Genomic DNA, 57,671 nt, shown 5'->3' with positions numbered 1-57,671 from the left:
AGCCTTAGGCTTAGACACGAGTAATGTCACCGTAGAGCGAGTGCCATTTGTCATCAACAATAAATACAAGCAACGCATCACACGATGTGAATAAACACAGGGTGTGAGCGTCATCATGCCAGACCATCGGCCTTACGCATTTCAATGATTCTCTCTTATTTTAGAGGCTATCAATCAGCAAGCTGAATATCGCGATTTCAAAGCGTTATTTTCACCAAACAAAATCAATCATTTTGCAGCATAATATGAATGAAAACATCGCGCAAAATGATTGATATTAAAGTGCAATTCAATAGGAACGAGAAGATTTACAAATCTTTATCTCAAAAGCGTAGTGCCCAAAAGACAGAAGAAAAAGATTGATAGTCGCACAAAGTTCACATGATAAGCCAACAATAATTCTATCATTTTTTAGTGTACAAGCACTTGATTTTATTCCTCATATTTCGTAACTTTGCTACCCAGAACCATACTATTATAAAGAAAAATTGAAAACAAAATCATCTCAAACACCAACATTCATGAAACAACAACCAACAAACCACGACCTCACACGCTGCGCTTGGGCCAACAGTCACCCCCTCTTACAACACTATCATGACGAAGAATGGGGCGTACCTGTACACGATGATTGCCTTCTTTTCATGTATTTGCTAATGGAATCCATGTCGTGTGGTTTGTCATGGTTACTGATGTTGAAGAAAAAAGAGATTTTCCGCACCTGTTTTGCAAACTTCGATTACAAGATTGTTGCCACGTTTTCGACCGATGATATTAATCAGATTTTGTCAACAGAGGGTATGATTCACAGCGAACGAAAGGTGAAAGCTATGATTGAAAACGCTCGTGCATTCTGCCAAGTACGCAAAGAATACGGCACATTTGATGCCTATATATGGAGCTTTACGAAAGGAAAATCAAAACAATATGCTTCACATCAGCAACATCCCTGCGTGAGAAACACACTCAGTGACCATGTTGCGAAAGACTTAAAAAAGCGTGGTTTCAAATATGTTGGAACGATAATCATTTATAGTTTCCTACAAGCCATTGGCATAATCAACGACCATGAGCACACATGTTTCCGCTATTCTAAGGATTAAAAGTTAGCTTTGAGCCAAGAAATTCATTGAAAAGATTTGCACATTTCGATATTTTTCACGAATATTGCAAAAGAAATTAACTTAAACTGTGAGGCGCTTTTACACCTAACAGCACACCTATTATTAAACACCTAACTATGAAAAAGAAACTGTTTACGCTTTTGTTGCTTGCCATTTCACTATCCGTGCATGCACAACACTTCATTAAAGATGCCGCTTTCAGACAAAAAGTAGAGGCCGCATGGAAACAAAAGATGGACCTCATTGGCTGGAAATATTGGGAAGATAAAGGTCAGAAAGCCACTCCAGAAGAGGAAGAAGCGTTGAAGTTCCTATATGCTTACATGCCCATTGCAGACGCAACAGACTATCCCAAGGCTTATCATCTCAAGAATGTACAGGCTGCTTTCCGCACACAAAAAGAGACTGCATGGGGTAAACAGATTCCAGAGTTGTTGTTCAGGCACTTTGTTTTGCCGATGCGTGTAAACAATGAACCCTTAGATAGCTCACGCGCTATCTTCTATAATGAATTAAAAGAGCGCGTGAAAGGAAAGTCGATGAAAGACGCAATCTTGGAAGTTAACCACTGGTGTCACGAGAAAGTAACCTATGAACCCTCTGATGCACGAACCTCTTCTCCGCTCCAATCTATCCTGACTGGACGCGGACGATGTGGTGAAGAGAGTACATTCACCGTGAGTGCACTACGTGCTATTGGTATACCTGCACGCCAAGTGTACACTCCCCGCTGGGCACACACCGACGATAATCATGCTTGGGTCGAGGCGTGGGCTGACGGAAAGTGGTATTTTCTCGGTGCATGTGAGCCCGAACCTGTGTTAAATTTAGCTTGGTTTAATGCTCCTGCATCACGTGCAATGCTGATGCACACACGTGCATTTGGTGATTATAGAGGTCCGGAAGAAGTGATGTTGCGCACTAACAACTTTACAGAAATCAATCTCATTGATAATTATGGCTGTACAGGAAGAATTGATTTTAAGGTTGTTGACAAACAAGGCAAGCCCGTTTCTGATGCAAGAGTAGACTTCAAAATCTACAATTATGCAGAGTTTTACACTGCCGCTTCTAAATATACGAATAAGAATGGACAGACGTTTCTTTCTGCCGGAAAAGGCGATATGTTTGTATGGGCATCTAAAAATGGGCAGTATGGCTATGCGAAAGCCTCTTTTGGAAAAGATAAAAACATCACTATCAAGCTTTCTTATGACGAGAAACATCCAGGAAAAGATAGCAATTTAGACATTGTTCCCCCCAAAGAAAATGTGCAAATACCTGAAGTTTCAGAAGCAGAACGGGCACAAAACAATAAGCGTTTGACTGAAGAAGACGCCATTCGCAATAATTATATCGCCACCTTTCCTACGCAGGAGAGCATGAAAGACTATGCTATTCCAGAGGCAACACCCTATATTATCAAGGCACGTGGCAACTGGAGAACAATTAAAGCGTTTGTGGAGAAACACACTATTGACCGCAAACGTGCCATAGAACTATTGAGTACACTCAGTGACAAGGATCTCCGCGACATGCCAATGTACATATTAGACGATAACATGAGTGCTCCAAGTGACCAACTTTCGCCTCGCGTTGAAAGCGAGTTAATATTGAAACCTTTCAAGAACTACTTTGCAAAAGTGTTTGATAAAGAGGCAGAAGCATTCCGGAAAAATCCTTCTTTGCTCGTGACTTGGATTAAAGAGAATATAAAAATGAATCCAGACATTCATGCAATGAGGATTCCTCAAACCCCGATCAGTGTGTGGGAAAGCCGCGTTACAGATGCTCGTAGCCGTGATATCTTCTTTGTTGACGTAGCAAGAAGCCTTGGAATTGAAGCAAGAATAGACCCTGTTACCTGGAAACTACAATATAAAAAAGGTGGCAATTGGGTAGATGTTGACTTCGATTCGGCTACAGAACAAGTGGCAAAGACAGGCACACTTGTCTTAAAATATAAGCCAACAGAATATTTAGATGACCCAAAATACTACACCCATTTCACGATAAGCAAGATTGTAAATGGGCGTACTTGGCTCATGAACTTTGACGAAGGACAGGTTGATATGGGTGGAGGCACCACATGGGCAAACATCTTTAAGAAAGGCGCTACATTGGATGAAGGAACCTATATGTTGGTTTCGGGACAGAGAATGGCTGATGGTAGTGTGATGGCACATAAATGTTTCTTCACCATCAATCCTGGAAAGACAACTGTTTTAGACCTTATTATTCGCCAAGAAACCGAGGGTGTGAAGGTGATTGGTAACTTCAACAGTGAAGATTTGTTTGAAAAAGATGGAAAAGAGGTTTCAATTCTCAGCCAAACCGGACGAGGATATTATGTTTTAGGCATTCTTGGCGTAGGACAAGAACCTACCAACCACGCACTACATGACATCGTAAAGATGAAAGAAAAAATAGAAAAATGGGGACGACCAATGGTATTGTTATTCACAAATGAAGCCGAAAAAGAAAAATTTGAAACGCAAAAGGCTGAATTTGGAAGCCTACCTCAGAAAACAATCTTCGGCATTGATAAAGATGGAGCCATTCAAAAGGAGATTGTAAGAGAAATGAAACTGCAGAATAAAAACCAATTACCATTATTCATTATCGCTGATACCTTCAATCGAGTGGTATTCATTTCGCAAGGATATACCATCGGATTAGGCGAACAATTGGTGAAAACAAGCAGTAAATTGTAAGCATTAAACATGACTGAAACAAACAAATTTGAATTTGAGATCTGTGCCAACAGCGTTGAAAGCTGTATTGCTGCTCAACAAGCTGCCGCAGATCGCGTTGAACTTTGCATGGGAATCCCTGAAGGAGGAACCACTCCTTCGTGTGGAGAGATTCAAATGGCGAGGGATTTACTTAGAGAAACGAAGTTACATGTCATTATTCGTAATCGTGGAGGGGACTTTCTTTATACCCAAAGAGAGTTGGAACGCATGGCCATGGATATTGATTTATGTCGTAAAATAGGTGTAGATGGAGTTGTATTTGGCTGTTTAACAGCAGAAGGTGATGTAGATAACGGCGCCAATAGGTTCTTATTAGAACATGCAACAGGTATGAGCACAACATTTCATCGGGCATTTGATCGCTGTAAAGAGCCACTTAAAAACATAGAATCAGTGATTTCATTAGGTTTTAACAGGGTGTTAACCTCGGGACAACAGGCTACTGCAGAGATGGGTATTCCCCTACTCCATCAATTAAACAATGTTGTGGGAGACCGAATCATCATTATGGCTGGCTGTGGTGTAAATGAAAACAATATTAAAAAGATTCAGACGGAGACTGGTGTCCATGCTTTTCACTTTTCAGCTCGTGAGCCTAAGAAAAGTCAAATGAAGTATTCTAATCCCTCTGTATTTATGGGTAATGCGGACTTTGATGAGGATACGATTTTTGAAACAACAATAAATCGGGTGAGAAAAACGATACATGCGCTTCGAGATTAAGCAGAACACGATGTAAGAAAGACATAAACACATTATAAAAGCAAGCCAACCATAATATACATAGATTCACATAAACAATATGATGAAGCCTAAGAGATGGAACAAAGCACAGAAATCCCTACTATTGCTATGTTTAATGGTGGGCTATGCTTTATCTGTGAGTGCACAAAACATAGTAAATGGAAGAGTTGTAGACGAGCATAACCAAGGAGCCGAAGCTGCAATTGTCATGCTTTTTACCCAACCAGACAGCATTCTTTCAGCAACAACACTCACCGACAGCAAAGGAATGTTCTCATTACAACCACGGAAAGGCACGTTCCTTCTATGTGTAAGGATGCTCGGTTACAAAGAGATAAAAAGGAAAATTACTATTCATGAAGATATGGATATTCCCGATTTGCAATTAGAACCAGACGATATTATCTTGAAAAATGTTGTCATAACAGCACGTAAATCTCAACCAATGATAAGTTCGTCTAATGGGAAAACACAGATTAATGTGGCACAAACCTACCTCACAGATATAGGAGATGCACTGGATGTTTTGAAGCATTCTCCAGGTATTTCTGTAAATAATAAGGGCGACATTTCCCTGTCATCACTCGGAGGAACTGCCATATATGTCAATGGAAAGAAACTTATGTTGCAAGGTGAAGAGCTGTCAGCTTACTTGCGTACCCTACCCTCATCAAGAATCTCTAAGATAGAAATCTCTCCCAATCCAAATGCGTATTATGGAACAGAAGGGGCTGGAGGCATTATCAATATCATTCTGAAAACTACAGAGAAATCAGGCATTTTCCTAACTACTTCACATAGCATTGCCTATTGGGAAAACATAAAACAAAACTCTGATATCACATTATCTTATAACACAAACAAATGGCAATTAGGACTAAACTACAATCATAGTATAGGGCATCATGCCATGGATTATGGCTATGAGAAGATTCAAAATGGAGATAAAAGTTTGTCAGAAACAAAGGATACTGATAAAAGAAATACATATTCAGCAGGCTTTGACTTTACTTGGCAGCCCAATCTGAAGAACAAATTATCATTAAATAGTACGATGAACCTGCTTATTGGCCCTGGCTTAACAGAGACAACAACAGAAGTTTATCAAGGGACTTCAGTATTGGATTGTATCTTAAAAGCTCGCAACGATTATCTAAAACAGAAAACAATTCGATATAGTAATAGTGCGAACTATCTATACCAACCCTCAGAAAAAAGGCAGTTAGCACTTTCGGCAGACTGGACCCACTTTGACAGTAAAGCCCAATGCGAACAGCCTAACACATATTTTTCACCAACAAATACGCTTATTCGTTCAGATTTGTTTTATTCTCAACCAGATAAAGACATTGACATTTATGCTTTGTTAGCTGATTATAAGTGTAATCCTAATGCGCAGAGTGAGTGGCTTGTGGGTGTTAAGACTTCGCTTATCAAAAGTAACAACACCTTTCTTTTCAAGAAAAATGGAACGATAGACCTACAGCGCTCAAATAAATTTGAGTACAACGAACATAATATTGAAGGCTACACGCAATATACTCATACTTGGAATAAATTGGAATTTAGTGCTGGTTTGCGTATAGAATATATGTATACCTTTAATAAATTAAGCGCTTATAGCAATCATAAAATAGAAGAAAACAACAGAACAGAATTTCGTTTATTCCCCAACATGGCTGTATCTTATACTATTAATGACAAGAATAAATTGGCCCTTTTATATAGTAGAAGGCAGGATAAGCCACGATATGAAGATCTTAATCCCTTTGAATATTTGCTTGATGAACTCTCATATTGGAAAGGAAATCCTTTCCTCAAGCCACAGATTAGTAACAAAATAACGTTGAACTACACGCGGAAAAGTTTGTCCTTCAACTTATATTACAACAAACTCAATGACTATTTCACTTCACTTACGGACGCTTTTGAAAGCAACAAGACTATAATGACAACGAAAAACATTGGAACACAACAACAAATTGGACTGGAAGCAACTTTCTCTAAACGTCTTACTTCTTGGTGGAATTTTAGTACGAATATAGGATTTTACTACTTTGTAAATAAGTTGAATTATGAGAATTATAAACAAGAATATAAGCGTCCATCATGTTCTTTCTCTGCAAATAGTAACATTCTCCTGCCTTGGGGTATAAACTTTGAACTCTCCGGACGATACTATTCAAAGCGACAAGGAGGGAGTTATGAAGTAAGTAAATCCACAGGAAGTATTGATTTAGGCCTTAACAAAAGTTGGTCTGATGGTCGCATCCGACTTTCAATGCTGATGACCGATGTCTTACATACAGAGCGTTGGGATAGTTATGGAGTGAAAGATGCCCTAAATCTCTCGTCATGGGGATATGGAGAAAGTCGTAAAATCATCCTACGCCTTAGCTATAGCTTTGGTAAACAGAAACTCAATAAAGTGGAGAAAAGTATTGAAGAATTAGACAGATTATAAGGATACCATAAGTATCTCATCGGACATAATTATGAAGCGTAGAATTTTATTCTTTAGAAAACAAATTAAACAAATTTCAAAAAAGTTTGCAAAACATTTGGTTATCTCAAAAATAGTTATTATCTTTGCATCGCTTTTACAATAAAGCATTTGGTTACTAACCATTGGAGAGATGGTAGAGTGGTCGATTACAACGGTCTTGAAAACCGTCGTGCTGAGAGGCACCGGGGGTTCGAATCCCTCTCTCTCCGCAAACAGGGGTGTAAATCAATAAGTTACGCGATTTACACCCTTTATTACACCCGAAAATATGAGATAGGGAGTTTTCTATTTGGCTATATTCCTTCTCTGAGCGAGCCTCACTCATCACAGCCCTTTCCGATCCATTATCTCCAAATGCTCAAAGACTTCATCAAACCAACGCGTCTTTTTCAACTCATATCCAATCTTTCTTGCTTCATGAAATATGTATTTATTGAAAGGAAACACTTGATTTAACTCAAACTCCTCCTTATACTCAATATAGCTATTTATTAGATAAGCCAAATCCAAGTTCTCGTCAGCAAAGAAATTTTCTAGTCTCATCAACTGCTCAATATTCACCATCACTACATCCTTCACTTCGTAATCTGCTGTAACTCTCTTTTCACTAATGATTCGTTGAAACTCTTTATTTAGCAAATGGTTCGGGCCTTCCACATCAAAACAATCATCGAAGTATACTATTACGGGGTAGACAAATATCACACTATTGGGAGCCGACTTATCAACTTCGCTCAATATACTTGGTATCTTTTCAATAATTACATTTGCCAACTGCCCAATCCCTTTCGCACGTCCCTTGGAATTTGTGACATACTTCTCAAAAATTGCTTTTTTTATCGTCTCATAATCACCGCTTAATTTCTTTTTCGCAGCCATCTGAACATCCTTACATTCAAATACGAATATCCTATTTTGACGTCTCAGATAATAGTCTGGCATTCCCTTCCCCAGAGCCTTTTCCAGCTCTTCTCCACTGTAATTCACATAATTCAAACCAAAGCATTTTTTCATCAAGGAATAAAAGAAGAACCGTTCCGAGAACTCCTCACCTAAAAACGACCGAAGATTAGCATAACCCATTGTAGGATCCAACACTCCCCTCTTAACTAAGGCATCCTTCATATCAAAAAGAAGTCCAGTATACGCTTTATCCAGAAACATCTTCATAAACATAAAGTTGTAGATATTGGGCCCCGTCTTAATCAGAGGCTTTTCCTTCATCATCAGAAAATCCATATCATGTTGATAATGCGATGGATTTAATGTCAACGAATCATAGAAACGGCAAGCATCCTTCTGATTCTCATCAATAGCCATTCTGCAATTGGAGAAATCCTCTTCTCCCATTTTCATAAAAGTCAGGAAGATCTCATCTAAATAATACTTAGCACTGGGTATATCCCTTTCCTTGCAGAATTCATCAACATATTTTGCAAACCGAGTGTTAAACTTTGGGAATTCTATCAAGAGCATATAGCACTTTATCATCAACAGCCTATAATCTCTTGGTGCTTCAATATTATTACTCTTCAAGCAATCTGGCATATAAGACTCTACAAACTCTTCTGCCTTCATATTGTTGTTAGGCAGCTTCTCATTCATTGCTAGACGCTCATCGCAACAGAGCATATATGCCAAGAACAGGTTCGACAAGTCATCCTCTGTCAATTCTTCATTTCTCCCATTATAACAAGTCAAAAGTCTGCTAATAAGCAGAAGCATAGCATATTTATCTATAAGGGCATAGTTCCCAAGGTTATATTGTTGAGCATACTGACCAACAGGATTCTTTACATCATTTCGCGTTTTCATTATCCATGGTGTCCAAATGTCGAAATCATGCTCACCAATAAACTGATTCACCTTCTTTGAGAGATTATATGAAATAAGTTCTATGGCAGTGTTTGATGGAACATTAGCCAACAAGTCTTCTATCTTATCGTGTCGGTCTGGATAGACCACACTATAAGACAACAATACCTGCTTCTGTAATTCCATCTTCTCCATAACATTACCCTTTATTACCATTCATCATCCTTACCATTCTGCGCTCTCTATAGAAATTATATGACCCCGTGGTTACGTACTTTGTCTCTATCAGTCGAGCCTGCAGTTCGTCGTTTGAATTTGATTCCTTCACAATTAGCATTAATTGTTCAAAATCTAAGAACCAACTATTGAAGTAAGGATTCGTTTTAGAATCACCGTTGGTTCTCTCTTCGTTTAAGAAAGGCATCCATTTCTGCATGTCCTTGTTGAACTTCTTAACATCCTTGATGGTTTGTTTATCAGTGCCCTCATACTCAGCAGTCAACGGATTATTACACATTTCATCCATAATGCTCTTGATAAGCATTCTGTCTTGGAGTGGACCAAAAGCACCTAGACATGTCGAGATGCACTCAGCCGTTCTACCCTGTTTCTCTACCCTTGTCACATTTCCGTTTCCATCATCCAAATCCACATACCCGTCTTTAATCATAAGATGCGAAGTCCTAAAACATTGGGCCTGTGTATCTATAAGGCTTCCCAGTAGATCTGCTACAATTTTAAACTCATTTCCAGACTTGGCCTTTCTAGTCAGACTTTTCTTCTTCATCTCAAAAAGCATGATACCTTTTGTGGCCTCAACCACAAGATCTGCTTCTCCTTTTTCTGGTGGAGGATAAGTGCCACTGCAATGCGTTATGCCTTTTTCATCAAGTTTCTCCTTGATATAATTCTCAATCAACTTTCCGACTTCCTTATCTATATCTTTCTGGTTGTCCTCTTTTTCTTGATTACGTACAACCGTCATCAGAGCCTCAAACCACCCCCATGAACCTATTGTAACAGGCAAGGCATATATCTTACCATTTGCTTTAATCAGTGGTTTGTTGAAGGCGTTCTCTTTTTCTTCATCCAGTGGCGTTCTGAATCCTTTGTTTAATACGTCATCACTTGCTGACACATCATCTATCAATTGTTCAATAGCCTTGATTCCCAGTTTATTCAATTTGTCTTTTTTTAGTTCCACACATTTCAATGTATCCGCAGCAGAAAGGACATAGTTCATCAATCGCTCATATTCATCAAATGTGTATCCGCTTTCCAATACCCTTCCTGTATCGCGCATATACATAAGTACACGCTCACAGAACATTTTAGTAAACCAAACAGAATGTTGCGTCAATCCAAAAATACTCTCCTTATACACCAAATCCCTAAAAAACTCCACCGTGTCTCTATCTCTGTGGAATAAATCTCCCCATAAGTTTCCGAAGTTCTGAACAGGGTATTTAAGGAAACAGTAATCAGTTGCCAGTCGTATAGCCTTTCCGAATGCCTTTGTAGCCTCTCTATTACTTCCTCCATCTGCTTTGATATTTGCCAAAGCCAAATTTACAAGATAATTGTATGGCTTTACTATTATCACATCCTTAGGATTAGGAGTATTGCCGTTCATATCGGTCAAGAATCTTCCTTCAGGTTCCAAATATTCCATCTGCGCTAACAGCATCTTCAAAAACCTTCTTCCACCTGCCTCGCAAATCCATTTGATCAAGGCATCAAAAACTATATCATCATTTTCTGTCACATAGCTGCATCCTTCAATCTTTATTTGGAGCCCAAACTCTCTCAACCGCTTTGCCGCTGCTGCCAGTCTGTGCTCTTTGTCATATTCTTTCAACCAATCTGTTTGCGGCAAGGGCATTTCCTCACTGCAGGCTGCTATCACGTCTTGCCAACAAGGGGCACTAAAACCCTTTATGGCGTTTTGATTCCAGCCAAGATAATTATGAATAATCTCCACTATATCTATATAGCATTGGTTATCCACACCATCCAGTAGTTGCTCTCTCAGCAAGCCTTTACCCAGCCTCTGGAAATCCTTATACAGAATTATTTCATCACCGGCAGATGGAAGCAGTGCCTTGATACGGGCATCTACTTTCCCAGCCTTATTGTTCACTGGCTTCAATAAACCATCTACAAACTTCTTGAAATCAGCTATTTTTACCATCGCTTCTTACTTCTGTATTTTCTTAATTACATCCTTCAGAAGGTCTTCAATCAGAATATCTGCATAGGTCGTTTTATTGTCATTTTTCTGCGCTAAGGCTTGCTCCAAATTCCTCACAAATGGCAATTCTGCATCATATACTTCGGGATATGGAACCTGTTGTAAGAAACGTCCGTTCAGTATTTGATAGAGAGCCATCACTTCTTTGGGCTGTATATTATTCACCTTCTTGGTAATATCCTTCTTCGGAATATGCTTTAATATTGGATAACTTAGGAAATCCGGTGTCTTGGTATCTCCATACTGAATAGTCAGTCTATTGGCTAAAGTGGGTAGGTCTTCGATAAACTGGCGGTGCACCTCTTTAATATCTGCATCTAAATTGGCTTTCGTTATTTCATTCATCTTCTCACGTTCATACTCAACTACCCATCGGCTTTCCTTTGGGATTGCAGTTTCAACAACATCTAGATTTTGCTTGTCAAGAAGATTCAAAGTTTCTATGTTATCATACATCTTGTCTATGCCACAGCGAATTTTCTTTCGGATATCCTCTTCAGAAAAAGAGGTAAGCGAATAGAAATGCTGAAGATATGTAGCAGAATTAACGTATGCCATATTATCACAGAATTCCCCGTCTTCCACATACTGCGCCAATTGTATCACAGCATCCGCCATTTCTTCATTACTCATATCCCATTGAGAATGCATAAACTTCTGCAACAGTGCATATGCGGGATTTATACTATTTCTTTTCACTTGACTCTTATATCCTTCCCACACTGATTTCAGACCATCCGTATCCAACAAAACACCCGCCGTAACAAAGTCAAACATCTGTGGAGCCACTATAACAGGGAGGTTATGAGCTTTCACCAACACCTTAAAGATATATGTAACACGACGGTTTATATATTTGCGTTGTTTTTCTTCCTTCTGCTTTTCTTCAGCCTCATCATCCTCTGTTTCATCAAACAATCTTTCCGCATTCTGGGCACCGATATCAAACCCAAAATCAATTGATGGAAGTTCTACATATTGAGCAAACTGCAACCTATCTTTATATCTTAAATGGTCTTTTTTATATTCAATAGCAACACCTACCGTACAAGCCCATAAAGACAAAAGAAAGCTATCAGCAGTATCTTTGTTCTCACCCTTCAGGAAAGCATTGCAGACCTCATAAATCTTATTAAAATGAGCCAATGAGAATTTTAGTATTCTGATGTTATGCAGTTCAACCTGCAAACTTTTATCTTCTTTATATGATGGATAACTCGGATCAATTACCTCCACCGCCTTTTGAGCCGTCATGAACTTGGTAAATGGTGAAGAATAGTCCTTCTCACATAGTTCCTTAAAGATAGACACCACATCTGGTTCATATACCAAGGTTTTCTCTATCACCTTTTCTTTGAATACAAGTTTTGCCTCACCCTTTTGCTGCATGTAAGAGTTGTTGGCAATCACTATCACCTTATAGCCTCGCTGCTCAACCAAGCCATTGATGACTCCCAAGAGAGTATGAACATCAATTGTATCTATCACGCGTTCTACATCATCAAGAATGATAACGGTATTTTCTGTGGGAATAAGTTTATAGAGCAAGCCACTGTTTTTGTCAACCAGCGTTTTCACATCTACAAAACTTTCAAGCCATGAAATGGAAGAAACAAGTTGCGCTCCTTTAACTACGGCCTTGCCTGCCTTTTCCATTCCCAAACTAAACCAACACGATTTCTCCTTCTCTGTTTTGTCACCTTCGTCGTTCTTTGGCCGTTTGTAATTATCTGCTATTCGAAGAGGTATTTCATTAACCGACTCAATACCGAATAATGATACCTTCACTGGGTTCCATCCTTCCTCTTGCAAGGCAGGTATTACTACTTTCTCTATATGATAAGTTTTACCACACCCCCATTCGCCCGATACCATTAAAGCGCCAGTACTCTCTATTGACAGATAGTTTTTTATGCCGTCTAACATATTATTGTTTTTTAGAAATAAATCATTGTTTCAGGAAGTCATTTAGTGTTATGCATTATACCACCAACCTTTGTGGAGTCATTCTACACAATGTCACCAAAAGCACCATTTGGGTCAATGCAATTGCTTCAGTTGTCTCATTGTCCTTATTACAAGCAGCAAAGGACAGCACTAGTACCAGTCCTACAAATATGAAGTTTTTTATTCCCTTTATTGCTTCATTCATGTTAGTTTTTATGCTTGCACTGCTCTGAAGTTACTTCACTAATTCTTTTGGTGACACACTGAGTAATTCCGCTACTTTGAAAATAATGGCGAGGTTAGGTTGCTTGCGATTGCCGACATAGGCATTTGTGATGCTAAAACTCATGCCCAGTTCTTTGGCGAGCCATGTTTAAGTAATACCTCGCTTCTTCAATGCTTCCTTGATAAGGTTGCTATGTTCTTTCTTCTGTCCCATTAGATGATTGTATATCTCAATATTAGTTACAAATATATGAACTTATAATGAATAAAACGAAGAAAAATGGGACTTTCATGCTACTGAAAATAGTTTTTCGAGTGAGAGGAACCCCAAAATAATCTCTTAAACGATCAATGGTGATTGAAAAGTAATGTGCGTTAGCCCGAAATAGTCTACTTTTTGAATGTATATTGAGCGTTTTTGATAGTCTTTGATTTATTTGTATTTCCCGATCTTTCCCGCTATATCTCTGCCTCTTGGAATAACATCAAAAGCCCTCTACTTTTGTACCGTCAGACCTGACTGAATGCCCTATGCGCAAGGGCGAGTTATTCATTTCAAAACAATTGAATTATGACGATAAATGAATTACGGGACAAGCCTGTTTGGCAGATGACTGGTGAAGAATTACTTTTCCTTGCACAACATGGTAATATATCCACGAGCAGGGAATTAACAAAGGCTTCTTCCTCCAAAGAAGAAAAGCGATATGTGTACGGGTTGGCTGGCATTGCACGCCTCTTTGGGTGTAGCCTGCCTACAGCTAACCGTATTAAGCAGAGTGGTAAAATCAATCGTGCCATTACACAAATCGGTCGTAAGATTATTGTTGATGCTGACCTTGCTCTCGAACTGGCAGGGCGAAAGACAGGAGGACGATAATGAATACAACTGATTATGAAAACATTTGGCAAAAGTCGCTCATTCATATAACGGATGAGTTTGCGCTTCCTCCAGTTGTACTACAAGCAGGTGAAGCCATTATTGGCACATTAGGTAACTTCAGTGTATCGACAGGTAAGGCAAAAGCCAAAAAGACTTTCAACGTGAGTGCAATCGTAGCTGCAGCTCTTATCAATGGAAAGGTGCTGGAATATCAAGCATCATTTCCTGAGAGTAAACGCACAATTCTTTACTTTGATACGGAACAAAGTCCTTATCATTGCCAACTTGTGATGCAACGTATTTTGAGATTGGCAAAACTGCCAATAGACAAGGAACTGCAGAATTTAAAGTTCAGTCATCTTAGAGCCATTGCTGACCCTAATGAACGCAGAGAAATCATTCGCTATGCCATCTACAATACGCCCAATGTGGGTTTGGTAGTCATTGACGGCATTCGCGATTTGATGCTCGACATCAATAACTCAACGGAGGCTACCAAGTTGGTGGGTGACCTGATGCAATGGACGAGCGAGCAGAATATCCATATTCAGACCGTGCTTCACCTCAACAAAGGAGACGACAACGCGCGAGGACATATTGGCACCGAACTTAACAACAAGGCAGAAACTGTCCTACAAGTCACAAAGGACAACACGCTGCCCGACCGAAGTATCGTTGCTCCAGCCATCATCCGTTCTAAACCCTTTGACAAATTCGCTTTTCGGCTCAAGGAGGTTGAAGATGAGATGTGCGTTCCCGAAATCGATTCGACCTACACGGACAATGAGCGCAAGCCTCCTCGCAGCTCCTATCACGAACTAAGCGACACGGAACATAGAAACGCTTTGAAACAAGCCTTTGTTACAAGTGAAGTCTTGTCCTATGGAGAAATCATTGCAGCACTCAAAAAGGCTTATACTGAGGTAGTAGGGCAATCTTATGGGCAAACCAAACTCAAAGAACTCTTGCAATTTCTGCTCAACAAAGGCATGGTGATAAAGGAAGAGCGAGGGAAATATCGGCTCAACTGAGATAATTAACCCTAAAACCTTTGGTCGGTCGGACACAGGCTATAAATACCTGAACCAATCTGACCAAATAAAAATAAGTTTGGTCGGTCGCAAATGGGTGCCTATAGTGTACGACCGTCCGCCCAAACAAAAATCAACCAGCCTCCAAAAGAAAAAGACTGGATCAAATTCATTTCAACTTAAAACAGAATTATAATGGAAATACAAAATATCAAGCAAATCGCTATCACCGATTATTTGCAACAACAGGGCTATGCGCCAGCACGAGTACAAGGCATTCACTATTGGTACTACTCTCCGCTGCGCAATGAACGCACACCATCCTTCAAAGTCAATACAGAGCGCAACCAGTGGTACGACTTCGGCTCAGGCGAACATGGCGACATCATCGACCTTGTATGCGCTTTACATCGTTGCACTATCAGCGAAGCCATCAGACTTTTGAGTGGTGCTGAACAAGTAGCGCATCAAGAATTTTCTTTTGGCGGTAAGAGAAAATTCTCTGAGCGCAAGTTGGAAATCCTCTCAGCACAACCGCTTTCCAATCCTAATTTGCTTCGCTATCTCACAACGCGTGCCATTCCCCTTACCGTAGCCAATTCCTACTGCTCGGAAGTTCTATTCCAAAACATGAAACGGACATACTATGCCATTGGATTTGCAAACGATGCTTTGGGATGGGAAATCCGCAATATGTACTTCAAAGGATGCATCGCCCCGAAGGCTGTTACAACGATTAAAAGAGGAACCGATCGCCTACAAATCTTTGAGGGCTTCATGGATTTTCTTTCATGGCAAACGCTCCATCCTTCTTCAACCTCCGATGCCATAGTTCTTAATTCTTTGACTCTTTTGCCACGCATTCAAAAGAAGATAAAAAGCTACAAGCAAGTTGAGAGTTTTCTAGACAATGATGATGCAGGACGAAAATCGTTTGAAGTTTTGAAGCAGTTTTGCCCATATATCATAGACGGTTCTGTTCGCTATCGAACTCACAAAGATATCAATGAATGGCTCGTAACTCAATCCCAACTCAAATGCAAACAGCCGTTATCACCGACCACGAAGCGTGGTATCAGAAGATAGTGTGTATCTGGGAAGCAAGTTTGTGTTTTGAGTATCTCAAAACCTACTTGCTCCCACCATTGGGAGGTAAAAATCCCGTTGGTCTCATCAAAAAATAAAAATATGGAACAGAAGAATAAAGGTGGGCGACCCACCAAGGCTTTATCAGAGAAACGTAAATACCAAGTGCTTCTTCGGCTTAATACGATGGAATACTACACCTTGCTGGGCAAAGCACGAGAAGCCTCTATGTCGCGTACTGAGTTTTTACGTCGGCTCATCACAAAAGCAGAAGTAAAGGCACGCATCAAACCCGAAGAGATGCAGCTCATCCGCACAGTTTCAGGTATGGCAAACAATCTCAATCAGATAGCCCATCGACTCAATGCCTTTGGCATTTATGCACTCAATGAAGACTTGAATGCACTCAAAGTTCTCATTCATGAACTCATCAAACGCTTGAAACCATGATAGCCAAGATTATCAAAGGCGCAGACTTCAGAGGAGTTATCAATTATATGCTTAGCAAAGAGAAAGGAAAAGCTAAGGTTTTATCGAGTAATAACATAGGTTTTACCGACCAAAACCTATGCGTTCACGAGTTCGCTCTGCAAGCCTCTATGCGCCCGAACGTACAGAAGCCCGTTTGCCATACGATACTCTCGTTCTCTGCCAGCGATGCCGAGCGACTGACAGATGATGTGATGGTGAAGATTGCCAATGAGTATTTAGAGAAAATGGGCTACGGGAATACGCAGAGCCTTATCGTAAGGCACAGTGACCGCCAGCATCCACACTTGCACATTTGCATCAATCGCATTGGCAATGATGGCAAGACAATCAGCGACCGCAATGAGAAATACCGCTCAACAAAGATTTGCCGAGAACTGACCGAGCGCTACGGTTTGACACTTGGCGAAGGGAAAAAGGCGGTAAATCGCCACCGACTGCGAGGTGAAGACAAGTTGCACTATGAGATATTCGATGCCATCAAAGCTGTGTCGCCCCAATCGAAGAATTGGAAAAGCTTTGTCGCAGGCTTAAATAGGCAAGGTATTACCACTCGTTTCAAGACGAAAGGCAATACCGATGTTGTGCAAGGTATCATCTTCGAGAAGGACGGTTGCAGTTTTAGTGGCTCAAAGATAGACCGCTCCTGTTCTTTCTCGCGCCTTAATGCAGAGATAGAGCGAAACATTCAGCAGGCGCAACAGCATCTCTCGAAAGAGCCGATGGCACATCCTGTAGATGAAAGCAATTTTATTACCGACCTATCCGAAGCAATTTGTGAAGTATTTTCTATGCCTACACCAAGTAAAGGCGTAGATGTTGATGAACTTCGATTTCAAAAGAAACTCCGCAATAGAGCTAATCGCAAACGTAGAATTTAATCACATCAAATTTATATCAGTATGAATAACGAAATAGCACCTGTTCTTGATATGCTCGAAGAACTAAAACAAGAGTGCAAAGTCATCAGTAAGGCACAAGCAGAACTGCGCACTACTATTGCAGAACAGCTATCTAAGCCAAACGGAGATAGCGTTAAAACACAAGAAACCGTGCAAATCCATCTCTCGAAAGAAACTCAAGCCAAAATCAAAGAACATCAACTTTTTGTTTTGGAGGCATTATCAGAGTCGAGTAAGAAGCTCGACCCAAAGTTTGAAACGCTGCAACAGCTTATCAGCAAACAACAAAAACCTGTAGAATATAAGAACTACTCGCTATTTGCAAGCGTACAATTAGCCGAGCGTATGCTGCTTTTATTGGTTTGTGGGTTGGTTATGGTTAGCTGTTGGTTCTTTGGTATGGGAGCCAACAAGCTGCAAACAGCCTCCGATTACGACCTACGTTATCGATATCTGCGTATGCATGGCAAAGCTACCGCTTCAGACTTTACACATCTTGACAGCATATTTTTAAAACATCGCAATCCCAAAGCCATTCTACAGTTAGAGCAGAAAGTCGTAGATTATGAGCAAGCCTTGCAAAGACAAGCTGAGTTGTCGCTACAACAGGATAAGATTAAGCAAGAACAAAGAGAGCTTAAGAAACATTTGAAGAAATAGCAATCATTTCAAGAAAATATTTAGTACTATTAGAATACGCATTAACTATCAGTTAAACCTTATGCAACAAAGGAGCGTTACACAACTGATAATGGTCGTTAAGGACGGCACCGTTTGAAAAGGTAGTCATTCCTTGTTGTTCTGTGCCGTATGCGTCATGAGCGTGGCCAAAAAGATGAAATTTGGGTTTTACTTCCAATACCTTATTTCTCAAAGATAGATTCCCCCAATGTATTCCGTTGGATTCGTCCAGTATCATCGCAGGTGGTTCGTGTGTAATAAGTACGTCTACACCATGCGGTATGATGCTCTCTTGATGATTGTATGCCAAACCAAAGAATCTCACACCCTCGATTTCACAGCCTCTGTCTTGCAAGAAATGAATATTATTGGGCAAGTCTTCTATGTTTTCAGCTTCCCATAAACATAGATCGTGATTGCCTGTGACAAAAATCTTATGACGGTAGGGTTGTTCGATTAACCAGTTCAGGAAGTTGAGAGCCTCCTCTTCTGTACCCATATCAGTAAAGTCGCCACAATGCACCAAAACATCAGCTGTTGGTAAATTGGTCAGCAGCCGATGTCGATTGTGGGTATCTGAGATTTGAAGTATTGTCATATTAGGGCGCTATGGGTTATCGGTATACCATACAGGAGCTTTATCAAAACCTACAATATACTCTGTATGATGCTGACCACATTTAGGAGTAATTTGCCATTTGACTTCTACATTCTCTGGAAGTTGTTCAAAGAAAGAAGCCAATACCTTCATATCCTCCCTTAGCATATTTTCTTCTAAGCTTTGCAATTCTAATCCAAGCATTATAGTTCTAATATTATCACTATGTGATATGGGGGATATTGGGTAAATAGCCTGATCTAACGACGGAGCTGTTCCAGAAGTAATATAAGTTGCCAAACGAGCACACGTCCTAAAATCATTAAAGTCCATACTTATGATTCCTTTCGTTTCCATGAAATTATGGAAAAACATCAAAAAGTGAAGAATATTATCTTGCAAAGTATAATAGTGTGAGGTAAAAATATTGTAGAATTTCCACCTGTCCTTGAAAACTTTATACTGCGAAGTAGGGTGTAGGTCTAAAACAAAAATGCTACCAACTAAACTATTATACTGTTTAATAAAAGCATCTATTTCAGACATATATACTTCTGCATTGTCAGTAAAGACAAAAACAGCGAGGCATTCTAAAGGGCGTAAGTCATCTATATTATAAGTAACTATATCCTTATAAGGCTGCTGTAGACTACTCAGAAACTCTGTAGCTTTATCACCAAAACAATGATAAGCAACAAATTGTGGATATGATTCCCCAAAATCCAGAAGTTGATTCAATTCTTCCATTTATTTCTTTTCTAAATTTTAGATTTTGAAACAAGATTCTATTTCACTAATCTTATTCTTTATCCACTTTAACACTTCTTCTTTTCCAATTGCAGGATATTGAGCTATATCATGCCAGTTGTTACCTTCGTTATCGGAAATCCAACTCCAACCATAAGGATAATTTTGGGTTGGTTCATCTGTAAAGCAATCTAATTTAGGTTGCAACGGAATAGTCTTGTCCTCCGAAGCAACCGCAATCCACGCTTCTTTCCAATAGGCTTCGTCTGTTTTAATAACGATAAAAAGATTCCTTTTACTATTCAAACTTTTCCATAAAGCTCCATTGTCATCTTGACGTTCGTTAAAGCCAAGGCCTTTTAGGGGCTTAATTATATAGTCGCTTCTTAATTTATCTCCGATTTGTTTCTGTAACAATAGCAATTCGGAAGTAACATCAATATTGTCATATTTAATGGCTTCTTCAATAATACTTTGTTGATATTTTGTATCCATGTCTTGATGGGTAAGTTGTTTAATAATCGTGATATAATCTTCGACGGTGCTGTGAACAGGCTTTTGGGGTAGGGTCTTCACCAACTTTTCTAACAGCTTTAGTATATTCTGTTCATAGGAAAGTTTGATAAATTCAAAATGTTCTCCTCCCAAGGAATATGGAGAAGGATCACTACCATATAAAGTAAGATAAACTAATTTGAAATTATTTTCCCCAAACGTTTTTACCCCATAGTTATGATATCGAAGCAGTTGATTAGGCTGGTCACCTGCATAGATTTTATTTTCAATGATAACGGCATGTCCCCTATCTTCAAGAATAATATCTATACGTCCACCATTAGTTTCTGTTACTTCTCCTATAAGTCGTTCAACTATCTGCTCTTTACAATGTGTAATATAATCCTCTGGCAATCCCAAAGCTGTAAGGAACGATTTGAGAAATTCATTTTCCAAGCCATGGTTTGCCTTGGGATTGAGTAATGTTGCGAGTAAACGTGAATGCAAGCGTACTTCGTCAGAGCACATATTCAGCGCAGAAAACACATTAAAGCATTTTCCTTCCTCCTCTTCTTTCTTTAGCCTCTCTTGTTCAGCATGATGTAATGGTAATAACTGAGATAGTAATTCTTTGATACTATTGGGCATAATATAAATGTTTTAGTTAGTTTCTTGCTCCACAATCTTGCTTAACTCTTCCTCAACTTCCTCCACCGTAGGCAGAGCTGATTTCAAATTCTCAGGAATAGCCTTTGAGAGTTGGTAATCGCTCACACCTATTGGCTGATCGTAACCCGAGAGTGCATATTGTGCCACAACCTTGTCGCCACCATTGCAGAGAAGCAAGCCGATCGTCTTATTATCGTGTTCGCCCCTCAGGGTATCATCTACTACATTGATGTAAAAGTTGAGTTGTCCCATATATTCGGGCTTGAATGGTGTAGCTTTGAGTTCGATAACTACGTAGGCATGCAGTTGGATGTTATAAAGAATGAGGTCGGCATAAAAATCAGAATCGCCTACTTCAAAATGCTTCTGCTGTGCCACAAACGCAAAGCCACTGCCCATTTCCAAAAGATATTTAGTGATATGAGAAACCAATTGCTTTTCAATGTCTCGTTCTGCCATTTTATCTGTTTGCCCCATCATATCAAAGATATAAGGGTCTTTCATCAGATAGTTGGCAAGGTCGCTTTGCGGTTTGGGTAATCGTACCGAGAAGTTGCTCACTTTCTTTGCGGTAATCTGCCGAGCAAAAAGGTTTGTTTCAATCTGCATTTGCAGAACGTTACTGCTCCAACCATCGGCAACCGCCTGTGTGATATACCAATAACGTTCACCTAAAGGCAGTTTGCTATTAAGTAAAATAACATGGCTTGCCCAGTTGGTGCGAACAATGGCAGATTGCTTGAAGATATCCTCTATCTTACTAATGTCGCTGTGATAGATAGCCGACAGCATTTCAGAAATCTCTCCTAATTGCGCAACAGGCTGTTGCGTAATTATATTTCCTTGAATATCTGTGACTTGTATTTGCGCAAGAGGCTCTTGCGTAAATTGATTGAGTTCGCTTGTTAGTTGTAATACATTATCAACCGAAGGACTATTAAGCTGCTTTTCAACCTTAGCCATTTCTAATAGAATCTCCATAGGATAGGCTTTGGCGAATTGGCACATATAGATAAGGTTACGAGTGGAATAGCCTTTCTTATCAGGGTATTTAGAACGTATCGCCTTGGAAAGATTATCTATGACTTTGCTTCCCCAACCTTCTTTCTTTTGGAGATAGAGAATAAAGTGTCCTACTTTCCAATAGTGGAAAAGCATTTCTGCATTTGCAGAGGCTATCATGCGTACTTGCGTATGCTCAAGGTCAGAACCGATGGCTCGAACAACAAGAGATAAATCTTGTTTCTCTGCTTTTTTTATTTCTTGACTCATATTGTTTCGGTGTTATAATTGATTGAATTTACTCATAGCATTCGCCTTGATGTCGTCTGCAATATCAATGTAGGGTCTCATTGCCTTGTAGTCGCTATGTCCTGTCCACTTCATCACCACCTGCGGAGGAATCCCCAATGCAAGTGCATTACAGATAAACGTTCTACGACCAGCGTGTGTTCCAAGCAAGGCATATTTAGGTGTAACTTCGTCAATACGCTCATTACCTCTATAATAAGTTTGGCGTACAGGTTCGTCAATACCAGCCAATTCTGCCAACTCTTTAAGATAATCGTTCATTTTCTGGTTAGTAATGACAGGTAGCACCTTGCCATCTTCAAATGCCACATCCTTGTATTTTTCAATAATTTCTTTACTATGTTTATTCAATTCTATAATCAGGCTATCAGAAGTCTTAACCGTCGTAACCTCAATGTGGTCGCCTTTAATATCGCTCCTGCGGAGGTTAAACACATCCGAATAGCGCAAGCCCGTGAAACATTGGAAGAGGAATACATCACGCACACGTTCGAGAGCCTGCTTGTTGGAAGGGATTTTGAACTCTCGGAGACGGTTGAGTTCGTCCCAAGTGAGAAAGATGATTTTCTTTTGGGTACTCTTGAGTTTAGGCTTATAACTATCGTAGGCGTTGTTTTGATGTACACCTTTCTTGAAAGCCCAGCGCAAAAACCATTTCAAGAAACTCAGTTGCTTGCCAATGGTTGTATTGCGCATCTCCTTTACATCACGCAGATAACCCACATAGTCATTCAAGCCTCGCTCATCAAAGAACTCAAAGGTAAGTCCTTCACGAAAGTTGGTCAAATGATTTTTCACGGCTGCAAATTTCTCAAACGTGGAGTCCGTCCAATTGTTCTGACGTCCACGATCCTCGACAAAATCATCAAACACCTGAAAGAAATCACAAGGCAACGCTTCTTTCTTTGGCTTAGGTTCTTCGCTCACAGGTTTGTGCAGCGCATTGAATGCCTCCTTTATCTGTTCGGGCGTTGGCATTACGTCCTCTACCTCAAACCTCTTAAAGATTGACTGTATTTCCGTGTAATACTCCAAGAGCGAAGCATTGATTTCAGAAGCCGATTGTTTCAGTTTGTTGCTACAACCATTCTTCACACGCTGCTTATCTGCATCCCACTTGGCTGAATCAATGCGATAGCCAGTGGTGAACTCAATCCGCTTGGACGCAAAATTAACGCGCATACGAATAGGTACGTTCTCTGTGATAAGAACTCCGTTCTTCTTCCTGCTCTCCAACGTGAAGATGATGTTCCGTTTGATATTCATACCTTCGGGTGTATTGTTTTATGCACCCAAATTTACACCCTAAAAATGATATTACCAAAGATTTTCCGTGAAATCTCATTTTATTAACATTTTGCGTAAACTACTATATTACAATAGATTGATACGATTTGATAGTTTGTGATAGTTCGAGAGAAAGAGCCTCTCTCTCCGCTTTAGGTACTCTGAACAGGCCAACAGAGAAATCCTATCAAAAACGTAAGTATCATAGCTACAAGTAGTTATGATACTTTTCTTTTATATCTATTCTTCTTCTCAGAGTACGTACAGAGGGGGTAAATACTCCCTAAATACTCTACAATGGCTACAATCTGGCTACACTTTTTGAGGCAAAATAAAAATTGTAGCCAAGAGTTCGTACAGAGTACGCATAGAGTACACGCAAATTGCTGTTATTCAAATAAATATGTCGAACTTTGCAGCGTGGTTACAGAAGTTTATATCGCTAATAATTCAATCTTTTGGCTACAATTCTATTAGAAGCTGGCTACAATTATTGAATTTTGGCTACAACTTTCCTTTCCATGGCTACAATTAAAAAACAGCAGCGCAAATGAAAACCATTTTCAGAGCAGTCTTCTATTTAAGAAGCAACTATGTGAACAAGGAGGGTAAAACACCCGTGATGTTGAGAATATATCTCAACAACGAACGACTTTCCATTGGCTCAACAGGCATTGCCGTTCAGCAGTCGCAATGGGATAGTGAAAAAGAACGGCTGAAAGGAAGGACTACAGAGGCTCTTTCTACTAATCTCGAGTTGGATAACATCCAAAGCGGATTGCAGACAATCTTCAAAAAGTTGGAAATGACAGATGCCATTTCTTTGGAACGTATCAAGTCGGAGTATCTCGGCAAGAAAGAAGAGGTAGAAACGATGATGACACTCTTCGATAAGCACAACAAAGATATTGCTAAGCAAGTGGGCATATCTGTAAGTGCTGCCACTTTTCAGAAATATAATGTCTGCAAACGACACTTCACAACTTTCTTGCAGGATAAGTACAAACGTTCGGATATTCGCTTATCTGAGCTAACCTATATTATCATACACGACTTTGATATTTATCTTCGCACAGTAGTTGGTCAGAACCCAAATACAGCCACCAAGACAATGAAGACTTTCAAGACAATTACGATTTTAGGAAGAAAAATGGGCGTAATCCATCATGATCCTTTTCTTAATCATCGCTTTCACCTTGAGCCGGTCAATCGTGGTTTCTTGACGGATGAAGAAATTTTGAAGATAGCCAATAAAGATCTGGGCATACAGCGTTTGGAATTGGTTCGTGACTTATTCGTATTCTCGTGCTTCACAGGTTTGGCATACATTGATGTGTCTAACCTTACTCCCGAGAACATTGTTACCCTTGACGACAAACAATGGATAATGACAAAACGACAGAAGACGAGTGTTGCAACAAATGTTCTTTTATTGGATATTCCGAAAAATATTATCGAAAAGTATAGTGGCAAGACCTATCGTGATGGTAAACTCTTCCCAATGCTAACCAATCAGCGGACCAATTCATATCTGAAGGAAATTGCAGATATTTGTGGAATCAAAAAGGACCTAACCTTTCACATGGCTCGCCACACATTTGCAACAATGTCATTGAGTAAAGGTGTTTCTATGGAATCAGTTTCTAAGATGTTGGGACATACCAACATTAAAACTACACAAATTTATGCCCGTATAACCAATAAGAAGATAGAACACGATATGGAACAGTTGGCTGGCAAGTTAGACAAGTTCAAAGTTGCTATGGGCATCAACTCAAAATAATGTACAACCCTAAACCAAGAAGATTATGACAACAACAAAGAAAGAACTTTCTTACTTCCGTTTGAAGTTAGAGAACTACCTCAGTGAGTATTTCCCAGAAATGCTGGCTGACAACCCATTCATAACGGCAAGAGCTGATGAAGCACTTACCTCCTACTGCGATGCTGTGGCACAAGGCTTCTCGCATCCCGAAGCAGAGACAATGGCAAGCGAAGTATTATATCAAGGTTTGCACTTTTCCAAGTACGACACGCTTGTGTCTGTCTTAGAGAATGAGTTTGAGAAAGAACTCCCTTCTCCTCTTCCCGAAAGACTAACACCAATGCTTCTGAAGAATAAGACCGTACAAAGCGTTTTCAACAAGTATGAACTGACGGACGACTTTGGTGCAAGCCCAGATTATGAGAAACTCTACTCCGAACTGACAGGGACAATCGTTCTGATCATCGAAGTCAATGGTCTGCCAACGATAGGCGGTGAGGACATGACTTGATGTAACACCATCGGGAGCTTTTGTAGTGTCAAGAGCCAAGATAAACGCTCCGCTCCACACGTCAAGAGTTTGTGCAAACACTTGTCTTTGTGTAGCCTGCGCATCTTGTAACTGCTCTTGAACTATTAAAAGCTCCGATATGAATACAATCATCATGAATCAAGACGTTCACACACCTGCCTTCATCAAGGCAGACGCATCGAACAAAACCGATAATATCAAGCAGCAGCCGACTTCTCCCAAGCAAGTCCGCCGCTTCTCTTGGACACGCTTCATCGAACTCGCTATCCTGCTTTCCGTCGTTATCGGTGTCATTTTGCTTATCTCGAAGATAGTAACGCCGCAAGTCGTAACTGCCGTCTCTGTCATTGCAGGTTTTCTGATACTACGCTTTATCGTCAGAGTCATTCTAAAAGTGACAATTACGCTGCTGAGCATTCTCTTCTGGCTGGCAATTCTCTGTGCCATCCTGGTATGCGTGCTTTGAGAAGCACGGTTCTGTAATACCTTTCATTTATCGTTCATTAGGTGGTTATCTCACATTTCAAGATAGCCACCTTTTCTATTTTCCACTACGAGCGTTGCACTTTCGCTTCCTTTCCAATGCTCCACAATATGCGATGACAAGGAGACGGATGCTGTTCCCTTTTTATCCGCAAAGGTAGTATGGGGCTTGTGGCTTTCAAAAGGTCCTAAGCCGCTTGGTTTGTCTGGAAAATCTCCACACCTACGGGTTGTATTTTCCGCCAAAATCTTGTGCAAGCCCGCCCCGCTACCTCTATTTTGCTACAAAAAGGACGAGTTGTTGAGGGCTTTGTCCGAAAAATCAGCATACTCCGATCTTTGGACGCATAAAAAAAATGTCGCTATGGATAAGCAAAAAGGAACTCGAAGAAGGCGACCGAAGGGAAAGCCAAATACAACATCTTCGATGAAAGAAAAAGGATATAGCTCCTCCTTTCATTACCGCATTAATGCTGTAGATAGACAAAGTGAGCAAGTATTGGCAATTAAGTTTGTACAATGGGATGTTCCCCCTTTGGAGAGCCTTTGTAATAGCAAAGTATATCTCCTACGAGTGAAACTCAATCGTGGCGAATGTATGAGCCGTGAGGAAAAGAATTGGCTATGCGAAGCGGTAAACTCAAACACCTATTTTCGCACAGCCGTTCCACTGCAAGGCTATCGCTTTGACTTCTTTGACGTACTGAAGAAATATCTTGTCAATCAGTACGGACAATGGACAGAGTTTTACGCACCCGACAGAACAAGCCTAAGAGCCTACCTATAATAGATAGATTAGGAATTACCAATCTACCAGTGTAGTATCTATATTAGTTAGAATCTTATTTATGACTTCATTGACAAAAGAGAATTGTTCAATTGCATCATTTGCAAGTACAGCCTTATTATTTCCGCTTAATATAAAATCTCCCAATGGATGTTCTATACCATCGTTATCTCTTATTTGAATTAAAGTTGGTGCATTTACTTTAATTTTACCATCTTTAAACTCAAATTCAATATTATATTTTATATATTCATCAAAATAGATATATTCCTTAGACCAATTTAAATACGCTGAGCGATGTAAAATATAATTAGTATTAACAGACAATATACTATTGTCTGTTTTATTTATCTGGTCATCTTTTTTTGCAAATATTTTTGTGAAAACTGATGCAGCCTTATTAAATAGCTCTTGTTTGGAATGACCTTTATAGTCAAATACATAAAATGATTTATCAGTATCTTTAGAAGTGTATGTACAATTAGGTGTTATCACAAAATTAACCTTACTTTGTCCATAACTAATCAAAGAGATTAACAAAAAAATAATTAAAGTGTAGATTTTTTTCATATTTTATTGATTTAAATTTATTACAGTATTCTCTAAACAGGAGTTATAACGTAGCAAATTACTCCCAATATGTATCTCCGCCATTAATTTTTCTGCACTTTCCTTATCATTTTCTGAATAATAGTATAAAGTCCAAGTTGCTCTATTATTGATAGATTCCGATATTTTCTTGAAATATGGAAAATCTATTTCATTATATGAGTGTCCTATTACAATAACCTCATCTACATCCGAAAGTTTGTGAAATTGATCCAAATATTCTTTTATGATTTCATCTGTATGCTTTCGCATCTTGTCATAAAAAGCACAGACGGCACTTTCAGCAAATTCCTCATGCCCGTCCTCCGTTGTTACGACATCTCCCATTTCTTCGTCTATAATCAAATGGGCGTTCTCATCTCCATACAAGGCTTTTTTTACATTAAACTTTTCTACATCCTTACCGTGCCCAAATATTAATTCTTCCCCCACTCTTTTATGTATGTGAAAAACATTCTCAGCAGGAATCTCATATATTTTCTCCAGCACTTCAGTATAGTTGAAAGTGAAAAAACGGGCGGTTTTGTCTATTTCGTATTTCTTCGTTATGGTATCAAGTTCCAATGAATTTATCCATTCCTCAAATCCTGAACGAATGCAGTCTAATAGATTATCGCATTCCTCCTCTATGTATATTTGCGCATTATACCAATCAGCATCCCGGAATTCATCTGAAGCGAAATTAGGAGTGTTTTCATATATTATATCTGCAAGAGAATCATAACAGATACCTTCTTCTAATCCTCGTTCAAAATCTGACCATAATTCGGAGTCGCTATCAACATAGTAATATTGCCCCATTTCTTCTAAAACATCTTCTCTGTTACGTTCAAGATATGTGTAGAAATCTGAATATTTGCATGGAATTCCATGACCTATATCAAAGCCATTGCCAATAATGTATAGTTTCATAATTTTGTTTTATTTGTTTGATCTGTATATATTATCTACATTGTTACAGCGGTCTTATAGAACTCTTTTATTAGTATATTACTGAATAGAGCAACTAATAAAGCAAGTATTAAATTCGTTATACTGCCATTCGTTTAATTAATATTACCCACAAAGATAATGCTTTCCTTTCATAAATACAATTTAAATAAAAATTTTAATTAGCCATAATGCTTCTTCCAGAAAGATTTGACGGTTTTTTCAAAAAGGGTCTACCTTTTGGGCGAAAAAGGTAGACCTTTTTCTGATAATAGGTAGACCTTTTTCTGATAATAGGTAGACGGTTTTACTCATTTAGGTTAACCTTTTTGCGAAAAAGGGTTGATAAGTGTCAAAAAAAAGTATGTGCTTTTCTTGGAGATAGTCATGAATTTTCTTACCTTTGTGATATAAATCTACTAACAAGTTGAGGAGGATAAAGCCCCAACCTCCAAAGGCTTAACAATCGGGGCTACACTAATTACTATGGCGAACAGACCTATTGCCTATACGCTAAAGGAGCGTAAAGGAACAGTTGGAAATTTGAAAGGGAAAATCGTTGTGCAGGCACATCCTACAGGACGAAAGAGAGTTGATCATCGTAGTTTCTGTGATGAAGTAGCACACGCCACAACGTTCACAGGTGCAGAAGTTGAGGCTGTTCTCAGACTTGCAGCTGAGATAGCAAAGAAGCACGTTGAGAACGGAGACATTGTAGACTTCGGAGACATCGGGACACTTACACCTTCTTTCCAGAGTAAATTGGTTGAGAAGGGAAAAACGGAGTTCAACCCAAAGGTTCATATTACGAAACCTGTGGTACATCTCACCCCTTCAAAGAAGTATTTTACACTTACTGGCGTGAGCTACGAACGTGTTTCAGCACCTGACAAGAAGTCTGGTGAGGAACATCCCAATCCAGGACCTCAGCCAGAACCGCATCCATAAAATAAGATGTATGTGTGATTGCTAACTATAAAATTGATGCGTGGAGACGATGTACTCCACGCATCAATTTTATTTAGTAGTATGACTACTATTTTACAAATCCATTCTTATAAAAGTCATACCAAGCTGCAATCTTTTCCGAGGTATTGGCTTTCAGAAGTAAGAGCATTTCACGAGTGAACTCCAAGTGACCAGTAATATTTGCTGTAACGATGTTTTTATCACTTACAGCCTGTGCGTTCACATATCCTGTTTCGTTCGTGTATCTTTCACCACCCCATTGTTTAAGTTGGTCGAGACCATTACCCGTATGTTTTACGTTGTTCAAGAAGCCATGAGCACACAGAAACGATGCTCCGTTGCATATCGCTCCTACTATTTTACCCTTATCCAATGCTTCTTGTACCAATGGCGCAACAAGTTCTGCTTCAGGTGAATCCCATCGATTGCCACCGATAAGGACTAAGGCTGCATAGTCTTTGGGCATATTCTCAAAAGAATAATCAGATAACGTTTTGAATCCACCAATGGAACAGACTGCATCTAATGTCGGAGCAACTGTATGCACTCTGTACTTGATTTCACTACCTGGTATTACGCCAACATGAAGGGCTGTAGAGAGAAAAGCACCTTCCCAATCTGTGTACTCATTCAATAAGACGAAGAGTACCTTTTTTGTTTCTTTATTCATTGCTTATCCTATTTAATCGTAATACAAAGTTACAATTTTTCAGCAAAATAGAAACAACATCATAGGAATAATTCTTGGTTTAATATAGTCAGATGATAAAGAACAACGCAAACTCAACCTTTCGGCGTTTGACTAACCCATTCAAAACTTTACCCTTATATCGGCAAAACGAAACATACTCCCAATAGAAGTTTCTATCTCCAGCCTCTATCTTTCGCAGTAGCTTACTCTTTGGGTGCTTACCATATCCAAGCAATCGCCCTACACCCACATTGTAGGCAAGCAAGGTCAGCAGCAGGGCATCCTTACCATACCCTTTGAAGTGTTCAAAGCATTTCCAAAGGTCGGCACGGAGCAGGGAGTCTGCCTGCCGTTCCGTCATATCCGCTGTGAAACGCTCTCCTGGTTGCAGCTGATGCCCATATCCAACATACGGATAATTCTTCCAGCCGTGCATACCCTCAAAGTATTTCACTACGACAACTGCACGCTCAAAAGGTGGCAAGTCTGCCAGCCGCACCCTGAGCTGGGCAAGGGTCGGCTGACAGAACAGGCAGAATACACAAAGTAAAATGAAAGCATTTATCGTTCGCATCAATTATGGTCTTAGTGGCGAGAAGATGCAGGCTTATCCTTGCCCTCTTCCCGCTCGTTGTTAAAACTAAAGGTCAGCTGCTGAACCCTGCCGAAATTATCCTCCACATATACATCAATCGTCTGACGGTCGGCTGAGAGCGAGGTGTAGTACAGGCGGAACACATCCTTTGTGAGTGGATAGCGGTCGTTAGGCTTGAACACCGTGCCGTTATCATTTCTTAGCAAGCCCTTGCCGTCAGACTGGAAATAACGTATCGTATAGCGAGTGTCAGCAAAGTCGCCCCCTCGTTTGAGCGTGCAGCGTATCTCTGCCGTCTGCCCCCTTACGATGTCCTTCTGAACCGGCATTGTCTCCACCGTAAACGGATAAGACTGCTGAACATCCAAATTCCTATCACAAGCAGATAGGCAAAACACGGCAAGGGTCAGCACGCCCATTACCCAAATTGTATTCAATATCTTCTTCATCTTTTCTTCTACTTAAAAGTTAAACCTTAGTCCTGCTGAAACAGCCGGACGGAAACAATACACGTCCGTTCCAAAGAGGAAACGTCCCTGCGCTTTGACAAGAAAGAGAACCCTGTCCGTCAGGAACACTTCCACCGAGTCATGTACGGCACCGCCATAGACAAAGCGGGAGCGGTCGAGCAGTGTCGCCCCATCGGGCAGCAGCTTCTTGTCCTCATTCAGTTGCTCATAGCCACCCAAGGCGGATATACCGCCATAGAGAAACACGTTTTTACCTCTGTCGGAGAGAACAGGGTGCATATAGCCCACCTGCAAGAGTGCATCCTTGAGTTTTACGTTATAACTTCTGTACGGCATATTCTGCTGTTCATACTCTGCCATAACAAAGGTATAATTCTCACGCCCCAAATATCGGGTGAGTGATGCTCCCATGCCGAAATTGTCAGCAGCAAGGAACTTTTCACCCTTGATAAGCGGAACACAGCCCAAGACCTCTATTCCCCTTTGCTTGGGTATCAGTCGCTGTGCCTGCGATGGCAGACTGAAAGTCATAGCCACCGCAACGCAAACCGATAAAATGATTTTCTTCTTCATAATGTCTACCATTTCAGTTTGAGGTTATCAATCTTCTTTGCTATCTGCAGGTCTTCTGCCGTCACATGGAAGGTCAGCGTACGACCGCCATTTCTCTCATAGAGCGTCACTTCAAGCTGCTTGTCTTCTGCAAGAGAAAACTGCTCGAGCGCAAACACAGCATGTTCACAGCTCATGCCACGCACCTGCATCACCTGATGATAGGCACGAAGTGGCTGCAATATTTGCTCCTGTATGGCGGTGCGCTTTGCCATCTTCTTATCAACCACCTTGAATGTGATAAAATCCACCGAGTACGGCATATTTGTGGCGTTTTCCATTCGAGTGTGGAAATACAGCAAGCCGTTATGGGCGTACAAGCCACGAAGCAGGAACTTCATGCCGAACTGCTGTGCACCGATGTGCTTAATGCTGCGTCTGTCATTCTGGTAGATGGTCTGCATCATCAGCTTTACTAATACGGGCGACTCGTTGCCAAGTTCCTTAAAGTAAATGTCAGAGCGATTGCTTGGCAGGCGTCCGTCCGTTGGTGACAAGAAGTCTTTCATCTCAATGCTGAGCTTCTCCGGCTCATCGGCATACTTTATATTAAAAGCGTAAAATGAGCCGTCCTCACAGATGACACTCATATTGGTTTCCGTTTCAAAGTCCTTCACCGAAGCCTTTACACGTAGCACGTTCTCTGCATCCTCCGCCTTACCTGCAATGATGTTCTGCGAACCTAAGTCTACATAGCGGATAGCAGAAGGGAAGATAAGATGCACGGTCTTGTCAAAGGTAACGTCAAGACCATACGGCAGTACGACACGCCCTGTTGGAATAGCACGACTCATACCTTGAAAGAGCTCTCCCGAAGTAAGCGGACGGCTTGGTGTCAGACCATCATTGTTTTCCTGTGCTGTGGCTGTTGCTCCCACCATGGCAAGCATAGCCATTGATAAAATAATTTTCTTCATTGTTCCTTTTTTATTTGATGTTATTTTTTACTTATCATTTTCGATTGTTTTATTTGGACTGAACCAAGAAAAGGCGGTAGCCACTCTTGAGCGTTACCTTGATGGTGCGCAGCTTCTTCTGAAGCAGCTGACTTGCTCCCTGCATCACCCCACGGGCAGCCTCGGAGATAATCTGGTCCTTGGCAGAGGAAGCGAAGGTAAAGGATGTTCCCATTGAACCACCGATGTTCGCCCCTACTTCCTTAAGCGCATTGATGTCCTCCGAACCTGGTATATACACACCCTCCTGTCCGTCCATGTCGTATGCCGAGAGCTTGACGGCTATGATGTGGCCGTCCACTTCTATGCTTTTGATAAGCAGGTGCATACGGTTACCCTCAATCTTGGCAACGGCTATGAGTCGGCTCTGTTGTGGAATGTGCAGCCCTTGTACCTTAGCACTTTCAAGAAGACGGAGTACAACATTGTCACCCTCCTTAAGAACAGTAGTCCTGTCCACTACGACTTTCAGCGTATTGCGCATTGTAGGTGCAGCCGTACTTGCGAGCGAGTGAAAGCCCAAGTTGCGTGCTTTCGTGCCATACTCCTTGATGAAGTCAGCGTCGCTCATCGGCTGCCCCAGTGAGGACACTACTTGTTTGCGTTCCGCCAAGATTTCCATTGCAGGCAAATCGGCCGAACCTCCGCTTATATTACTGCCCATACTCTGACCTTTGTTCGTTGCCGTTTGCCCTTTACCCTCGGTAAAGTCATTACCCAAAGATGGTGGAACGGCAGAAGCCTTGGGAAGATACCTCGCTGCCATCTGATAGCTCTTTTCCATCAAGGCAAGCTGTCGTTTCTCTTCATTGTCCTCCCTGCTGTCTTTGGCAGAGAGTTCCTTTTTAAGGTTATCTATCTCCGAACGCAGGGCTTCACGCTCCTGCTCGTGCAGGTCGGGAGCGTAAAAGGAGTTCAATAGGCGATTGTTCTCTTCATAGCGATGCATGGAGCTTTCTATCTTTGCCGTAGAAGCAGCTGTCTCTGCACGCTGCGCTTCTGATGGAGCAGTGTTCTGGGTGAAATAGTCCGATAGTCTGCCCATCTCCTCACGGGTCTGTTCCTCCTCGTGTGCCTTGTCGCCTAATTCATAGGCTTTGAGCTTGTTCTCCGTCAGTTTTTCTGTTGTAGCCTGCGGGATGCTGTCATTGAGTCCCTGCTCCGCTGCAGTCTTATCCTTACCCGAAGGTGCGAAGATAAACCACATCGAGAGGGCAAACAGCAGTCCCAGTCCTCCGAAGACCAAGCCTTTCTTCATTTGTTCTTTCTGTTTATTATCCATTTTCTTTGATGGTTTGATGATGTTGTAGGTAAAAATTGCCGTGTAACTCTTGTAAAGTACTGTCCGTCCGTATCGGACTGTCCGTCAGCTTTCCCGTGGGGATGGGTAGTTTCTCCTTCTTTGGAGGAAGGAAAAACTGCGCTATCATCCAGAGTGAGCAGAGCAGATAGATGAAGCTCAGCCCATAGACGATTTCCTTTCTCTGCCTTATCGTGAGCCTTTCACAACGATGGCGGAGCCATAGGTGAAAGCGCAGATAGTGACGTGAGAATAAAAAGTTTCTTTTCCTTGCCATAGCCTTATCGTTTATAGGTCTGTATGTCCCTGTTCTCCTTGACGAGGAAGTTCTCCATCAGGAAGCCTTGCGGATTGTTGTCCGAACGGACAGAGTTCTGCAGCGTGCAGGTCGTAACAAGACTGCGCTCTGTAACGTTACTCTGACGGACGATAAACTCCCGTGCATAGGTCGTTACCGCATAAGGATAAGTATTAAAGTTACAGTGGATAGAGTCCACCTCTATGCGCTGATTGACATTGCCCGATATGGCACGGTTATAATAGCCCTTCTCTGCCAAGTCCTTGTAATAGTTGAAAGCCGACTTGTCACACAGCACGAAGGCACGTTCCATGTTCTTCTCAATGGCATCCTTGTCGGGTGCAATGGTGAAGAACAGCTCATGGAAACGACGTACATGCTCCTTTGCCTCTACGGGACGGTTTCGACTTGCATCTTGACTGAGGGCAAGCATGAGCGACTTTCCCTGGTCAAGCACATAGATTTTCTCCCGCTGCTCCTTGGCGAAGCTGTATGAGGCATAAACGGCATAACCGCTTACCGCCACACAGACGATGGCAAAGACAAAGGCATAGAGTCTTATCTGTCTGAATGAGGTCTCGATATTGTTAAGTGATTTGAATTCCATTTTTTTCTTTTCCTTTCTTTATTAGTGATTACTTTCCTTTGAGCAATACTCCCTTGATACGTCCACCGACATTGCCGATGACCGACCCGGCACCTGCTGCGGCATATCGTCCGCCCGTGTAGGCACTTTGTGCACCGCGCTGTGCAGCCTGATTGACATTGCGGCCGTAAGAGCCGATACCACCACCCGCTTCGATAATCCAGCCTGCAACGGTGGGAACGCAGAAGTAACCCACGATGCCGATAAGGAAGAAGACGATGTAGTACCACGTCCCCGCATCGGGCAGGTAGTTGGGGTCGCTGAGCGCCTCGATGTCCTTCTGTACCATCAGCACCTGTATCTTCGTAAGCAGTGCCGTAAGGATGGAGCTGACAGGCAGCCACAGGTAGACAGAGATATAGCGTGAGAACCATGCTGTAAGTGAGCCTGACAACCCGTCCCACACGGCAATGCCGAAGACTATCGGACCGAGAATGGCAAGGACGATGAGTATGAACGTGCGTAGTGTGTCGATGATAAGCCCTGCAGCATGGAATAGGAGTTCCAAAAGGTCGTGTACCATCTTCATAATCCATTGCTTGGTCTGATAGGCAGCACGCTCGGCATACATACCCGCTATTGTCACGGCATCTTCAGGTCCGATGATGCCCATTTCCTCTATCTTTTGGTCGAACTTCTCGTTGGATACCAAGTAGGCTGTTTCGGGATTGCGCAGGTAGGCTTCCTCCTGCAGACGGTTACGTTTGGCGGTAAGCTCCGCCAAGTTGGTCTCCTGTTGGTGCACCATGCTTTCCGTTCCCTGCACTACGGGCGAGAGAACGGCATTCATCGTACCCAGTACGACTGTCGGAAAGAACATTATACAAAAGCCTAAGACAAAAGGTCGGAGAAGTGGAAAAACATCTATCGCCTCGGCACGGGCTATGGAAGCCCATACCCGAAGGGCAATATAAAAGAGTGCACCCAAGCCTGCAATACCCTTGGCAATGCCCGTCATCTGGGCACAGAGCGGCATCATCTCTTCATAGGTTGAGTGGAGCAGCTCGTGTAAACTGGCAAAATCCATAAGCAAGTGTGTTTAGATGTATGAATGACCAATAACCAATAACTTAATTACCAATACCTGCTTGCCGTATTGCCGTAGAGTGCCTTGACAGAGGCAAGGTTGTTCTTCTCACGGGCACGGACGTAACTTACGGAGATGTTCTTCCTTGTGTAATACGACACGAGCGAACAGTTTTCCCTAAGCGTGGTATAAATACGGTCGATTGCCTGCATTCGTTCGTGATCGTTCATCGAGAAGACATTACTCTTAACGATGGACTTGAGTTCCTTGAGACTCTCACCGCTCTGCTCCAGAAGCTTGGCATAGCCCGAAGCCATCGCAGCGAGTTCCGAAGGGCGGAAGTTCTTGTCCGAGAGCATTTTCTTATATGAGGTAACATAAATCTCCGAAATATCGCCCACCATGAGGATACACTCCTTGACCTTATAGGCATCCCCAATGAGGTTATTCACCTTCTTTAGGGCATCATAATACTTCTTGGTGTCGTTGTAGAGTTTTTCCACTTCCTTGAATCCGTCCAAGGTGTTCTTCACCGTCTTGGTGGCGGTGGCAATCTCCTTGACCGAATTGACGATGTTGCCGGCAAAATTGCCAGGGTCGGTTACTACCCACTGTGCGTGGGCCTTGGGAACAGAAAGGCTCAATCCTAAGAGAGCCATGAAAATGTACTTTTTCATTGTTACTATAGTTTTGATGGTTTGTACTTATTTCTTTTTATTGTTTCTTTTCTCTATGGCAAGCTGACGAATAGCTGTTTCGATATCACCACCGAGCTGTGCTGCCCTGTTCATCACCTCCACCTTCTCGGTTTCCTCCGTGGTGTAGATGAGGTACTCCTCCATGCTCACTTCTGTAGCATAGACGGCACTCTGCATACCGCCCAAGCCTATCCACACCTCCTTGTAGAGTCGATTCGGGTCATTGTTTTGATTGATGGAGAGTATCTGGCTCTTTTCCTTTTCCGAAAGACCGAGCATCGCCTGTATGCCGTCGAACTTGGTCATGTACTTTCTCTGGTCAAGCAGTATCTTGCAGTCAGAGTTGTTGATGATGCTCTCCTTGACTATGGGCGACTGAATGATGTCGTCCACTTCCTGCGTTACGACAATGGCCTCCCCGAAATATTTTCTCACCGTCTTATAAAGATACTTGATGTAGTCTGCCATGTTTGCCGAAGCAATCGCCTTCCACGCTTCCTCAATGAGTATCATCTTACGGATACCCTTTAATCGGCGCATCTTGTTGATGAAGGCTTCCATGATGATGATGGTTACCACTGGAAAGAGGTCTTTATTGTCCTTTACTTGGTCAATCTCGAAGACGATAAAGCGTTTAGAGAGCAGGTCGATGTTCTTATCCGAGTTCAGTAGGAAATCATATCGACCACCACGATAATATTGCTTGAGTGTCGTTAAGAGGTTATTGATATTGAAGTCCGAGAGCGTTACCTTGATGTCACGCTTTTCCATATCCTTGCGGTACACATCCCGCAGATACTCATAGAAGGTATTGAAACAGGGCGTAACGCTATGGTCAGCACATATCAGCTCGATATAGGAGTTTACAGCTGAACCAAGTTCACCTGCCTCGGTCTTAGTGATATGCTCATCTGCACTCTTCCAAAGTGTAAGCAGCAGCGTACAGATACTCTCCCTTTTCTCTACATCGAAGAAATAATCATCCGTATAAAAAGGGTTGAAAGATATAGGACTTTCATTGGTATAGGTGAAGTAGACGCCGTCCTCGCCCTTGGTCTTGCGGTGGATAAGTTCGCACAAGCCTTGATATGAGTTACCCGTATCGACCAAGAGGACGTGCGCCCCCTGCTCGTAATACTGGCGTACCATGTGGTTGGTAAAGAAAGACTTGCCGCTACCCGAAGGACCCAAGATAAATTTGTTACGGTTGGTGATGACTCCCTTTTTCATCGGCAAATCCGATATGTCTAAGTGGACGGGCTTTCCTGAAAGGCGGTCTGCCATCTTGATACCGAAGGGAGAGAGCGAATCCTTGTAGTTCGTTTCTGCCGTAAAGAAGCAGAGGGCAGGCTCGATGAAAGTATAGAACGACTCTTCTGATGGAAAGTCTGCCGCATTGCCGGGTATGCCCGCCCAGTAGAGCGTTGCCGCATCAATGGTGTTATGGCGAGGGTGGCATTCCATAAGAGCAAGTGCAGAACCCACGTCATTCTTGATCTGGCGAAGTTCTTCCTTATCGCTACTCCATGCCAGTACGTTGAAGTGAGCACAGATGGAGGTCAGTCCCTGTGAATGGGCAATATTGAGATACTCCTGTATCCACTCCTCGTTGATTTGGTTACTACGGCTGTAGCGTGCCAGCGAGTGCATATTCCTTGCCTGTTTCTCAAAACGTTCCAAGTTGGCATCGCTATCCTCGATGAAGAGGTACTGGTTATAGATATGGTTGCAGGGCAACATCAGACCCACGGGAGAGGCAAAGGAAAGACGGCAGTCACTTCTGTCGGTGGATAACCGTTCATATCGGCTGTCCGTGCTGACCGTTGTCGGCAGGTCATCCGTATCGGAGAGTATGTGTAGACAAAGCATATTGTCGCCCACACGCACAAGGTCTGCGCCCAAGCGGATGTCCTCCAAAGAAGCGTGTCCTTCTTCAGATAGAGAGAAATACCTGTCGAGTAGTCCGCCTTTTTCCTTTGTACCTATCAATTCCTCTTCTGTCATGCGGACAATCCTTATCTGCTCGGTATCGTTGATGATACGCTCGAACTGGTCCACTGCTTCCATAAACTTCATCACTTCATCCTTGTTGGTAATCTCTTTTGGTAGCAGGTGTCCACGGCAGAGCGAAGAAAAATTGCTCTGCTGCGCCATACGCTGCTTGTTGGTCTTGGTCAGGAAGAGATAGACTGAGTGGTGGAGATACGGACGTTCGTTGAAATGCCGTTCAGAGGAACGGGCAAGGAAGCTTAGTCCGCCATCGGAGAGTTTTCCTTGATAGTCCTCCTTGATAAACCAGTCCTGCTTGTGTACGATGCTGTAATTGGGTAGCACCTTGATTGCCTTATACCAGGCAGAGTGCATTGCTTCGTATTCTGTAGAAGTGACGGTAAAGAGTTCGGGCAATTCCACACGGAATGCGACCGTGATGTCAGCATCCTTGCTCACCATGCAGCCCTGCTCGATGGAGAGCAGCGGGAACTTTGATTCAAGGGTCGTTATCTTGCTTTTGTTTCTCATTTCTTTGCTTTCTTTGGTTGAAGATTACGGATAAGGTGGCAGACCGTACGACGGTTTACAAGGTAGCGTGGGTGCATACGTATTGCTCCTTTTTTCATCAGCCCATATTGCCCATACTTTCTATTCATGGTGAACGTTTGCCATACCACTATGGTGGCACCCACTACACCTATGACAAGACAGGCTATCTGACTGATGCCACAGAGATAGAGAATGACCACAAGAATGAAGACGGCAAGCAAGCCTCCTGCAAAGAGGAAGAGATACTGTGCCTTCAAGCCCTTGAACTCTACCGTCCGGCCTACACCTTTGTTGATTTCAAATGCTGCCATCGCCTTACAGGAAAAAACTTCTCAGAATTGTGGCAGCCACGATGAGGAAGATACACGCACCGAACCAAGAGGCTGCGGTCTTACTCGTATCGGGGTCACCACTTGAGAACTTGTTGTACACTTTAATGCCTCCAATCAACCCCACTACCGCCCCTACGGCATAAATGAGTTTCGTGCCGGGATCGAAGTAGGAGGTTACCATTTTTGTAGCTTCATTGATACCGGCAATGCCGTTGCCTTGTGCGTATGCTCCTATGGCGGTAGCCGTCAGGAGTAGCATTGTGATTTTCTTTTTGTTGTTCATTGTTCTTTTTATTTTAAGTTGTTAAATGAATTGTTTTCTTTTGGGGAGAGATGGTAAGGGGTGGCTCGGTTTTATTGTATGACAGATATAGTTTGATTGTTTTACTTTTGAGCCACCCCTCGAACACTGTACAATATGAACAAAAACAATAGTTTTACAGATAGTATGAAAGTGGATGCTCGTCATCTTCCGAAACATCGCTGTTGCTGCTTTCTACGTTTGAGCTCGTTTCAAAGTCAGAAGAAGAGTTTATATTATTTTCCTCCAATTCCGCTTCTTCCGCCTTGCGAATGGCAGCAAGTAGCTTTTGATGGTCTTTCTCCTGCTTAAGCGTTGCCTCTTTGATATAGTCCATAAGCTGTGTGCCCTGTATGCTTTGCAGAGTATCCAGCACTTCGGCTTCGTTTTCCTCATCAAGTGCATCGTCATTCCTGTGCCAACCATTTATACGGGACAAGTCCCTTGTAAGAATGGCGGACGGTGAGACTTCGGGCATCACTGCATCAGCGATTTGCAGTTCCTCACGGATAATAGCGTCTTCGTCAGATTCGTCCATTGTGTAGTCAACCTGCATTTCATTGTCCTCTTCTGTACCTTCCGCTTCTTTTGTATCTTCGGACATAGATGAGTTTTTCTCTGCAAAAGTATCAGGTTTTTCATCAGGATTCTCAGAAGAGGAAGCAGCGGGAACTTCGGAGATAGATGGGGAAACGAAAGGTTTACTCCTGCCCACCAAAACGTGACGTGCATTGTCAATCTGCTCTTGGGAAACGGATGTATTGAGACTTGTGTTATGCCCGTTTCCTTTCTGTTTTGGTGTATTCTTCCCTGATTGGGCTGCCAAATTTTGAAATAACCTCCAAAAGTATGCGATGCCGAGAGCTATCCACGCTATACCCAGCAAAAGCAATGCGCCTAACAATAAATTAATTATCATAAGTCTATGGTTTTATCGCGCCTGCGTTGTGAGGCGGTATGGTTCAACAAATCCTGATATGTTTTCAAATGATCGAGAAGGATATTCTCAATATACCCCGTGATGGAAGCCTCCGATCTGATGTCGTTCAGCACATCACGCAGTATCTGGAGTATCTCAGTATGGATACTGAAGCCCGACTTATTGCGCCCATTGCGGACACCCGTCAGAAATCGCTGTTCGTATTCAGGAAAGTCCATTGCTGGGGAAGAATCCTTCGTTCTGGCATTTCTCTTTCTTTTCGAGGGCTGCGCTGTTTTGGCATTGGTGTCATTAAACGAAGTTTCTTCCGGTATTTCCTCCTGTTCGTCAATCTTAGAAAGAGAGGCACTTGCATCTTCTTCCACAGAGTCTAAATCATCATCCAAATCAATGGGGTCGTCAAAGTCTGGTGTGTTCTCCTCTGTGCGCTTCTTGACACCAATGTCTGCCATCTCCTCCAATTTCGCTTGAAGCAGCTTTTCACGTTGCTCTTTCAGTGATTTCATACGCCGTTCTCAGTTTTCAGGTTGAGTTTCTCCATGACCTCCATTACCCACTCATTCACTCCAGTCTGAGGGCGGAGAGCCCGTGCAGGGGGCAGGTAGGAACAGCGAAATACTCCTTTGACACCCCCTTGTGCTAATTCCCTGCTGAATCGGACGGAGTTGTAGATACGAGTATCGAAAATCGGCAATCCCTGTTCCTCAGCATTCTGACTGAACAGGTCGATGACCGTGGTACTGGCAGTGCGGTTGATTTTGTTCCAAAGCAGGAAGAAGTCCTGAATGCGTGAGCCTTCAAACCCGACACCCAAGTCTCTGATAGTCTTGGCGTATGCAAAACTCGATGCCAGCGACTGTGGGTCGGCTTCTATAGGTGAGATGATGTAGTCCATCGTAATGGACAAATCCATCATGGCACTGGTAAGGGCATGACCAGGAAAGTCAAAGATAATCAGTTGCGGTGCCGTCTTCATTTTACGAAGGTATTTCATGACATCGGAAACGGCTCTTTCTGGTTTGCTTCTGATGATATGATACGATTTCTTGCCGTAGCGCGACAGGTGCTCGTGAAGTTCCTTGCCCAGTTCGGGTGAGGACTCGATGAGGTCTCTGTCGCGTTCGCGGAGTTTGTAGAACGATTCCTGCGTACCGTCACAGTCCACGACGGCAAGAGAGATGTTCTTTTCGTAATATAGTATGGAAGCCAGCACTTCAGCAAGGCTGCTTTTGCCAACTCCGCCTTTCTGTGAGGCGAAGCCCAGATAGATGGGATTGTTTTTTTCTTTTCCATATTCATAGTCGGTTGTTACTTATGTTATAAGTTAATGTATATCTTGACAGACAAGTCATGTCATCTTTATTGTTGAAACCATATTTTTGACTCGACCTAAAAGTCTGGTTTTGACCCAGCTTAATTTTGACTCAGCCCAAAGACATAAAATCATCCATCGTTCAAACCATTATTGATTGAATCTTTTTGAGATTGAAACCATCTTTTTTGACTCTTCACCCATACGGATTTTAAGCTGTCTTTCAACTGAATTTGCTTGCAAAATAACAAGGTTTTATCCTAAGTTTCAACTACCTGGGAAGTACAGGGAAATGTAAGGAAAAAGAGTGAACATCATTGATAATGAGATATTTGAAAACTCGCCGTAACTTTGCAAGCGAGAATAATACATGGAGGTAATATCCCGAAGCAGACACCCCCAAAGGGTGGATACTTCAATCGTATCAACTCTTGATATTGGCAAGGTGTGTCTTTGTCCGACAAACTCCGTTTCTGCCGACAAAGACCCTTGCCCCGAAGGGGGGGATTACTCCAAAGTCGTAATTACAAAAAGGAAAGACTATGAATGATAAGATTGAACGATGGGACAGATGGGACACTCGTCTTCCCAAGCCCAAAGACCAGCAAAGGGCAATTGATTTGTTTCAGCGTTCGGGTGCGCAGACCAAGTCGGATTTCGTGCGTGGTCGTATTCTTGGAGAGAGTTTCAAGGTGATTACGGTGGATAAATCCGCTGTGGAATATTACCGAAAACTCTCCGAACTAACGGCACAAATCCATAAGATTGGCGTGCTGTATAACCAAACCGTGCGTGCCATCAACAGCTATCATAACATAAAGACTGCACAGATTATGCTTGAAAAGTTAGAGCATTTATCGGATCAAATTATCAGCCTGCAGGAGCAGGCTATCAGTCTTACCATAGACTACCGTAAGAAATGATTGCCAAAATATCTGCCACGGAAAACCTTGGAGGGGCATTGGGTTACAACTTCAAGAAAGTAGAGAAAGAGGAAGCAAGCATTCTTCTTGTCCAAGGCTTGTATCAAAACAAAGAGGGAACTTATACGATGGCTGAAGTATTTGCTGATATGCAAGCAGTTATTCCAGAGAAATGCCGAACAAAAAAGATGGTGTTTCATTGCTCCCTCAATCCTCACCCAGATGAGAAACTCTCCGATGAAACACTCACACAGATAGCCAAGGAGTATATGGAGACACTCGGTTATGGCAAGCAGCCTTATATCGTGTTCAAGCACAACGATATCGCCCGTGAGCATATACACATCGTGTCGCTTCGGATAGATGGTGAGGGAAAGAAAATCAACGACAAGTTTGAAAAGCGAAGGAGCAAGCAGATTACTGATACCTTGGAAAGGAAATACGATCTTATCCCAAGTTCAAAGGTTGCTGACAAAGCGGTGGAAGAAACGCCCAAGATTGACATCACCAGAGGAAACATCAAGGAACAGGTGGCAAGTGTTGTCCGCACGGTTCTGAAGCATTATCGCTTCTGTTCCTTGGGTGAATTGAATGCCATTCTTTCCGCATACAATCTTGCAGTGGAAGAAGTGAAGACGGAGTTTCGGGGAAAGAAGTATGACGGACTGGTTTATGGTTCCGACTGATGACAAGGGGGGCAAGGCAAGCACACCCATCCATGCCTCGGACATTGGTCGTGGTATGGGCTATACTGCTGTACAGAACAGGATACAGAAATCAAAGCAAGCTATTAAGCCACTGATACCGGCAATAAGACACAGGATATTGGAAGTGATGTGTTCTTCTCCTCAAACAGAGAAGGCCCTACAACAAAGATTGGAAGAACAAGGCTTGCGTGCAGTAATCCGAAAGAACGAAAGCGGGCGCATCTATGGCATCACATTCATTGACGACAAGGAGGGCGTTGCGCTCAATGGCTCACGCTTGGGCAAGAGATATGCTGCCAATATATTCAATGGTTTTTTCTCCAATCCAACGGACAACCCATTCTTGGACGAAACGCTGTACGGCAGTCCGTCTGTACATTTGGATCAATCTGCAACCGTTCACCCTTCGCAGCTAAATACGGAGGAAAGCGACAACCTTGTCGATGAACTTATCGAGGATATGACAGATGGTTCTTTCCTGTCTACGGGCAACGATGATTGGAAGGAGGCGGCGTGGCAGCGTAAACTCCGCAGGCAAAACAAAGTCAATCTCAGACAGAGGAAAAGATAGGTAAAGTATTTCAAACTTTGTTTGAACAACATTCAAATGCAATTCAAATAACGATAATACAACAAATATTAAGCAATACGATTATGGCACAAGAAGATGATTTAAGGGCATTAGGTAAGGTCATGGACTTTATGCGAGGTATATCGGTGATATTCCTCCTTATCAACTGTTATTGGTTCTGCTATGAAGCGTTCAATACATGGGGATTTACGCTTGGCATAGTAGATAAGATTCTGATGAACTTCCAGCGTACAACGGGATTATTCTCGTCTATCCTCTGGACAAAACTCTTTTGTGTGGTGTTCCTTGCTTTGTCCTGCCTTGGGACAAAGGGCGTAAAAGAGGAGAAAATCACATGGCCAAAGATTTGGACGGTGCTTTTCTCCGGCTTCGTCTTTTTCTTTCTCAACTGGTGGCTGCTGGCTTTGCCCATCGGTAAGATCGGTGCAGCTTTGCTCTATATCTTCACGCTGTCCGTAGGCTATATCTGCCTACTGATGGGTGGCGTATGGATGAGCCGACTGCTCAAAAATAACTTGATGGACGATGTATTCAACACAGAAAACGAGAGTTTCATGCAGGAAACACGATTGATGGAGAATGAGTATTCCGTCAATCTCCCCACACGTTTTTACTATAAGAAGAAATGGAATAAGGGCTGGATTAACGTAGTCAATCCCTTCCGCGCCTCGATGGTACTCGGTACACCGGGTTCGGGAAAGTCCTACGCCATTGTGAACAACTACATCAAGCAGCAGATTGAGAAAGGCTTTGCGATGTATATCTACGATTATAAGTTCCCCGATTTGTCGGAGATAGCCTACAATCACCTGCTTCATCATTTGGATGCCTACAAGGTAAAACCGCAGTTCTTCGTGATAAATTTCGATGATCCGAGAAAGTCGCATCGGTGCAATCCTATCAATCCTGCCTTTATGACAGATATATCGGATGCCTACGAGAGTGCCTATACCATCATGCTCAACCTTAACCGCTCGTGGATACAGAAGCAGGGAGATTTCTTCGTGGAGTCGCCAATTATCTTGCTGGCAGCCATCATTTGGTTTCTAAAAATCTATGAGAACGGTAAGTATTGCACCTTTCCTCATGCCATTGAGTTCCTGAACCGTCCCTACGCACAGATATTCCCGATACTCACTTCCTACGATGAACTTGCCAACTACCTTTCGCCCTTTATGGATGCTTGGGAGGGCGGCGCTCAGGACCAGTTACAGGGACAGATTGCCAGTGCCAAGATACCGCTGTCTCGTATGATAAGCCCTTCCCTTTATTGGGTGATGACGGGTGATGATTTCTCGCTCGACATCAACAATCCCAATGAGCCGAAAGTTCTTGTTGTAGGTAACAACCCCGACCGTCAGAATATCTATTCGGCTGCACTTGGACTTTACAACAGTCGTATTGTGAAGCTCATTAACAAGAAGAAGCAACTCAAATCCTCAGTGATTATCGATGAGTTGCCAACCATCTACTTTCGTGGGCTTGACAACCTCATTGCTACTGCACGAAGCAATAAAGTTGCCGTATGTTTGGGCTTTCAGGACTTCTCACAACTTACCCGTGATTATGGAGACAAGGAGAGTAAGGTAATACAGAACACGGTAGGTAATGTATTTAGTGGTCAGGTCGTAGGCGAAACTGCTAAGACGCTTTCCGAGCGTTTCGGAAAGGTACTCCAGCAGCGGCAGTCCATGACCATCAATCGTAACGACAAATCAACATCAATCTCCACGCAAATGGACAGTCTTATCCCGGCAAGCAAGATTTCCAACCTCACGCAAGGTATGTTTGTGGGTGCTGTGTCCGACAACTTCGACGAGCGTATCGACCAGAAGATTTTTCATGCGGAGATTGTGGTGGATAGTGCCAAGGTATCTGCAGAAACAAAGACCTACGAACCAATTCCCACGATTGCAGACTTTACAAACGAAGATGGCTCCGATAATCTCAAAGAGACCATCGAAGCTAACTATCGCAAAGTCAAGGAAGAAATTCTCTCGTTAGTTGATTCAGAGATTATGCGTATTAAGAATGATCCGAAGCTTGCTCATTTAATCAAAATGTAATCCTTTCATCTATACAATATTAATTATGGATTTGATTATTCCCAATAAGAATCAAAGGTATGATCTCTGTAAATCTCACAACGATTTCGTTCAAAATTGAGTATATTAATATTATAGCCTATTTTCTCATAATGCATTAAATACGGAAACAAGTGCTTCCAACCTCAGAGGATATAGCCAAAAAGTTGGAAGTGCTTATCAAAGAATGAATGAAGGGAGATATTACAGAGTCGGAATATCTCCCTTTTGATTTACTACTTCTTGAACTTGCCGCCTTTCAGGTCGCTCCCCACCATCCGCTTATTGATTTTTTCACGGAGTTCGTCAAGAAAATAAGTGCGACTGTCATCTTTGCGATGCTTTATATTCATATATACGTTGTAGCAGTTCTTTATCTCCACTCCGAAGATTTCAGAGAGTGTGTGCCAATTCCTCCATACCAATTTCTCCATTACTGATACAATTGCAGGTATCGAGAGCATACAAGAGTTCGACTAAATAATAAACAGAAATACCAGAAGACAATGATAAAATTGTTACTCCGGCAAAAAAATGAAACTTAAATGTCGTTATTTTCATTGCCTGATGTTTTTGCAGGCTAAGTTCGAAAGATTGTTTAGGGCAAAATAACCCTCAAAATGCAAGTAATATTTGTGTAAAACTTATAATGAATCAAGATATTGCTTAGGTTTCATCCTGTGATATTTGCAGAAAGCCTCTGTGAAATGACTGAGGTTAGTATATCCAACTTTATAGCCTACTTCTGACACCGAGTAGAGGCGAGTGGAAAGCAGTCGTTTTGCCCATTCCATCTTTTCGGATAGGGCATATTCTGCGATGGCTTTTCCAATAACCTGCTTGAAGCACTTTTGTAATTTGGAACTGCTCATATTGGCTTCACGCGCCAACTCGGGAATACTCGGTACATTACTGAGACTTTGAAGAATCTGGCGACGAACACGGAATACTGATTCAACATCATTCAAGTTTAGGTTGGCAAGAGATTTTACTTCCGAACGTTTTTCGAGCTTTTCAAGGAACATTGTCAGTAATTCCATAGTTTTTCCATGCAAATGAAGCGTTGAAAAAGGATTGTCGATTTCAGTTATAGACTTAATGTTATCCAAGACCTGTTGCATTGCAGGTGTAATGGTCTCAAACAAATAAAAAGCCTTGTCCGATTGGAGAAGCCGACCGATATAGGTTTCATGTGCTGCATCAATCTTTTCAATCCAATCCTTATTGAAAGTCAGTGTAATATTTTCGTATCGTTTCTTTGGAGGAAAACTCCACTCAGTCGGGATGCTACTTGAAGGCATGAAAATGCCATCGAGTGTGTCCACTCCGACCGTTTTTGTACTTGTTCCAATTATCTGCTCGTGTTTATGCTCATTGATATAGAACATGACAGGAATCCATTTCGAGTTTTCTACCGAGCGACGTATCATAGTTATCGGCTCGTATGCTACGAAACTGATATAAGTCAATGTTAGCCATGGCAGAGGATAATATTGTTTGAAGAATCCACTACCAATAGAAGAAGGAATGGTAAATCCATCGTTTATTACTGATGTGCCAAATTGTTCGGCAACCATCTCCATCCAATCTTCAGGCTTATTAATTGCACAAAATTCTATGGTCATTTTATCATGTCTTTTTGCAAAGTTACAAACAAACACGGATAAAAACTTGAATTATTGCAAGTTTTTATCCGTATTACTCTCAAAAAAGAACCAATAGCTCCATGAGAAATGTTTTTAATGAGAGTTTACTCAAATGCGACTAAACTTGAAGGAACTCCTATGGCAGTAACAATTGGCTTTTGCGAGCATTCGCCTGTCTTGGTATTGTATGTGTAATACCCCGTACCATTGTTACATATCATTCCAAAGACGATGAAGTCCTTGTAGCGAGTTATAGCAAAAGAGCCATTGCTGTCGGTCATTGGCAAATCAAGTTTTTCGATGGTTTTGTTCCAAATGTCGATTTTCACAGGTTGGAAGTCTTTCTTGAGTATTCCAAATTCTGTATCCGTTACTTTCACGCAACTATACACAATACCATTACCTGCATAGAAAGACTTAATCATATACTGCCCTGTTTTGCCTATTCCTTTTATGGTTGTCTTCGATAGGTTGAACAGATAATCGCTATCCCATTTGTCGCTTCCTTTGCGGATACGCAGGAAACCTTCCTTATCGGCAACATTGAAGTTGTTACCCGCACTGTAAAAGTAGATGTCACCCCGCTCGTCTATGAATGCGTCAGAATGGCGGAACAATCCTACAACACTTGTGCGGTTATCTTTGATAACTTCAGTCTTTTTCGTCTTGAGGTCAATGATAGCAACCTCTGCTCCAGTACCTGGTACGGAGGTATGAGGCGAATTGAGCTGATTGAGGGCAACATACATCTTTCCATCACGGATGACATTACAGCCGGGATCAGGATTGTTGTCTTGAACCGCATAAGACGAGAGGTCAATTTCATCTTCCTTTTGCAATGTTGAAGTATTGATTAACGCAATTTTTCCACGTCCGTGCAAAGCAACGTATGCCCGCTGTTCATCAACGAAGTTAATTTCTCCGGGTTGAGCCATCTGTTCAAATGTCATAGTACCTGCTTTTATCAGTTCTCCATGGGCACCTCTTGTAAACTTATGTATCTTATCCCCGAATTTCCCTTCGGGTACAAGCACTGTATTACCCTTAGCAAAGAGGTAGCAACCGAACCCGAATTCAAATGCTTTCTTATTGTCGGTTGCTTGAGGAGTCAAATCACTGAATGTCCCTACATAAGCACTTTTGTCCACATAATGCACAAAGGTGAAATGTTGCTGAACCTCTTGAGGAGTAGGCGTAGGTTCATCATTTTTGTTACAAGATGTCAGCCCTATGAAGCCGACCAGCATAGCAGAAAAAGCTATACGATTGAAAATAGTTGTATTCATCTTTTTATATTTGTTAAATTAGAAAATTCCTTTTGAGAAGACATATCTGAATTTGAGGTGAAGTGTCCGTCCTGCCAATGGTTGGCGGAATTGGTCCCAAACTTCTTTGTTCATTATATTATGGCATTCCAAGGCTACGGAATATTTGCTTTTGTAGGTCAACAATAGACCCATGTCATTGACGAAACTGCGGGGAATACGTCGTTTCTGTAATTCGGTAAGTTCCCAGAAGTAGAAGAACTCCTCAGTAAATTTGCCGTCCCAGAAAGCCTTGACATACCAATTCTTGAATAATCGGTTGCTGTGATACTCCGCCCCGAAGTTGGCGAACAAATAGGGAATGTTCGGTAGTCGCAATCCTTTTGTCGGATTGGGGGCTTGGGTACCGGGTAAATAGTTCAAGACATCACGCACATCCTGATAAGTTAGATTTCCGTAGGCATAGACCGTTGGCGATATGTCCAATTTTATTTCGGTTTCTATACCTTTAATATGTACCTTTTCTGCGTTTACATATCCGGCTGCCATGTGTTGTTTCATCAGTTTTATCATATCGCTTACCTGCATATAAAAGCTGTTCACTTCAAACTGCAATCGCGATAAGCCGAGGACATCATTTTTGTCTATTAAGAACCCCAGATTGAAGTTGTGGCTTTTCTCTGGTCTCAATCCGGCTGCAGGAAAGGTGATGATACCATCACCGAATAGTTCTTGTGAATTAGGAAGGCGTATTGCCCGCTGGTAAGATGCTTTCAAGTGAACACCTCTGAAGGGCTCGTATTTTATTGCCTCTATCCAGCCTATTTGTGAGGTCGTATTGTTCTTTTTCTTCGGAGCCTCAATCATCTCGTATGAAGTCAAATCTTCTATCTCGGAATGGAGGTGGAAATACTTTGCGGAGAGCATATTCGTCAGTTTCTTATCAAAGAGTTTTGACTCCCAAGTCAACCCCGAAATGAAACTGGTCTTTTTACTGGGAAATCCTCCGATAACAAAACCTGCATGCTGACTTGCAATGTTGTCGCTCGGTTGTCTTCTGGCGTAGTTAATAAGTGTGTTCAGATTCAAACTGTGATTGGCGGACAACTTGTAATCAAAATTGATACGTTCATTGATTTCCAATCCTTTGTCATTCGAGTTGTGAGGAACATCCCCTGTTTCTCCCTGTCCATTCGGACTCGGATATATGTTTCCTTCGAAATCGTGATTAACTCGTGCCGTATCCACAAAATTGTTTGTTGTATGTGAAAGGGAGAAATGGGACTCAAAGTTAAGGCGGTCGTTCAGTATTCCGCTTTTTATCAATTTGTTTTCCAACATAAACATTCCTGATTTGTTTTCGGCATGTTGTATGTTTTTTAAGATACCTTGGATTTCATTGAAACGATTGTAATACCCGAACTCGGTACTAATCTCATCGAGCCAAAGTTTCGTGAAAGCAATTTTTCCCTTCAACATATACGAACGAAAACGGTCATGGTCACGTCTTACTAACAGATTTTCTCTCTCGGGAACTCTGAAAGAGTAGTCATTCTTTGCAGATGTATAATAACCTCCCGCACCGAGTAGAATGCCACTCTTTGGAAAATTCTTGCGAGAGAAGACACTTCCTTTATGTGTTTGGTAAGATCCGAATTCATACGAGGCATCTAAATAATCCGTACTAAACTCTTTAGTAACGATATTGACGGCTCCCCCCAATCCATCACATCCGAAACGAGCGGGTATGATACTCTTATAGACTTCTATTCTTTCTATAATGTCTATCGGAATTTCATCAAGAGAAAAAGCCCCGTCAGAAGTACTCATTGGTATTCCGTCCCATAAGATTTGAATGCGGTTTCCTTCCAATCCATGAACAATAATTCTCGAACTGCTTCCCAAACCGCCAGTCTGCCCAACTTTCAAACCTATGGTTTTATTCAAAACGGTTTCTAACGAAATAGATCTACCTTGAAGTTCTTTTGCATTTATTACAGAAACTGCTTCAGGCGACTCTCTGAGTATTTGTGCTCTTGTTTTTCCTACTACGACTACATCTGCCAGCTCTGTTGATTCCGGGAGTAGTCTTATGATATAACGCATCCCATTTGCGGTAATCGTATCGGTAATGGTCTGATAACCGACATAACTTACCATAAGCATAAGTTTTTGATTACTTGATGCACTTAGTTTTGCAATACCTTTCCTGTTTGTAGTCGTACCATTCGTGTACGTTGGAGCATTCAAACCTTTCCATTGTACGGCGGCAAATTCTATACTGTTCCCATTTTCTGCATCAATAACTTTTATTTCTGTTGGTTGCAGTTGTGCAAACATAGGAAAAGACCACAACGATAGAAAGCCGACAATGAGCATTCTTTTGTATAAATGGACTATTGAGCTGATTGACATATCATATTTGTTTGTGAGATTCTGTGCAAAGGTACTTACCTTTCGAGCAAATAAATAACCCTATTATACACGCTTATACCCCTGTTGTGTTTATATGCGAGCAAATTGTTGTTTTGGGGCAGTGTAATGCTTATCGGGGTTATTTTATCCCTGTTTGTTGCCGTACTTTTGCAACAGAAAAAATCAAAACGACACATATATGGATAAACAAAAAGTCAGACCCCTTGATGAGGAACGGGAGAGCCGTAGCCTGCTCTCCAATGTTGTGGTTATATTGCACCTTATTTTAGGCACACTCCCTATACTGCTTGTAGTGTGGGCGGTTGACAAGTTGATGAATAGTACACTCTCTCCCATAATAGTTTGGGGTATTGGAGGAATAATGATACTGTTGGCAATGCTTAGAGGCGTATTCTATGGAACCTCGATTTGGCGTGCACACCAGTCGGCTTACAATGCCCTTACACGATTGAGGTTGCGTATCATAAGTCATCTGCAACGCTTGCCGCTCGGTTTCTTTCAAGAACGGAAAGTTGGCGACTTGGTGAATATTATTAACCACGATGTGGAACAAATTGAAATTTATTTAGCACATGGATTACCCGAAATCCTTTCGGCTACGCTTTTTCCAGCCTTACTCTGGGTAATCATTATGGTGTTAGACTGGCGTTTGGGGCTGTCGCTCATTTCTCTTTTGCCTGTGGCATTTCTTCTGCAAATGGCTGTCAAAACACTTTGGGGAAAGAGCTTTCAACACTTTATGGAAAGTACGCAAAAAATGTCGGAAGACCTTTTGGAATATGTGGCTACCATATCGGTAATCAAAGCCTTCAGTAACGAGGAAAACAGAACGGAACGGGTACTTGGTGGTATGCGCGACTACATCCGTTGGGTAAAGCGGAGCATGTTTAGCGTTACCGTTCCCATGACATTGATAACGATGTTCTTGGAAGGTGGTATCGTGGTAATGACTCTTATTGGACTATGGATGATGAGTTCGGGCGAATTAACTGTAGCTCGTTTTATCCTTGCCTTGATATTGGGCGGTTTATTCTCGTCCTCCTTTGCTAAGTTGGCTACATTCCAACATTTCCGAATCGTCTATGGTCAGTCGTTGGCAAAAGTGCAGTCCATCACAGAGGTACAGACAAAGGACACGGCGGACAAGAAAACGGATACGACACAAACGGATGTTTGTTTCGAGCACGTTACATTTTCCTATCCAAACAAGGAAGACAATGCGCTAAAAGATGTATGTCTTCAATTTCCGAAAGGTAGTCATACAGCTATCGTAGGCGAGTCAGGGTCGGGAAAAACCACGCTGGCAAGTTTGATGATGGGGTTCTGGCACCCCCAAACAGGTACTATCCGATTGGGAGGAGAGAATATTACGGAACTCTCCGAACGTAATATCGCTGATTATTTTTCGATGGTACAGCAGGAGGTTTTTCTCTTTAACACAACCATTCGGGATAATATCCGTATAGGAGGACCTACCGCCACACAAAAGGAAGTGGAAACGGCAGCACAGCGTGCTCATATTCATGATTTTATCATGGGATTGCCGAATGGTTATGATACGCTGGTAGGCGAAGCTGGCGTAAAATTCTCCGGCGGAGAAAAACAGCGTATTTCCATTGCCCGAATGTTGCTCAAAGACTCTCCAATAGTTATTCTCGATGAAGCCACCGCTGCTTTGGACGGAGAGAATGAGAAACTAATCCAAGAAGCTCTTGACGAATTGCAGCGCAACAAGACCGTCATTACCATTGCCCATCGTCTCAATACGATTCAGGATATGGAGCGTATTGTTGTGATGGACAAAGGGCAGGTTGTCTCAAAAGGAACACACCAAGAACTGATGAAAGACTGTTCTCTGTACCGCAATATGACGGAGACGCAAGAACAAGTAAGTAAATGGCAACTGAAAGAAGAGGAGGTATAAACAATGGTACGCAATATATTGAATGAATTGACCGCTCGCGGAGTGCGGCATCTGATTATCTCTGCACTGTTTTTCGTGGTTTATGCTCTTTGTGGCACGGCAATCATGCTAACCGTCTTGTTCCTTATCGACCGTCATATACAAGGAGAAAGCATCTCTTTCATTTCGGCAGCATGGTTACTTGGCGGTCTGCTGGTATTGAAAACCCTATCCAATGCCATTGCCGATATGAGCAAGCATTTTGCCGGATTTGATCTTGTGGAACGTATCCGCGAGAAAATCATATTGAAACTGAAAATGTTCTCACTCGGTTTCTATACCAATGAGCGTCTGGGAGAGATAAGTACAGTCATTCACAAAGACGTGGATAACATGGAAATGGTGGTAGGACATCTATGGACACGGATGTCTGCTGATTTCATTGTAGCTCTGATACTTGGCATCGGACTGTTCTGTGTGGACTGGCGCATGGGATTGACAATGGTAGCCATTCTTCCTATTGCCCTGTTTTCTCTGTATCGGGGCATTCGCTCGGGAATGAAAGCACAGGAAGAGTCTCAGGACAATCTGGCGGATATGGTCAGCCTCTTTGTAGAATACGTCAAGGGCATTCCGGTTTTGAAAGTGTTTGGAGGAAAAGGAATGTTCCGTGACAGACTTGACCACTCTGTCAGTGAATTTGGAGAAAGCAGTAAGAATACTTCTCGTTTGGCAGCTGTGAGTGTGGGCAGATACACTTTCCTGATAGAATTGGCTTTCGCTCTGATGGCTACAATCGGTCTTTGGTGGACACAGCAGGGGGAACTTTCTCTTTTCGCTTATTTAATGTTTATCATCGTCTCAAAAGAATTCTACAAACCTTTTGTCAATATGGAGAGTCATTGGCTGAATTACATCAAGGTAAAAGATAGTTACGGACGCATTTCCCATTTATTGAATGCTCCTGTTATCACCATTCCTGAACAGCCGAAAACAGCAACCCATTTCAATCTTTCCTTTGACAAAGTGGATTTCCATTATGAGAAGGAAGGTTTTGAGATGAAAAATCTCACGTTCCATGTTCCCGAAGGAACGGTAACGGCACTTGTCGGATCGTCAGGTTCTGGTAAAACAACCATTACCAGCCTGTTACTCCGTTTCTGGGAACCGCAGACCGGCAGTATCCGTATCGGTGGTATAGACATTCGAGAAATGGACTATGATTATCTGCTCGGTAAAATCAGTGTAGTGATGCAAAATGTTATTCTCTTTTCAGATACCATTGCCAATAATATCAAAGTGGGCAATCAACATGCTACGCAGGAAGAAATCGAAGAAGCAGCACGTAGAGCGATGATACACGACTTTATCATCAGCCTGCCGGAAGGTTATGAAACAAAAATCGGAGAAAACGGTTTGGGACTCTCCGGAGGGCAGAAACAAAGGCTTTCAATCGCCCGTGCTTTCTTGAAAGACGCTCCCATCATTCTTTTGGACGAGATAACGAGCAATGTTGACCCTGTCAATGAATATAAGATACAACAGGCAATGTCTTCCCTTATCCGAAATCGCACAGTCTTGGTCATTGCCCATCATTTGCAAACCATCCGTAATGCTAATCAAATTATTGTGATGGACAAGGGACACCTTGTAGAGAACGGGACGCATGCAGAACTTGCAGCAAAAAACGGAATGTACTGCAAATTGCTGTCTATGCAATAACCTAATCAATGAAAAATATGGAGGTATGGTATTTGAACCATACCTCTTTTTTACCATTTCCATCCATATCAACGCTACAAGTACGCAGTTATCTACAATTGCTAACACATACTATTTCTTTGATTTTCCTTTGTCCGTGCACCGCTGTTAATGTCATTAAAAACATTGTAATATGGACGAAAAAATCAAAGACCAAGAAGAATGCTACTGCCATCGATGAGTCAAAGGTTGATTGGAAGCAACTCGATAATCTCGGACTTACCCGTGAGCGATTGGAACAAAGCGGAGAATTGGACAAAAAGCTCAATTGGCAGAAGAGTAATCTCTTAACGATTGCCGTACCTATTAGAGACACTACTATCTACACCGAAGCTCGCCTTGCTTTCCGCACAGATGATAGCGGCAATATCGGTTTGGCAATTCATCCTTTGAGAAAAGAACCACAGCTTGACTTTCCCTATATGGGCTACAAGTTCTCTCCCGAAGAAAAGGAGGCACTTCTCACTACGGGCAATCTCGGTAAAACTATCGAAGTAACACCCAAGAACGCTGAGCCTTTTTCTGCTTACGTCTCTATCGATCCGCAGACCAACGAAATTATAGCCCTGCGTGCTGACCATGTGAATATCCCCAAGGAAATCAAGGGTATTACCCTTTCCGATGCACAGTATAAAGACCTTGTGGAAGGTAAGGCTATGAAGGTGGAGGGCATGACCGCCAAGAGTGGAAAAACTTTCAATGCCACGTTGCAGGTTAATGCCGAGCGAAAAGGCATTAAGTTCATCTTTGACAATAACCATGGTTTTAAGGAACGGCAGCAGCAGACACAGCAGCAAGGTGCCCCACATAAGCTTTGCGGCTTAGAGTTATCAGATAAACAGCGTGAAGCCTTGGATAGCGGTCGTACACTATATCTAAAGAATATGGTGGATAAACAAGGGCAACCTTTCAACGCGTACGTTCGTATGGACAAGGAACAGAATAGACCACGTTTTTACAAGTGAAATCCTGACAAGAAGCAGGAAACTGGAAAAGAAAAAGTGGTTGCCGTAGCCGAAGAACACAAAACATAGGTAGCTGTCAATAACCACGGTAAGACCAATGAAGCCACCAAGAATGTGAAATAGCCACTCAAAACGGGACAAACACAACCTACTGCCGAGCAGAAGCAAAAGCAGGACGAGAACAAGCAGAAGAAGTCTCGTGGACGTAAGATGTAACCTTTAATTCTATTATCGACTATGACAACTTGTATTATTGCCGAGAAACCCTCGGTAGCCAGAGATTTTGCCTGCATCGTAGGAGCAACAAGCAAGCAAGACGGATATATTAGATGCCTATGAGAGTGCTTACACCATCATGCTTAACCTCAACCGTTCGTGGATTCAAAAGCAGGATGATTTCTTTGTGGAATCACCTATTATTCTATTGGCAGCCATCATCTGGTTCCTGAAGATTTATGAGAACGGAAAGTATTGCACCTTTCCCCATGCCATCGAATTTCTCAACCGTCCCTACGCACAGATATTCCCGATACTCACTTCCTACGATGAACTTGCCAACTACCTTTCTCCTTTTATGGACGCATGAGAGGGTGGCGCACAGGACCAGTTACAGGGACAGATTGCCAGTGCCAAGATACCGCTTTCGCGTATGATAAGCCCTGCCCTTTATTGGGTGATGACGGGGTGATGATTTCTCGCTCGACATCAACAATCCCAATGAGCCAAAAGTGCTTGTCGTAGGGAATAATCCCGACCGTCAGAATATCTATTCGGCTGCACTTGGACTTTACAATAGTCGTATTGTGAAGCTCATTAACAAGAAGAAGCAACTCAAATCGTCTGTGATAATCGACGAGTTGCCTACCATATATTTCCGTGGACTTGATAATCTTATCACTACTGCCCGAAGTAATAAGGTCGCAGTGTGCTTAGGATTTCAAGATTTTAGCCAATTGACAAGGGATTATGGAGACAAGGATAGCAAGGTAATACAGAACACAGTGGGTAATGTATTCAGCGGTCAAGTCGTGGGCGAAACAGCCAAAAC

The 57,671-nt window shown here is 42.1% G+C and carries 50 protein-coding genes, 1 tRNA gene and 6 pseudogenes (1 of these 57 running past the window's edge); 25 read left to right on the top strand and 32 right to left on the bottom strand.

What is annotated here, in order from left to right; all coding sequences use genetic code 11:
- The 6 genes from HMPREF9145_RS09145 to HMPREF9145_RS09120 all read left to right on the top strand — a co-directional run.
- On the top strand, window positions 1-94 hold the 3' end of the coding sequence (locus HMPREF9145_RS09145) for a KUP/HAK/KT family potassium transporter (protein ID WP_021826110.1). Its footprint begins 1,853 nt before the window's first position; the window shows 94 of its 1,947 coding nt (coding positions 1,854-1,947); its start codon lies beyond the left edge, outside the window; the stop codon is at window positions 92-94.
- A gap of 427 nt (window positions 95-521) precedes the next feature.
- Window positions 522-1,103: a DNA-3-methyladenine glycosylase I gene (locus HMPREF9145_RS09140; RefSeq protein WP_021826129.1), complete on the top strand. Its 582-nt coding sequence runs from the start codon at window positions 522-524 to the stop codon at window positions 1,101-1,103.
- Between the two features lie 137 nt (window positions 1,104-1,240).
- Window positions 1,241-3,838, top strand: a complete 2,598-nt coding sequence (locus HMPREF9145_RS09135) for a transglutaminase-like domain-containing protein (protein ID WP_021826106.1) — start codon at window positions 1,241-1,243, stop codon at window positions 3,836-3,838.
- 9 nt (window positions 3,839-3,847) lie between these two features.
- The gene (locus HMPREF9145_RS09130) at window positions 3,848-4,603 is read left to right on the top strand and encodes a copper homeostasis protein CutC (RefSeq protein WP_021826104.1); all 756 of its coding nucleotides are present in this window, start codon (window positions 3,848-3,850) and stop codon (window positions 4,601-4,603) included.
- A 79-nt stretch (window positions 4,604-4,682) separates the two neighbouring features.
- Window positions 4,683-7,088, top strand: coding sequence for an outer membrane beta-barrel family protein (locus HMPREF9145_RS09125; RefSeq protein WP_036907226.1), 2,406 nt, complete (start codon window positions 4,683-4,685; stop codon window positions 7,086-7,088).
- A gap of 166 nt (window positions 7,089-7,254) precedes the next feature.
- Window positions 7,255-7,339, top strand: a tRNA-Ser gene (locus HMPREF9145_RS09120).
- 115 nt (window positions 7,340-7,454) lie between these two features.
- Here HMPREF9145_RS09120 and HMPREF9145_RS09115 read toward each other — a convergent pair.
- The 4 genes and pseudogenes from HMPREF9145_RS09115 to HMPREF9145_RS09095 form a co-directional block, all read right to left on the bottom strand.
- A complete protein-coding gene (locus HMPREF9145_RS09115) occupies window positions 7,455-9,140 on the bottom strand; it encodes a hypothetical protein (RefSeq protein ID WP_021826030.1) in 1,686 nt (561 codons plus the stop codon).
- A gap of 4 nt (window positions 9,141-9,144) precedes the next feature.
- Entirely contained in the window at window positions 9,145-11,136 is a 1,992-nt protein-coding gene (locus tag HMPREF9145_RS09110) for a hypothetical protein (RefSeq protein ID WP_021826127.1), read from the bottom strand.
- A gap of 6 nt (window positions 11,137-11,142) precedes the next feature.
- Window positions 11,143-13,122: a P-loop NTPase fold protein gene (locus HMPREF9145_RS09105; RefSeq protein WP_021826111.1), complete on the bottom strand. Its 1,980-nt coding sequence runs from the start codon at window positions 13,120-13,122 to the stop codon at window positions 11,143-11,145.
- Between the two features lie 256 nt (window positions 13,123-13,378).
- Window positions 13,379-13,582 (bottom strand): annotated as a pseudogene (locus HMPREF9145_RS09095) (helix-turn-helix domain-containing protein).
- Window positions 13,583-13,939: 357 nt separating this feature from the next.
- Here HMPREF9145_RS09095 and HMPREF9145_RS09090 point away from each other — a divergent pair.
- The 6 genes from HMPREF9145_RS09090 (at window position 13,940) to HMPREF9145_RS09065 (ending at window position 18,419) form a co-directional block, all read left to right on the top strand.
- Window positions 13,940-14,248 (top strand): DUF3853 family protein, encoded by a 309-nt coding sequence (locus tag HMPREF9145_RS09090; protein WP_021826083.1) that lies wholly within the window; start codon window positions 13,940-13,942, stop codon window positions 14,246-14,248.
- Window positions 14,245-15,282: an AAA family ATPase gene (locus tag HMPREF9145_RS09085; protein ID WP_196809766.1), complete on the top strand. Its 1,038-nt coding sequence runs from the start codon at window positions 14,245-14,247 to the stop codon at window positions 15,280-15,282. The genes HMPREF9145_RS09090 and HMPREF9145_RS09085 overlap by 4 nt, the downstream gene beginning before the upstream one ends.
- A gap of 195 nt (window positions 15,283-15,477) precedes the next feature.
- Window positions 15,478-16,368 carry a CHC2 zinc finger domain-containing protein gene (locus HMPREF9145_RS09080; protein ID WP_021826024.1) on the top strand — a complete coding sequence of 297 codons (891 nt, stop codon included), beginning with the start codon at window positions 15,478-15,480 and terminating at the stop codon, window positions 16,366-16,368.
- A 102-nt stretch (window positions 16,369-16,470) separates the two neighbouring features.
- Entirely contained in the window at window positions 16,471-16,818 is a 348-nt protein-coding gene (locus tag HMPREF9145_RS09075; protein WP_021826053.1) for a plasmid mobilization protein, read from the top strand.
- Window positions 16,815-17,738 carry a relaxase/mobilization nuclease domain-containing protein gene (locus HMPREF9145_RS09070; RefSeq protein ID WP_021826061.1) on the top strand — a complete coding sequence of 308 codons (924 nt, stop codon included), beginning with the start codon at window positions 16,815-16,817 and terminating at the stop codon, window positions 17,736-17,738. The genes HMPREF9145_RS09075 and HMPREF9145_RS09070 overlap by 4 nt, the downstream gene beginning before the upstream one ends.
- 21 nt (window positions 17,739-17,759) lie before the next feature.
- Window positions 17,760-18,419: a hypothetical protein gene (locus tag HMPREF9145_RS09065; RefSeq protein ID WP_021826114.1), complete on the top strand. Its 660-nt coding sequence runs from the start codon at window positions 17,760-17,762 to the stop codon at window positions 18,417-18,419.
- A gap of 52 nt (window positions 18,420-18,471) precedes the next feature.
- Here HMPREF9145_RS09065 and HMPREF9145_RS09060 read toward each other — a convergent pair whose 3' ends face one another.
- The 5 genes from HMPREF9145_RS09060 to HMPREF9145_RS09040 are packed head-to-tail and all read right to left on the bottom strand — an operon-like array spanning window position 18,472 to window position 23,526.
- Window positions 18,472-19,038 (bottom strand): metallophosphatase domain-containing protein, encoded by a 567-nt coding sequence (locus HMPREF9145_RS09060; RefSeq protein ID WP_021826052.1) that lies wholly within the window; start codon window positions 19,036-19,038, stop codon window positions 18,472-18,474.
- A 9-nt stretch (window positions 19,039-19,047) separates the two neighbouring features.
- On the bottom strand, window positions 19,048-19,785 hold the full coding sequence (locus HMPREF9145_RS09055; protein WP_021826047.1) for a hypothetical protein: 738 nt from the start codon (window positions 19,783-19,785) through the stop codon (window positions 19,048-19,050).
- A gap of 18 nt (window positions 19,786-19,803) precedes the next feature.
- On the bottom strand, window positions 19,804-20,928 hold the full coding sequence (locus HMPREF9145_RS09050) for a PDDEXK-like family protein (protein WP_021826026.1): 1,125 nt from the start codon (window positions 20,926-20,928) through the stop codon (window positions 19,804-19,806).
- A 12-nt stretch (window positions 20,929-20,940) separates the two neighbouring features.
- Complete coding sequence (locus tag HMPREF9145_RS09045) at window positions 20,941-22,221, bottom strand: PDDEXK nuclease domain-containing protein (protein WP_021826073.1); 1,281 nt, start codon at window positions 22,219-22,221, stop codon at window positions 20,941-20,943.
- A gap of 12 nt (window positions 22,222-22,233) precedes the next feature.
- Window positions 22,234-23,526 (bottom strand): site-specific integrase, encoded by a 1,293-nt coding sequence (locus tag HMPREF9145_RS09040; RefSeq protein ID WP_021826099.1) that lies wholly within the window; start codon window positions 23,524-23,526, stop codon window positions 22,234-22,236.
- A gap of 571 nt (window positions 23,527-24,097) precedes the next feature.
- Between HMPREF9145_RS09040 and HMPREF9145_RS09035 the strand changes: the two genes are divergently transcribed.
- From HMPREF9145_RS09035 to HMPREF9145_RS09025, 3 genes are all read left to right on the top strand, one after another.
- On the top strand, window positions 24,098-25,330 hold the full coding sequence (locus tag HMPREF9145_RS09035; protein WP_021826085.1) for a site-specific integrase: 1,233 nt from the start codon (window positions 24,098-24,100) through the stop codon (window positions 25,328-25,330).
- 25 nt (window positions 25,331-25,355) lie between these two features.
- Window positions 25,356-25,823, top strand: a complete 468-nt coding sequence (locus tag HMPREF9145_RS09030) for a DUF1896 domain-containing protein (RefSeq protein WP_021826037.1) — start codon at window positions 25,356-25,358, stop codon at window positions 25,821-25,823.
- 139 nt (window positions 25,824-25,962) lie between these two features.
- Window positions 25,963-26,310: a hypothetical protein gene (locus HMPREF9145_RS09025; protein WP_036907219.1), complete on the top strand. Its 348-nt coding sequence runs from the start codon at window positions 25,963-25,965 to the stop codon at window positions 26,308-26,310.
- A gap of 50 nt (window positions 26,311-26,360) precedes the next feature.
- On the opposite strand, the gene HMPREF9145_RS13520 is transcribed toward HMPREF9145_RS09025, so the two are convergent.
- The gene (locus HMPREF9145_RS13520) at window positions 26,361-26,573 is read right to left on the bottom strand and encodes a hypothetical protein (RefSeq protein WP_021826076.1); all 213 of its coding nucleotides are present in this window, start codon (window positions 26,571-26,573) and stop codon (window positions 26,361-26,363) included.
- 118 nt (window positions 26,574-26,691) lie between these two features.
- Here HMPREF9145_RS13520 and HMPREF9145_RS09015 point away from each other — a divergent pair, with 118 nt between their 5' ends.
- Window positions 26,692-27,114, top strand: a complete 423-nt coding sequence (locus HMPREF9145_RS09015) for a hypothetical protein (RefSeq protein ID WP_052026755.1) — start codon at window positions 26,692-26,694, stop codon at window positions 27,112-27,114.
- 15 nt (window positions 27,115-27,129) lie between these two features.
- On the opposite strand, the gene HMPREF9145_RS09010 is transcribed toward HMPREF9145_RS09015, so the two are convergent.
- Window positions 27,130-27,684, bottom strand: a complete 555-nt coding sequence (locus tag HMPREF9145_RS09010; protein WP_018967468.1) for a DUF4468 domain-containing protein — start codon at window positions 27,682-27,684, stop codon at window positions 27,130-27,132.
- Window positions 27,685-27,687: 3 nt separating this feature from the next.
- A complete protein-coding gene (locus tag HMPREF9145_RS09005) occupies window positions 27,688-28,635 on the bottom strand; it encodes a bacteriophage abortive infection AbiH family protein (protein ID WP_021826133.1) in 948 nt (315 codons plus the stop codon).
- Between the two features lie 504 nt (window positions 28,636-29,139).
- On the opposite strand from HMPREF9145_RS09005, the gene HMPREF9145_RS09000 reads away from it, so the two are divergent.
- A complete protein-coding gene (locus tag HMPREF9145_RS09000; protein WP_004384181.1) occupies window positions 29,140-29,601 on the top strand; it encodes an HU family DNA-binding protein in 462 nt (153 codons plus the stop codon).
- An 88-nt stretch (window positions 29,602-29,689) separates the two neighbouring features.
- On the opposite strand, the gene HMPREF9145_RS08995 is transcribed toward HMPREF9145_RS09000, so the two are convergent.
- The 16 genes from HMPREF9145_RS08995 to HMPREF9145_RS08920 form a co-directional block, all read right to left on the bottom strand.
- A complete protein-coding gene (locus tag HMPREF9145_RS08995) occupies window positions 29,690-30,292 on the bottom strand; it encodes a type 1 glutamine amidotransferase family protein (protein ID WP_021826028.1) in 603 nt (200 codons plus the stop codon).
- Window positions 30,293-30,380: 88 nt separating this feature from the next.
- Complete coding sequence (locus tag HMPREF9145_RS08990; protein WP_021826130.1) at window positions 30,381-30,887, bottom strand: glycoside hydrolase family protein; 507 nt, start codon at window positions 30,885-30,887, stop codon at window positions 30,381-30,383.
- A gap of 11 nt (window positions 30,888-30,898) precedes the next feature.
- A complete protein-coding gene (locus HMPREF9145_RS08985; protein WP_021826041.1) occupies window positions 30,899-31,357 on the bottom strand; it encodes a DUF3872 domain-containing protein in 459 nt (152 codons plus the stop codon).
- A 12-nt stretch (window positions 31,358-31,369) separates the two neighbouring features.
- Window positions 31,370-31,963, bottom strand: a complete 594-nt coding sequence (locus tag HMPREF9145_RS08980) for a conjugal transfer protein TraO (RefSeq protein ID WP_021826089.1) — start codon at window positions 31,961-31,963, stop codon at window positions 31,370-31,372.
- Window positions 31,957-32,907 carry a conjugative transposon protein TraN gene (traN, locus tag HMPREF9145_RS08975; RefSeq protein WP_021826031.1) on the bottom strand — a complete coding sequence of 317 codons (951 nt, stop codon included), beginning with the start codon at window positions 32,905-32,907 and terminating at the stop codon, window positions 31,957-31,959. Before traN ends, HMPREF9145_RS08980 begins: the two co-directional genes overlap by 7 nt.
- Window positions 32,908-32,956: 49 nt before the next feature.
- Window positions 32,957-34,228 (bottom strand): conjugative transposon protein TraM, encoded by a 1,272-nt coding sequence (gene traM / locus HMPREF9145_RS08970; protein WP_021826087.1) that lies wholly within the window; start codon window positions 34,226-34,228, stop codon window positions 32,957-32,959.
- Window positions 34,221-34,523 carry a hypothetical protein gene (locus HMPREF9145_RS08965; protein WP_021826045.1) on the bottom strand — a complete coding sequence of 101 codons (303 nt, stop codon included), beginning with the start codon at window positions 34,521-34,523 and terminating at the stop codon, window positions 34,221-34,223. The genes traM and HMPREF9145_RS08965 overlap by 8 nt, the downstream gene beginning before the upstream one ends.
- A gap of 4 nt (window positions 34,524-34,527) precedes the next feature.
- On the bottom strand, window positions 34,528-35,151 hold the full coding sequence (gene traK, locus HMPREF9145_RS08960) for a conjugative transposon protein TraK (protein WP_021826118.1): 624 nt from the start codon (window positions 35,149-35,151) through the stop codon (window positions 34,528-34,530).
- Between the two features lie 28 nt (window positions 35,152-35,179).
- The gene (gene traJ, locus HMPREF9145_RS08955; RefSeq protein WP_021826066.1) at window positions 35,180-36,217 is read right to left on the bottom strand and encodes a conjugative transposon protein TraJ; all 1,038 of its coding nucleotides are present in this window, start codon (window positions 36,215-36,217) and stop codon (window positions 35,180-35,182) included.
- A gap of 47 nt (window positions 36,218-36,264) precedes the next feature.
- Window positions 36,265-36,894, bottom strand: a complete 630-nt coding sequence (locus HMPREF9145_RS08950) for a DUF4141 domain-containing protein (RefSeq protein WP_021826020.1) — start codon at window positions 36,892-36,894, stop codon at window positions 36,265-36,267.
- Window positions 36,895-36,921: 27 nt separating this feature from the next.
- On the bottom strand, window positions 36,922-39,435 hold the full coding sequence (locus HMPREF9145_RS08945; RefSeq protein WP_021826025.1) for a TraG family conjugative transposon ATPase: 2,514 nt from the start codon (window positions 39,433-39,435) through the stop codon (window positions 36,922-36,924).
- Window positions 39,432-39,767, bottom strand: coding sequence for a DUF4133 domain-containing protein (locus tag HMPREF9145_RS08940; protein WP_021826109.1), 336 nt, complete (start codon window positions 39,765-39,767; stop codon window positions 39,432-39,434). Before HMPREF9145_RS08940 ends, HMPREF9145_RS08945 begins: the two co-directional genes overlap by 4 nt.
- 4 nt (window positions 39,768-39,771) lie before the next feature.
- Window positions 39,772-40,071 (bottom strand): DUF4134 domain-containing protein, encoded by a 300-nt coding sequence (locus tag HMPREF9145_RS08935; protein ID WP_006046154.1) that lies wholly within the window; start codon window positions 40,069-40,071, stop codon window positions 39,772-39,774.
- Between the two features lie 154 nt (window positions 40,072-40,225).
- Window positions 40,226-41,008 (bottom strand): hypothetical protein, encoded by a 783-nt coding sequence (locus tag HMPREF9145_RS08930; protein ID WP_021826107.1) that lies wholly within the window; start codon window positions 41,006-41,008, stop codon window positions 40,226-40,228.
- Window positions 41,005-41,535: a DUF3408 domain-containing protein gene (locus HMPREF9145_RS08925; protein WP_021826086.1), complete on the bottom strand. Its 531-nt coding sequence runs from the start codon at window positions 41,533-41,535 to the stop codon at window positions 41,005-41,007. The genes HMPREF9145_RS08930 and HMPREF9145_RS08925 overlap by 4 nt, the downstream gene beginning before the upstream one ends.
- Window positions 41,532-42,299, bottom strand: a complete 768-nt coding sequence (locus HMPREF9145_RS08920; protein ID WP_036907207.1) for a ParA family protein — start codon at window positions 42,297-42,299, stop codon at window positions 41,532-41,534. The genes HMPREF9145_RS08925 and HMPREF9145_RS08920 overlap by 4 nt, the downstream gene beginning before the upstream one ends.
- Before the next feature lie 584 nt (window positions 42,300-42,883).
- Here HMPREF9145_RS08920 and HMPREF9145_RS08915 point away from each other — a divergent pair.
- The 3 genes and pseudogenes from HMPREF9145_RS08915 (at window position 42,884) to mobC (ending at window position 46,629) form a co-directional block, all read left to right on the top strand.
- Window positions 42,884-43,264: a plasmid mobilization protein gene (locus HMPREF9145_RS08915; RefSeq protein ID WP_021826029.1), complete on the top strand. Its 381-nt coding sequence runs from the start codon at window positions 42,884-42,886 to the stop codon at window positions 43,262-43,264.
- A pseudogene (gene mobB, locus HMPREF9145_RS08910) lies at window positions 43,261-44,542 on the top strand (conjugal transfer protein MobB). The gene HMPREF9145_RS08915 and the pseudogene mobB overlap by 4 nt, the downstream one beginning before the upstream one ends.
- An 83-nt stretch (window positions 44,543-44,625) precedes the next feature.
- The gene (mobC, locus tag HMPREF9145_RS08905; protein WP_021826131.1) at window positions 44,626-46,629 is read left to right on the top strand and encodes a conjugal transfer protein MobC; all 2,004 of its coding nucleotides are present in this window, start codon (window positions 44,626-44,628) and stop codon (window positions 46,627-46,629) included.
- Window positions 46,630-46,883: 254 nt separating this feature from the next.
- On the opposite strand, the pseudogene HMPREF9145_RS08900 reads toward mobC, so the two are convergent.
- The 4 genes and pseudogenes from HMPREF9145_RS08900 to HMPREF9145_RS08885 form a co-directional block, all read right to left on the bottom strand.
- Window positions 46,884-47,127 (bottom strand): annotated as a pseudogene (locus tag HMPREF9145_RS08900) (RteC domain-containing protein); the annotation flags it as partial.
- Between the two features lie 164 nt (window positions 47,128-47,291).
- On the bottom strand, window positions 47,292-48,272 hold the full coding sequence (locus HMPREF9145_RS08895) for a helix-turn-helix domain-containing protein (protein ID WP_021826119.1): 981 nt from the start codon (window positions 48,270-48,272) through the stop codon (window positions 47,292-47,294).
- Window positions 48,273-48,397: 125 nt separating this feature from the next.
- Window positions 48,398-49,579 carry a hypothetical protein gene (locus HMPREF9145_RS08890; protein ID WP_021826135.1) on the bottom strand — a complete coding sequence of 394 codons (1,182 nt, stop codon included), beginning with the start codon at window positions 49,577-49,579 and terminating at the stop codon, window positions 48,398-48,400.
- Between the two features lie 18 nt (window positions 49,580-49,597).
- Window positions 49,598-51,973: a TonB-dependent receptor gene (locus tag HMPREF9145_RS08885; protein WP_036907202.1), complete on the bottom strand. Its 2,376-nt coding sequence runs from the start codon at window positions 51,971-51,973 to the stop codon at window positions 49,598-49,600.
- Between the two features lie 199 nt (window positions 51,974-52,172).
- On the opposite strand from HMPREF9145_RS08885, the gene HMPREF9145_RS08880 reads away from it, so the two are divergent.
- The 5 genes and pseudogenes from HMPREF9145_RS08880 to HMPREF9145_RS08865 all read left to right on the top strand — a co-directional run.
- Window positions 52,173-53,918, top strand: coding sequence for an ABC transporter ATP-binding protein (locus HMPREF9145_RS08880; protein WP_021826059.1), 1,746 nt, complete (start codon window positions 52,173-52,175; stop codon window positions 53,916-53,918).
- A 3-nt stretch (window positions 53,919-53,921) separates the two neighbouring features.
- Window positions 53,922-55,619, top strand: coding sequence for an ABC transporter ATP-binding protein (locus HMPREF9145_RS08875; RefSeq protein WP_021826043.1), 1,698 nt, complete (start codon window positions 53,922-53,924; stop codon window positions 55,617-55,619).
- A 194-nt stretch (window positions 55,620-55,813) separates the two neighbouring features.
- Window positions 55,814-56,839, top strand: a pseudogene (locus tag HMPREF9145_RS08870) (DUF4099 domain-containing protein); the annotation flags it as partial.
- A 21-nt stretch (window positions 56,840-56,860) separates the two neighbouring features.
- Window positions 56,861-56,950: pseudogene (locus HMPREF9145_RS14315) on the top strand (toprim domain-containing protein); the annotation flags it as partial.
- Window positions 56,931-57,671 (top strand): annotated as a pseudogene (locus tag HMPREF9145_RS08865) (TraM recognition domain-containing protein); the annotation flags it as partial. The pseudogenes HMPREF9145_RS14315 and HMPREF9145_RS08865, both read left to right, overlap by 20 nt.

It is taken from the genome of Segatella salivae F0493, assembly GCF_000477535.1.
In the GTDB taxonomy this organism is placed as follows: domain Bacteria; phylum Bacteroidota; class Bacteroidia; order Bacteroidales; family Bacteroidaceae; genus Prevotella; species Prevotella salivae.
This window is presented reverse-complemented; position numbering and strand designations above follow the sequence as displayed.

What these genes read in the sequence shown, in the direction of transcription:
- HMPREF9145_RS08965 (WP_021826045.1), bottom strand. Translation starts at nt 34,523, where the DNA reads ATGGCAAGGAAAAGAAACTTTTTATTCTCACGTCACTATCTGCGCTTT.
- HMPREF9145_RS09125 (WP_036907226.1), top strand. Translation starts at nt 4,683, where the DNA reads ATGATGAAGCCTAAGAGATGGAACAAAGCACAGAAATCCCTACTATTG.
- traJ (WP_021826066.1), bottom strand. Translation starts at nt 36,217, where the DNA reads ATGGATTTTGCCAGTTTACACGAGCTGCTCCACTCAACCTATGAAGAG.
- mobC (WP_021826131.1), top strand. Translation starts at nt 44,626, where the DNA reads ATGGCACAAGAAGATGATTTAAGGGCATTAGGTAAGGTCATGGACTTT.
- HMPREF9145_RS08890 (WP_021826135.1), bottom strand. Translation starts at nt 49,579, where the DNA reads ATGAATACAACTATTTTCAATCGTATAGCTTTTTCTGCTATGCTGGTC.
- HMPREF9145_RS08925 (WP_021826086.1), bottom strand. Translation starts at nt 41,535, where the DNA reads ATGAAATCACTGAAAGAGCAACGTGAAAAGCTGCTTCAAGCGAAATTG.
- HMPREF9145_RS09015 (WP_052026755.1), top strand. Translation starts at nt 26,692, where the DNA reads ATGGATAAGCAAAAAGGAACTCGAAGAAGGCGACCGAAGGGAAAGCCA.
- HMPREF9145_RS09105 (WP_021826111.1), bottom strand. Translation starts at nt 13,122, where the DNA reads ATGTTAGACGGCATAAAAAACTATCTGTCAATAGAGAGTACTGGCGCT.
- HMPREF9145_RS08985 (WP_021826041.1), bottom strand. Translation starts at nt 31,357, where the DNA reads ATGAAGAAGATATTGAATACAATTTGGGTAATGGGCGTGCTGACCCTT.
- HMPREF9145_RS09135 (WP_021826106.1), top strand. Translation starts at nt 1,241, where the DNA reads ATGAAAAAGAAACTGTTTACGCTTTTGTTGCTTGCCATTTCACTATCC.
- HMPREF9145_RS08895 (WP_021826119.1), bottom strand. Translation starts at nt 48,272, where the DNA reads ATGACCATAGAATTTTGTGCAATTAATAAGCCTGAAGATTGGATGGAG.
- HMPREF9145_RS09050 (WP_021826026.1), bottom strand. Translation starts at nt 20,928, where the DNA reads ATGCCCAATAGTATCAAAGAATTACTATCTCAGTTATTACCATTACAT.
- HMPREF9145_RS08950 (WP_021826020.1), bottom strand. Translation starts at nt 36,894, where the DNA reads ATGAAAAAGTACATTTTCATGGCTCTCTTAGGATTGAGCCTTTCTGTT.
- HMPREF9145_RS09080 (WP_021826024.1), top strand. Translation starts at nt 15,478, where the DNA reads ATGGAAATACAAAATATCAAGCAAATCGCTATCACCGATTATTTGCAA.
- HMPREF9145_RS09055 (WP_021826047.1), bottom strand. Translation starts at nt 19,785, where the DNA reads ATGGAAGAATTGAATCAACTTCTGGATTTTGGGGAATCATATCCACAA.
- HMPREF9145_RS09065 (WP_021826114.1), top strand. Translation starts at nt 17,760, where the DNA reads ATGAATAACGAAATAGCACCTGTTCTTGATATGCTCGAAGAACTAAAA.
- HMPREF9145_RS08915 (WP_021826029.1), top strand. Translation starts at nt 42,884, where the DNA reads ATGAATGATAAGATTGAACGATGGGACAGATGGGACACTCGTCTTCCC.
- HMPREF9145_RS09090 (WP_021826083.1), top strand. Translation starts at nt 13,940, where the DNA reads ATGACGATAAATGAATTACGGGACAAGCCTGTTTGGCAGATGACTGGT.
- HMPREF9145_RS08930 (WP_021826107.1), bottom strand. Translation starts at nt 41,008, where the DNA reads ATGATAATTAATTTATTGTTAGGCGCATTGCTTTTGCTGGGTATAGCG.
- HMPREF9145_RS09140 (WP_021826129.1), top strand. Translation starts at nt 522, where the DNA reads ATGAAACAACAACCAACAAACCACGACCTCACACGCTGCGCTTGGGCC.
- HMPREF9145_RS09040 (WP_021826099.1), bottom strand. Translation starts at nt 23,526, where the DNA reads ATGAATATCAAACGGAACATCATCTTCACGTTGGAGAGCAGGAAGAAG.
- HMPREF9145_RS09035 (WP_021826085.1), top strand. Translation starts at nt 24,098, where the DNA reads ATGAAAACCATTTTCAGAGCAGTCTTCTATTTAAGAAGCAACTATGTG.
- HMPREF9145_RS09130 (WP_021826104.1), top strand. Translation starts at nt 3,848, where the DNA reads ATGACTGAAACAAACAAATTTGAATTTGAGATCTGTGCCAACAGCGTT.
- traN (WP_021826031.1), bottom strand. Translation starts at nt 32,907, where the DNA reads ATGAAGAAAATTATTTTATCAATGGCTATGCTTGCCATGGTGGGAGCA.
- HMPREF9145_RS08995 (WP_021826028.1), bottom strand. Translation starts at nt 30,292, where the DNA reads ATGAATAAAGAAACAAAAAAGGTACTCTTCGTCTTATTGAATGAGTAC.
- HMPREF9145_RS08980 (WP_021826089.1), bottom strand. Translation starts at nt 31,963, where the DNA reads ATGGTAGACATTATGAAGAAGAAAATCATTTTATCGGTTTGCGTTGCG.
- HMPREF9145_RS09060 (WP_021826052.1), bottom strand. Translation starts at nt 19,038, where the DNA reads ATGACAATACTTCAAATCTCAGATACCCACAATCGACATCGGCTGCTG.
- HMPREF9145_RS08875 (WP_021826043.1), top strand. Translation starts at nt 53,922, where the DNA reads ATGGTACGCAATATATTGAATGAATTGACCGCTCGCGGAGTGCGGCAT.
- HMPREF9145_RS08935 (WP_006046154.1), bottom strand. Translation starts at nt 40,071, where the DNA reads ATGAACAACAAAAAGAAAATCACAATGCTACTCCTGACGGCTACCGCC.
- HMPREF9145_RS08885 (WP_036907202.1), bottom strand. Translation starts at nt 51,973, where the DNA reads ATGTCAATCAGCTCAATAGTCCATTTATACAAAAGAATGCTCATTGTC.
- HMPREF9145_RS09070 (WP_021826061.1), top strand. Translation starts at nt 16,815, where the DNA reads ATGATAGCCAAGATTATCAAAGGCGCAGACTTCAGAGGAGTTATCAAT.
- HMPREF9145_RS09030 (WP_021826037.1), top strand. Translation starts at nt 25,356, where the DNA reads ATGACAACAACAAAGAAAGAACTTTCTTACTTCCGTTTGAAGTTAGAG.
- HMPREF9145_RS08990 (WP_021826130.1), bottom strand. Translation starts at nt 30,887, where the DNA reads ATGCGAACGATAAATGCTTTCATTTTACTTTGTGTATTCTGCCTGTTC.
- HMPREF9145_RS09000 (WP_004384181.1), top strand. Translation starts at nt 29,140, where the DNA reads ATGGCGAACAGACCTATTGCCTATACGCTAAAGGAGCGTAAAGGAACA.
- HMPREF9145_RS08880 (WP_021826059.1), top strand. Translation starts at nt 52,173, where the DNA reads ATGGATAAACAAAAAGTCAGACCCCTTGATGAGGAACGGGAGAGCCGT.
- HMPREF9145_RS09005 (WP_021826133.1), bottom strand. Translation starts at nt 28,635, where the DNA reads ATGAAACTATACATTATTGGCAATGGCTTTGATATAGGTCATGGAATT.
- HMPREF9145_RS09075 (WP_021826053.1), top strand. Translation starts at nt 16,471, where the DNA reads ATGGAACAGAAGAATAAAGGTGGGCGACCCACCAAGGCTTTATCAGAG.
- HMPREF9145_RS09045 (WP_021826073.1), bottom strand. Translation starts at nt 22,221, where the DNA reads ATGAGTCAAGAAATAAAAAAAGCAGAGAAACAAGATTTATCTCTTGTT.
- traK (WP_021826118.1), bottom strand. Translation starts at nt 35,151, where the DNA reads ATGGAATTCAAATCACTTAACAATATCGAGACCTCATTCAGACAGATA.
- HMPREF9145_RS09110 (WP_021826127.1), bottom strand. Translation starts at nt 11,136, where the DNA reads ATGGTAAAAATAGCTGATTTCAAGAAGTTTGTAGATGGTTTATTGAAG.
- HMPREF9145_RS08945 (WP_021826025.1), bottom strand. Translation starts at nt 39,435, where the DNA reads ATGAGAAACAAAAGCAAGATAACGACCCTTGAATCAAAGTTCCCGCTG.
- HMPREF9145_RS09010 (WP_018967468.1), bottom strand. Translation starts at nt 27,684, where the DNA reads ATGAAAAAAATCTACACTTTAATTATTTTTTTGTTAATCTCTTTGATT.
- HMPREF9145_RS09025 (WP_036907219.1), top strand. Translation starts at nt 25,963, where the DNA reads ATGAATACAATCATCATGAATCAAGACGTTCACACACCTGCCTTCATC.
- HMPREF9145_RS08940 (WP_021826109.1), bottom strand. Translation starts at nt 39,767, where the DNA reads ATGGCAGCATTTGAAATCAACAAAGGTGTAGGCCGGACGGTAGAGTTC.
- traM (WP_021826087.1), bottom strand. Translation starts at nt 34,228, where the DNA reads ATGGATAATAAACAGAAAGAACAAATGAAGAAAGGCTTGGTCTTCGGA.
- HMPREF9145_RS09115 (WP_021826030.1), bottom strand. Translation starts at nt 9,140, where the DNA reads ATGGAGAAGATGGAATTACAGAAGCAGGTATTGTTGTCTTATAGTGTG.